This is a genomic window from Caulobacter sp. 17J65-9, assembly GCF_010975005.1.
In the GTDB taxonomy this organism is placed as follows: domain Bacteria; phylum Pseudomonadota; class Alphaproteobacteria; order Caulobacterales; family Caulobacteraceae; genus 17J80-11.
On sequence record NZ_JAAIVC010000005.1, the window covers coordinates 1 to 57,671 of the forward strand.

Here is a 57,671-nt window from a genome sequence, read left to right on the forward strand (position 1 = left end):
GCTCTCGCCGGCCCGGGCCGCGGCGGCGGAGGCGCGCACGTCGGCCTCGGTCACCTCGGCGCCGGCCTCGGCCCGCTGGGCCAGGGTGTCGATCGCCCGCTTCACGCCGGCGCGGGCGCGCGCGTCGCCCTTGATGGTGACGCCGCCGCCGGGGGTCTCGATCAGCACGTGGAAGGCGTCTTCCAGCAGGGCGGCGTGACGGCTGTTGGGCCCGGACACGGCGCGGACCGCGACGTCGGACAGCGGCACGAAATCTTCGGAGCGTGAACTCACGCGGCCTCGCGGGCGGCCAGGGCGCCGGTCAGGCTGTTCTTGCCGGCGACCTCGATGCGAACCGGAACGATCTGGCCGATCAGCTGTTCCGCGGCGTCCACGTGCACGCCTTGCAGGTAGGGAGAACGTCCCACGGCCTGGCCGGGGTGGCGGCCCGGGCGCTCGAACAGCACCGGCAGGGTGCGCCCGACCATGGACGCGTTGAAGGCTTCGCGCTGCTGGTCCAGCAGGGCGTTCAGGCGGGCCAGCCGCTCGACGGCGACCTCGTCGGGCACCTGGTTCGGCATGGCCGCGGCCGGGGTGCCAGGACGGCGCGAGTACTTGAACGAGAAGCACGCGGCGTAATCGACCGCGCGGACCAGCTCGAGGGTGTCCTCGAAGTCCTTCTCGGTCTCGCCGGGGAAGCCCACGATCATGTCGCCGGCGATGGCGATGTCGGGCCGCGCGGCGCGGATCTTCTCGATCACCGCCACATAGCTCTCGGCCGTGTGCTTGCGGTTCATGGCCCGCAGGATCTTGTTCGACCCGGCCTGCACCGGCAGGTGCAGATACGGCATCAGGGCGTCCAGCTCGCCGAAGGCGGCGATCAGGTCCTCGCCCATGTCGTTGGGGTGGCTGGTGGTGAAGCGGATGCGGTCCAGGCCGTCGATCCTGGCCAGGGCGCGCACCAGCTCGGCCAGCGAGCCCCGGTCGCCGGAGGCCTCCAGCCCGTCATAGGCGTTGACGTTCTGGCCCAGCAGGGTGACCTCGCGCACGCCCTTGGCGGCCAGGCCGCGGGCCTCGGCCAGCACGCTGTCGACCGGACGCGAGTACTCGGCGCCGCGGGTGTAGGGCACCACGCAGAAGGTGCAGAACTTGTCGCAGCCCTCCTGCACGGTCAGGAAGGCGGTCGGCCCGGAGACGTGGCGCTCGACCGGCAGGGCGTCGAACTTTTCGTCGGGGGCGAAGTCGGCGGCCAGGCGCTCGCCGCGGGCGCGGGTCACCTTGGCGATCAGCTCGGGCAGCTGGTGATAGGCCTGCGGCCCGACCACCAAGTCGACCACCGGGGCGCGCTTGATGATCTCGTCGCCCTCGGCCTGGGCCACGCAGCCGGCCACGACCACGCCCATGCGGCCACCGCCGGCGGCGTGCTTCTCCTCGCGCATCACACGGATGCGGCCGAGCTCCGTGTAGACCTTCTCGGCCGCGGCCTCGCGGATGTGGCAGGTGTTCAGAACCACCAGGTCCGCGCCCTCGGCCTGGTCGGAAACGGCATAGCCCAGCGGGCGCAGGACGTCGGCCATGCGCTCGCTGTCGTAGACGTTCATCTGACAGCCGTAGGTCTTGATGTAGAGACGCTTGGACGCGGGCTCGCTCATGGAACCGTTATGCGGGAAAGGGCGGGAGCGGCGCAAGTTCGCGGGCGCCGCAGCTTTCCCCTCACTTCTTCTCTTCCAGCGGCACGCCGTAGAGCTCGAGCTTGTGGCCGATCAGCCGATAGCCCAGCCGTTCGGCGATGGCTTCCTTCAGCTTCTCGATCTCTTCGTCGAAGAACTCGATGACCTTGCCCGTGCGGGTGTCGATCAGGTGGTCGTGGTGGTCCTCGGTCGCTTCCTCGTAGCGGGAGCGGCCGTCGCCGAAGTCGTGCTTCTCCACGACTCCGGCCTCTTCGAACAGGCGCACGGTCCGGTAGACCGTGGCGATCGAGATGTGCGGGTCCACCGCCGAGGCGCGGCGGTACAGCTCCTCGACGTCCGGGTGATCGTGGGACTGGGCCAGCACGCGCGCGACCACGCGGCGCTGGTCCGTCATGCGCATGCCTTTTTCGACGCAGAGCTGTTCGATGCGATCCATGGCGCGGAAGATAGGCGGGAGATCAGCCGAAGTTAAGCTCGCGTCGCAAGACCAGCGCGTCGACCGGCGCGCCTTCGCGGCGGCGATAGTAGCCGCGCCGCCGTCCGGCCTCGGCGAAACCGGTTTTCCTATACAACTCAACGGCCGCGGCGTTGTCGACCGCGACCTCCAGGAACATGGCCTCGGCCCCGGTGACCCGCGCCAGCTTCTGGGCGGCCTCGACCAGGGCCAGGCCTACCCCCTTCCGACGGGCGGAAGGTGTGGTCGCGACGGTGAGAATCTCCGCTTCGCCGGCGACGCTGCGGCACAGGATGAAGCCGGCGACCGCGCCGTCCAGCTCGACCAGCAGGCCGAAGGCGCCCGGCCCCAGCAGCAGCTTTTCCAGCTCCGGCGCCGGCCAGGCCGGATCGAAGCCGGCCTCGGCGTGCACCCGCGCCAGGGCGTCGAGGTCGAAGGGGGTGGCGGGGCGGAGGTTCACGCCGGCAGCTTGGCGTCGGGCGCGCGCAGATAGACCGGCCGCGGCGCCTCGAGCGGCTCGACCGCAGCGGCGACCAGGCCGGCCAGAGCGACGGGATCCGCGCCCGCGCGATCCTCGACCACGGCGTTCGGGAAGGCCTCGGCCAGCAGCTTCGCGCCGGAGCCGACCAGGCGGTCGGGCCCGCGGGCGTCAACGTCGATCAACATCTGCACCGCGTCGGCCACCGTCAGGGCGCTGGGCTCGGTCGCGGCCGCGCCGCCCTGGAAGCCCTGGACGTAGACCTGCTCGCGCCGGGCGTCGATCACACAGGCGGTGAAGCCTTCGGTGTGGTCGGCGGCCATGGCCGCCAGCGTACCGACCGCGACCACCGGCTTGTCGAGCGTCAGGCCCAGGCCCTTGGCGAAGGCCAGGCCGACGCGCAGGCCGGTGAAGGAGCCCGGACCGGCGGTGACGCCGATCCGGTCCAGGTCGGCGAAGGCCAGGCCGGCCTCGACCATCAGGCGTTCGACCAGCGGCGCCAGACGCTCCTGGTGGCCGCGGGCCATGGGCTCGGAGCGGGCCGCGCGCACGCGGCCGTCCTCGACCACCGCGGCCGAACAGGCCTCCAGCGAGGTGTCCAGCGCCAGGACGATCACGGGCGGGTCCAGACGAATTCGTTCAGCTGGGCCCTGGCGGCCAGCACGTCGGCCGGCGGCATGTCGCTGGAGGTCCAGCCCGGCACGCCGAACACGTATTCGATGGGGTCGGCGGGCGCGCGCTTGCAGACCACGGCGTTGACCTGGCGGCCCTCGCCCATGCGGCAGTCGGCCGGCGTGAACTTCGCGTCGGGCCACTTCTGCAGCAGGGTCTCGCCCTGCGGGCCGTGGAAGCCGCCGCCCTGGACCAGGATGCGCGAGACCTTGCCGTCAGGCCCGCCCTGCAGCTCCAGCGCGGTGGTGTCGTCCATGAAGGCGGTGATGATCGGGACCGGCGCGCCGCCGGCGTGCAGGAAGGCCGTCTCGACCTTGGCGTCCGGGAAGGCCGCCTGCACCGCTTCGACGGTGAAGGGGGTGTGGGCGCCCAGCGCGCCGACGCCGCGGGACCAGATCGCTTTGGGGTCGGCCTTGCCGGCCGGGGCCGCCGGCGCGGCTTGCGGCGTCGCCGCCGGTTCGGCCGGGGCGGCGGGCGTTTCGGTCGAGCGCTGGCAGGCGGCCAGCAGGGCGGCGGTCGCGAACAGGGGAAGAGCGGCGCGGATCATGCGGTCCTCGAAAAAGGTCTGGGTTCCGACGAAAACGCGGAGCTCGCCAGGGGGCTGCTTCGGGGGGCTGCCTCAGAGGGTCTGTTCGACCCGGGTGACCTCGGGGACGTAGTGGCGCAGCGTGTTCTCCACACCGGCCCGCAGGGTGGCCGACGAGGACGGGCAGCCGGAGCAGGCGCCGCGCATGCGCAGATAGACCACGCCGGTGTCGGGCTCGTAGCGGTCGAACAGGATGTCGCCGCCGTCCTGGGCCACGGCCGGGCGGATGCGGGTGTCCAGCAGGTCCTTGATCTCGGCCACGATCTGGGCGGCTTCGCCCTCGTAGGCGTCGGCCGCGTGGCTGACGCCGGCGGCGCCGTCGCGGAACAGCGGCTGGCCCGAGGTGAAGTGGTCCATCACCGCCGCCAGGATCGGCGCCTTCATCTGCGACCAGCTCAGGCCGCCGTCGGTCTTGGAGACGCTGACGAAGTCGGGGCCGAAATAGACCCGCTCGACGCCCTCGACCTGGAACAGGGCCTCGGCCAGCGGCGAGGCCTGCGCCTCCTCGATGGAGGCGAAGTCGTGCGCCCCGTCCTCGGCCAGGGCGCGGCCCGGCAGGAACTTCAGGGTGTTCGGGTTGGGGGTCGGTTCGGTCTGGATGAACATGCGGCTCAGATGGCCTCGAACGGCGGGACGGGCAAGCCCTGACCGCGGCGGCTCACGCCAGCTCGGCGATCTCGTCGTCGGTCAGGTCGCCGGGGACGACGGTGACGGGGATCTTGCGGCGGCCGCCGAAGCCGGCGCCCTCCTTGGCGATCGAGGAGACCAACGGGCCCGGACCGCGGCCGCCGACGGCGGCGGCCAGGACCAGGATCTTGATCTCCTCGTCGTCGAGCACGGCCTGGCGGATGGCGGCCTTGGTGTCGCCTTCCTTGATCAGGAATTCCGGGGCCACGCCGGAGCGTTCGGCGACCCCGACGGCGAGGCGCTGCAGCAGGGCCTCGGCCTCGGCCCGCTGCTCGCGCTCGATCTCCTCGCGCACGCCGGCCCAGTGCTCGAAGGCCGGCGGCGGCAGGACGCGCAGCATGGCCACGCGTCCGCCGGTGGTCCAGGCGCGGCGGCACGCGTAGTGCAACGCCGCCCCGAACTCGAGGCTGTCGTCGACCACCACGAGGAACTTGCGGGTCATCGCGGCGGCCGCGCGCGTCGACGGCCTCAGGCCGCCGACGCCAGCTCCCGGATGGCGGCGTTGGCGATGGTGAGCTTGGCGAAGCTCCACCCCGCGCCCGCCTGTTCGATCTCCTCGATCGTCCTGCGGGCGTGGTCCACCGTCGCTGCGCGGGCGCGCACCCACTCCTGGATGGCCTGGCGGGCCGCCTCGCCGCTTCCGACGGAGGCCGGGCTGGCCGCCTTGCCGATCGCCAGGGTCAGGGCCGCCTGCTCGGACAGCAGGTCCTCGATCAGCCGGCGCACGGCCAGCCGCTCGAAGTGGTCGGACGGGGCCAGCGAACCGGCCGCCGAGCGCAGGCGGTCGAAGGCGAAGGCCGCGCCGACCTGGTGGTAGAGCCGCGCGGTGGCGGCCACCGGCCAGTGCATGCGGCCGGCCAGCTCGGCCATGTCGCTGGTGGCGGTCAGCGGACGCAGGACCGCGATCGAAGCGGCCAGGTCGGCCGGGGCGCCGGCGGCGACCAGGCTGTCGACCCGGTGGCGCATGGCCGCCTGGTCGAAGTCCGACAGCAAGCTCGCGCCCTCGGCCCGCACGGCGTCGACCGCCGGACGGTAGACGTCGATCAACTGTTGCACGGTCGCGCCGCCGCGGGCGGCCCGGCGCGCCAGCCAGAAGGCCAGGCGACGCAGCGCGCCGGCGGCTTCACGGTAGAGCGCGGTCTGGGCCTCGGCCGGGATCTTCAGATCCAGGCTGGAGATCACCGACCAGGCCTCGTCCAGGCGCAGGGCCTGGCGGGCGGCCTCGAAGGCGACGACCAGCTCGCGGGCGTCGCAGCCGGCGGTGGCCCGCACCCGCGAGGGGAAGGTCGCGCCGGTCATGTTGACCATCTCGTTGGAGATCACCGTGGCGATGATCTCGCGCCGCAGACGGTGCTGGTCCATCTCGTCCTGATACCGGCGCAGCGGCGTCGGGAAGTAGTCCTTCAGCGTGGTCTCGAAGAAGGCGTCATCCGGCGCGGCCGAAGCGACGACCTCGTCGAACAGCTCGATCTTGGCGTAGGCGGTCAGCACGGCCAGCTCCGGCCGGGTCAGGCCGCGGCGGGTGTTCTGCAGCTCGACCATGGCCGCGGTCGAAGGCAGGCCCTCGACCTTGCGGTCCAGCTTCCCGGCCTGCTCCATGCGGCGCATGAAGCGCTCGTGCGCGCCGGCGTCGGCCGCGGCCGAGGCTTCCTGCAGGGTCAGGGCCAGGGTCTGGTCGTAGTTGTGCTGCAGCACGTGCTGGGCGACCTCGTCGGTCATGCTCGCCAGCAGCGCGTTGCGGGCCTCCCGCTCCAGCTCGCCCTTACGCTCCAGGCCGCCGGTCAGGATCTTGATGTTCACCTCGTGGTCGGAGGTGTCCACGCCGGCCGAGTTGTCGATGGCGTCGGTGTTGATGCGCCCGCCGCTCTGGGCGAAGGCGATGCGGCCGGCCTGGGTGACGCCCAGGTTGGCGCCTTCGCCGACCACGTCGACGCGCAGCTCGTTGCCGTCGACCCGAATGGCGTCGTTGGCCTTGTCGCCGACCTGCAGGTCGGACTCGGTCGGCGCCTTCACGTAGGTGCCGATGCCGCCGAAGTAGAGCAGCTCGGCCTCGGCCTTCAGGATGGCGCGCATCAGGTCGGTCGGCGACAGGCTGTCGTCGGACACGCCCAGCACCGCCTTCACCTCAGGCGTCAGCGGGATGGACTTCAGCGAGCGCGAGAACACGCCGCCGCCGGCCGAGATCAGGCTCTTGTCGTAGTCCTGCCAGGACGAGCGCGGCAGGTCGAACAGACGCTTGCGCTCGTTCCACGACACCGCCGGATCCGGGTTCGGATCGAAGAAGATGTCGCGGTGGTCGAAGGCGGCGACCAGCCTGATCGCCTTGGACAGCAGCATGCCGTTGCCGAACACGTCGCCGGACATGTCGCCCACGCCCACCACGGTGAAGGGCTGGGTCTGGATGTCCTTGCCCATCTCGCGGAAGTGGCGCTTCACCGCTTCCCAGGCGCCGCGGGCGGTGATGCCCATGGCCTTGTGGTCGTAGCCGACCGAGCCGCCCGAGGCGAAGGCGTCGCCCAGCCAGAAGCCGTAGTCGGCCGAAACGCCGTTGGCGATGTCGGAGAAGGTGGCCGTGCCCTTGTCGGCGGCGACCACCAGGTACGGGTCGTCGCCTTCCCAGGCGATGACGTTGGCCGGCCGGATGACCGCGTTCCTGGCGTCGATGTTGTCGGTGATGTCCAGCAGGCCCGACAGGAAGGTCTTGTAGGCCCGCACGCCCTCGGCGCGGATCGCGTCCGGCGCGCCGCCGCGGGGCAGCTGCTTGGGATAGAAGCCGCCCTTCGAGCCGACCGGCACGATGACGGCGTTCTTCACCTGCTGCGCCTTCACCAGGCCCAGCACTTCGGTGCGGAAGTCGTCGCGACGGTCGGACCAGCGCAGGCCGCCGCGGGCGACCGGTCCGAAGCGCAGGTGCACGCCCTCGACGTGCGGCGACCACACGAAGATTTCGCGATAGGGCTTGGGCAGCGGCAGGTCGGCCAGCTCGCGCGAGGCGATCTTGAAGGAGATGTACGGCTTCGGACCGCCGTCCGGACCCACCTGGTAGTAGTTGGTGCGCTTCACCGCGCCGACCAGCAAGGCGATGCGGCGCAGCGCGCGGTCGTGGTCGAGGCTGGCCACCGCCTGCAAGGCGGACAGGATCTCGCCCGTCAGGGCTTCGACCGCCTGGGCGCGCGCGGACGCGTCGCCGGCGTGGGCCGGGTCGAACTTGGCGGCGAACAGCTTCAGGATCAGCCGGCCGACGGCCGGGTTCTCGATCAGCGCGGCTTCCTGGGTCGCCTGGCTCGGGTCGAGGCCCGACTGCTGGCGATAGCGGGCCAGGGCGCGGATCAGCGCCGCTTCACGCCACGAGATGCTGAGCTCCAGCACCAGGCGGTTGAAGCCGTCGCTCTCGGTGCGGCCGGTCCAGACGGCCGCGAAGGCCTCCTCGAACGGCTTCTTGATGTCGCGGAACACCAGGTCGGCGCCGCGCGGGTCTTCCAGCAGGAACTCGTGGATCCACACCGGCTCGGCCGCGCCGGCCGGACGGACCGGGTTGCCGTATTCCTCGAGCGCCTTCAGGCCCATGTCCTCGAGGATCGGCAGCACGTCGGCCAGCGGCACGGCGTCGCCGCGGCGGTACAGCTTGAAGCGGAACTGCAGCGAGGAGTCGGTCGGGGCGCGGAAGGCGCGCACGGCGACCTCGCCGTCGCCCAACCGGTCCACCTCGGCCATGTCGACCAGGGCCTCGGCCACGTCGTAGCGGTCGCGGTAGGCGACCGGGAAGCCTTCGGACCAGCGGCTGGTCACCGCGCTGACCTCAGCGTCGGCGATGCCGGACTCGCGCACGGCCTGCTCGAAGCGGTCCGGCCAGGCGCGGCTGACCTCGACCACGCGGGCCTCGACCTCGGCCGGATCCGGCTCGGGATGCGCGCCCGGCTGCACGCCGATGATGTAGTGGATGCGCACCAGCGGTGCGTCGGACAACTGCGGGTACCAGGCCGACACCCGGCCGCCCCAAGCCTTGGCCATCACTTCGCCGGCGCGTTCGCGCACGCCCGGGTCGTAGCGTTCGCGCGGCACGTACATCAGCACCGAGACGAAGCGGTCCAGCGGATCGCGACGGGTGAACAGGCGGATGCGCGGGCGGTCGAACAGGTGCAGGACGCCCAGCGCGATGCGCTGCAGGTCGTCCTCGCTCATCTGGAAGAGTTCGTCGCGCGGATAGTTCTCGACGATGTTGCGCAGCCGCTTCTCGTTGTGGCTGCCCGGCGCCTTGGCGGCGCGCGCCATGACGTTGGCGACCTTGCGGCGGATCAGCGGCACCTGGCTGGCGGTCAGGTCGTAGGCCTCGGCCGTGAACAGGCCGACGAAGCGGACCTCGCCGGTCGGCCTGCCGTCCGGGCCGAAGCGCTTGATGCCGATGAAGTCCATGTAGCCGCGGCGGTGGACGCGCGAGCGCAGGTTGGCCTTGGCCACCGTCACCGGCTCGCCGAGATTCAGCTGCTGTTTCATCTGCCGGGTCAGCACGGCCGGCTCGTTGGCGCGGCGCAGGACCGGACGGCTCGGATCGCGCAGCAGGCCCAGGCCCTGCTGCGGTTGGCTCAGCGGCGCTTCCGCCTCGTAGCCGCCGTCGGCGGTGCGCGGATAGTCGTAGACGCGCGCGCCGAGGAAGACGAAGTGGTCGGCGTTCAGCCACTTCAGGAAGGCGGCCTGCTCGGCCACCAGGGCCGGGTCGACGCCCGCGACGCCCTTTTCCAGCCCGGCCACGGTGCGGCCCAGCAGTTCCTGCATCGGGGTGAAGTCGGCGACGGCGGCGCGCACGTCGGCCAGCGCCACCTGCAGGCCCTCGATCAGGCCGGCGCGGCGGTCTTCCGCGACCGGATCGATCACCACCAGGATGGTGGACTCGCGCTGGGTGTCGCCGTGGGCGCGGCGCAGGCCCTGGCCGAAGCGCTCCAGGGTCAGCACCGGGTGGAACATGGCGCGCACGGACACGCCGTGGTCGGCCAGTTCGCCCATCACGCTGTCGACCAGGAAGGGCGCGTCGTCCTGGACGATCTCCAGCACGTCGTAGGCCATCGGCCGGCCTTCGGCGCCGCTGGCGCGGCGCAGCCGGATCATCGGCCCGGCGCCGCCTTCGCGGACTTCGCCGAACTTCCAGAAGTCGGCCAGCACGGCCGCGAAGTCCTCGGGGCTCAGCTGCGGGGTCTCGTCGGCGACGTAGTCCTCGAGCGCCTGCTCCAGGAAGGAGTGCTCCAGGCGGTCGAGCTCGGTGGCGCCAGGGCGGCCCAAGGCCTTCGCAAACGCCTTCTTCAAAGCGTCGATGGTGAGGGTGGGCACGCCGGCGCCGTCCATGGGGGATCCTCGCAGCTTCGGCCGGAGCCTAACCCGCTCCCGTCGCCGATCAACTAACGAGCCCTGTGCTAGGCCATACGGCGCGAAAACGAAAGCCGGACCCAGAACGGGAGCCGAAAAAGAATGCCCCGAAAGAGAAAGGTCGCGGGACGTTTTCGCATTCGCCGCGATTTTGGCGGATGAAAGACGCTTTCCTGCCGCAACTTCCGCAGACCCGCGTTCGGCGGAGCGCCCTCGGCTCCGCCAGGACCCGCAAACGAAAAGCCGCCGGATGCTTTCGCATCCGACGGCTGCGTCCCTCCGAGGGGGGAGAACGAAGGGACGTTTTCGTTCGGCGACGCCGTTTCTAGGGGGACGGGGAGGGCGGCGCCGCCTGTCCGGGTATCGAGGGGAGGATGTCCGGACAGGACAGAGATAGGAATGCGCTGGGGGATTTGTAGTGGCGCCCGATCACGCCCCTGTGAATATTTTCCCAGGCAAAACCTATGGTTAAGCCGTCTCCACCTTTCGCGCGCGCTCTTCCTCCGTACGCGGATAGGGTTCGCCGTCGCCCGACAGCAGGACGGCGATCCAGCGGGTGCCGTCGAACTCGGCCAGGATGGCGATAGCCATCACCGTCAGCGGGGTGGACAGGAACATGCCGGTCACGCCCCACAGCGCGCCCCAGAAGGCCAGGGACAGCAGGATCACGACGGGATCGATGTTCTGGTTCTCGCCCTGCATGCGCGGGTAGATGAAGTTGCCGATCACGAACAGGATCACCTGCAGGCCGATCAGCAGCACCAGGGCAGGGGTGTAGGTCTCGAACTGCACCAGGGCGAACAGCGGCGGCGCCAGGCCGGCCACCGCGCCGCCGATCACCGGGATGTAGCAGACCAGGAAGACGACGAAGGCCCAGAAGCCGGGATTGTCGAGGCCGACCACCATCATCAGCACCCAGGCGGACACCGCGATCATCACCCCGGTGACGGTCTGCACCCACAGATAGCCCTCGACCCCGCCGCGGATGCGCTCGAACACGGCGGCCGCCTCGGCCCGGTCCTCGTCGCGGGGGAACAGGCTGTCGGTCTTCTTCTTGAAGCCGTTCCGCGAGGCGATCAGGAAGCCGAGATAGACCAGCACGAAGAAGGCGTCCGAGGCGAAGCCCTGCACGCCCTTGGCGGCGACGCCGACATAGCGCTCGAACTCGAAGCGCTGCACCAGCTCGTGGGCGGTGGGCGCGACGCTCAGGTGCAGCATGCCGGCGACGTCGGCGATCACCATGTCGAGCCGGGCGCTCAGGTTGTTGGCCTTGGTGAAGAAGCCGGCGGCGCCGTCGATGATCACCCACACCGAGCCGATGAAGGCCAGGGTGATCAAGAGGATGGCGGCCGGCAGGGCGACCTTCTCCGAAACCCGGGCGTGGCGGACCAGGCCGCGGGCCAGGCCGTCGGTCATCAGCAGCAGGAAGATGGCCAGGGCCAGCGGCGTGAGGATCTCGCTCAGCCAGTAGACCGCCGCGCCGCCGATCACGACGGCGATCATCACGAGCGCATTGCGCGAGGTGGAAGAGGTCATGGCCGGTCCCCGGGTTTCGACTCAGGACTGTCTTTCGGCGCAAGCGTCCGCGTCAATCCGACGCGACCTGTGCCTGCCGCTCGGCTATGGTCCTTCGTCGCAAAGGAGACCCCGCATGGACGCGCCCCAGGGTGAGGTGCTGCTCGGCCTGTCGGACCGGCCGGTGAGCCTGAGGCTGGACCGGGTCAACCGGCACGGCGTCGTCGCGGGGGCGACCGGCACGGGCAAGACCGTCACCCTGCAGGTGCTGGCCCAAGCCTTTTCCGACGCCGGCGTGCCGGTGTTCGCCGCCGACGTGAAGGGCGACCTGTCCGGCGTCGCGGAGCCGGGCGAGCCGGGCGAGAAGATGCAGGCGCGCGCCCGCGACATGGGCCTGACCCTGACGCCGGAGGGCGCGCCGGCGATCTTCTGGGACCTGTTCGGCGAGAAGGGTCATCCGATCCGGGCCACCATCTCGGAAATGGGGCCGGTGCTGCTGGCGCGGCTGTTCGAGCTGAACGACGTGCAGGAGGGCGTGCTGACCATCGCCTTCCGGGTGGCCGACGCCGAAGGCCTGCTGCTGCTCGACCTCGACGACCTGCGCGCCGTCCTGACCCATCTGGCCGAGAACGCCGCCGAGATCGGCCGCACCTACGGGGCGGTCGCGCCGGCCACGGTCGCCGCCCTCCAGCGCAAGCTGCTGACCCTGGAGAGCCAGGGCGGGGACAAGTTCTTCGGCGAGCCGGCGCTGAAGCTCTCCGACCTGATGCGCACCGATGCGCAGGGGCGCGGCTATGTCAGCGTGCTGGCCGCCGATCGCCTGATGCAGACGCCCCGGCTCTACGCGACCTTCCTGCTGTGGCTGATGTCCGAGCTGTTCGAGGAGCTGCCCGAGGTCGGCGATCCGGAAAAGCCGCGCCTGGTGTTCTTCTTCGACGAGGCGCACCTGCTGTTCGACGACGCGCCCAAGGCCCTGCTGCAAAAGGTCGAGCAGGTGGTCCGCCTGATCCGCTCCAAGGGGGTGGGGGTCTGGTTCGTCACCCAGAACCCGGCCGACGTGCCCGACGTGGTGCTGGGCCAGCTCGGCAACCGGGTGCAACACGCGCTGCGCGCCTACACCCCGGCCGACCAGAAGGGCCTGCGCGCCGCGGCCCAGTCGTTCCGGCCCAATCCGGCCTTCGACACCGCCGAGGCGATCCAGCAGCTGGGCGTCGGCGAAGCCCTGGTCTCGGTGCTGGACGAGCACGGCGCGCCCACGGTGGTGGAGCGCACCCGCATCCGCCCGCCGGCCTCGCGCCTGGGACCGGTCCAGCCGGCCGAGCGGAGCACGATCATGGCCGCCGACCCGGTGGCCGGGACCTACGACACCCCGCTGGACCGCACCTCCGCCCAGGAAGTGCTGGCCGCCCGGGCCGAAACCCCGCGCGCGGCCGAGCCGAAGCCCAGAGCCGCGCCCCGCGCGCCGGCCCGCACCCGCCAGACCCCGACCGAAGCCTTCGTCAACTCGACGCTGCGCAGCCTGGGCAGCCAGATCGGCCGCGAGCTCATCCGCGGCGTGCTGGGGTCGTTGCGGCGCTAGGCGTCAGCTCCGCCGCGCCCGCAGCCGCTTCAGCTCCTTCTCGATCTGGCGCTCGCGCATGTCGCCGGTCTCGACGAAGGTGGCGAAGCCGTGGGCGAACAGGCCGATGCCCCAGCCGAACATCGGCCAGACCACCCACCAGTCGCCGGGCGAGGTGGCGTAGTTCAGTGCGGCGAGGCCGGCGTTGACCAGCACATAGGTCAGAAGGTGCGTGCGGAAGGCGATCTTGGCGTCGGCGCGCCGCTCCGCCCGCCGGCGCAGCGAAAACTCGGCGTCGTCTTCGGTCATCGGATCCAGTCCCCCTGTTTCCGAGCGGCACCTTTCCACGGCGCCGCTTCAAAGAACAAGGGTGCGCGACGGTCGATCAGCCGACCGGCGTCAGCCGCCACATGCGCAGGGGGTGCTTCACCCGCCCGGCCTCGGCCCCGGCGGCGGCGCCGCGGCCCATGTAGAGGTCGGCGCGCGCGGGGCCCTTGATCGCCCCGCCGGTGTCCAGCGCCACCACCAGGCGGCGATAGTCGCGCGCCGCGCCCTGCAGGGTCGGGTTGTCGGCGTCGATCCAGAACAGCTCGCCATAGCTGTGCTTGCTGGGATCCACGGCGATCGACCGGCCGGCCGGCAGGGGCACGCCCGCCGCGCCCGGCGGATCGCCGTGGTCGTCGGGCAGCAGGTTGAAGAAGACGTAGCGCGGGTTGGCGTTCATCACGCCCTGGGCGCTGGGCCCGCGATTGGCGGCCAGCCAGTCGCGGATGGCGTCGCCGGAGGTCTGGTTGGGGGCCAGCAGGCCGCGCTGGACCATCACCCTGGCCACGCCCACGAACTGGCGGCCGTTGTCGGCGGCGTAGCCGGCCCGCTGGCGGCGGCCGTCCGGGAAGGTCAGGTAACCCGAGCCCTGGATCTGCAGGAAGAACAGGTCCTCCGGGCGCATCCAGGCCAGGGCGCCGTTCGGTGGGCTCGCCTCGATGGTGGAGCGCTCGGCGTAGGCCTGGCCCTTGACCAGATCGGCCGGGCGCGGGCGCACCGGGGCCGAGAACTCGGCGTCGGCCTGGGCCTTCGCCGGATATTCCGGCGCGAAATAGGCGGTCAGCAGGCCCGTGCCCTCGACCGGCGAGGCCACGAACCGGGTCTCGAAGAAATGGCGCGCGCTCTGCGGATCGGCGGCGCGCATGGCGCGGGCGGCGGCGCAGGTGCGCTTGCCGGGTTCGGTGCGGTCGGCGCCGCAGCCGGCCTGGTAGGCCTTCAGCGCGGCGAGATGGTCTTCCTGGGCCCAGCCGGCCAGCCCCATCGGGTGGGTGGCCTGGGCCGGCGGGAGGTTGGGAACGGGGCCGCCGGTCGGCGCGGTGGCGCACGCCGCCAGCAGCGAAAGCCCTGCGAACGCCCCCAGCCGCCCCGCGAAACTCACGCCTGGGCCGCCTCTACCCGGGCCAGGGTCCAGTTCGGATCGGACCCGCCGACCAGGCGCTCGAAGCTCCACAGCTCCGCCGTGCGCCGGTCGTCCACCGCCTCGCCTTCCGGCCCCTTCGAACGGGTCCGCAGTTCGGCCAGGAAGCGCACCCGCACGCGGGCGGTGTCGCCGTCCAGCTCGGCCTGGTCCAGGTCGGCGCGCGGGGCGTGCAGGAATTCGGTCTGCTCGGAGCGGCCCTCGGCCTCGCGGGCGGCGATGGCCGCGTCGAAGCTGGCGTAGACCGCCGGCGTCAGCAGCGGGCGCAGGGCCTCGCGGTCGCCGGCGGCGAAGGCGCGCACGATCCGCTCGTAGGCGATGCGCGCGCCGTCCAGGAACTTGCCGGTGTCGAAACCGCCGTCGCGGGCCTTCAGGGCCGGCAGGCCCGGCACCGTGGCGTCGGTGGGCGAGGCTTCGACCCGTTCCGGCGCGGGCTTGCGCGCCGACCGTCCGGGTTCGGCGACCGCCTCTTCCGGCTGACGGCCCACCCGGCGGCCCAGCACGTTGTAGAGCTGGAACAGCACCACCGCGGCGATCACGGCGAAGATCACGATCTGTACGATTTGTCCGGGCACTCGCCACTCCGTTTGGTCACGTCGGGCCAGCCACCCATATAGGCGGCCTGGACGCAGGCGGCAGGCCCGATCCCGGGCCATACGGCTCGCGTTGCGCCATATCGTCCCGCGTGTTAGCAGCGCGGCTTGCTTGTAGGAAGGCCGCACGAGGCCTTCGGGGGAGAGAACGTCCATGACCGACGTGACCGCGCCGAACGCCGGGAGCGAACTGCAGACCGGGCCGCAGATGCGGGTCCTGACCCAGTTCGTCCGCGACCTGTCGTTCGAAAACCCCCGCGCGCCGGAATCGCTCCGCATGGAGGGCAAGCCGGAAATCGACATGGGCGTCGAGATGAACGCCCGCGGCCGGGCCGACGGCCTGTTCGAAGTCGACCTGCGCCTGTCGGTGAAGGCCTCCTCCAACGACGGCGCCCTGTTCCAGGTCGAGCTGGTCTACGGCGGCGTGTTCCAGGTGGCCAACGTCACCGACGAGACCCTCGAGCCGCTGCTGCTGATCGAGTGCCCGCGCTACCTGTTCCCGTTCGCGCGCCAGATCATCGCGTCCTGCACCGCCGACGGCGGCTTCTACCCGCCGTTCCTGCTGGAGCCGCTGGACTTCGCCGCGGTCTACGCCGCGCGCAAGGCCCAGGAAGGCGGCCTCGGCGCCGCCGGCAACGCGTAAGCCGCGTCGCCACCCACGAATTCTCGACAGCCCCCGTCCTCGCGGCGGGGGCTGTTTTCGTTTCCGGCGCCCCTTACGCAGGCGGGCCGGCCAGGTACTGCGCGTCCGTGACCTTCTCCATCCAGGTCACCGGCGAGCCGTCGAGCGCCTCCTGCACGGCCACATGGGTCATGGCGGTGGTCGGCGTCGCGCCGTGCCAGTGCTTGCAGCCCGGCGGACACCAGATCACGTCGCCGGCGCGGATCTCCACGATCGGCTCGCCCTCGCACTGGGTCCAACCGACGCCGGACGTGACGATCAGGCTCTGACCCAGCGGATGGGTGTGCCACGCGGTGCGCGCGCCGGGCTCGAAGGTGACGATCGCCCCGCCGACGCGCGAGGGCTCGGGCCGCTGGAACATCGAGTCGATCCGGACGGCGCCGGTGAACCAGGCGTCCGGGCCCTTGACCGAGGGCTGGGCGCCGTTGCGGACGATCTCCATGGCGGGCCTTTCGCGGGTTGGAGCGAAAACGGGGAACGCGCCTGAAACGACCCAACGCGCGTTGAGCGAAATTCCGCGCCGCCTCTTGTCGGCGCGCCGGCAGTTCAATCGTCCTGGGTCTGGTCGCCGGCGCGAAGCCCGCGGCCGGCGACAACCGAAGGAGAGGGACAGATGGCGAAGTTCATGGCGGTTTTCACCGGCACGCCGGGCGCGGCCCGCCCGGATCTCGACGAGGCCACCATCGCCAGGGGCATGGAAGCCTGGGGCGCGTGGATGGCCAAGCACGCCGACCGGATCAGCGACGGCGGCGGCCCGCTGGGCAAGACCAAGAAGGTCTCCAAGGCCGGGATCGCTGACATCCACAACAACCTGACCGGCTTCGTCGTGTTCGAGGCCGACGACCATGACGCGGCCGCGCGCCTGTTCGAAGGCCATCCGCACTTCACCATCTTCCCGGGCGAGGGCGTCGAAGTGATGCCGGTGCTACCGATCCCGGGGCGGTGAGGGCGGAGGAGCGGCAGCGGTCGCGGCGCGACGGTCCCCGGATTTCCCGTTGCCGTGACGGTTGCCGCTGAGCCGCTGTTCAACGCCTGCGCGAGAAGCCAAACTGGCGGAGGCGGCGTCGGCCGGTCGGTTCGAAGTCGGGGGAAACATGATCGGAATTCTGGCCGCTCTGGCCATGCAGGGGGCCAACCCGCCCAAGACGGCGTTCGACGTCGAGCGGGACGCGCAGAACGTGGCCATATGCGCCTCCGTCTATGAACAGCTCCGCCTCTCCTCGGGAAGGCTCGCCGCGCGCGACGCCCGCACCGAGGGCGTAGTGCACGCCTTCCGCGGTGCGCGGCGCTTGGCCCCGTTCGCGAAAGCGGCGGGGGTCGGTCCCGACGCCGACATGCCAGAGGCGCTGGGCGTGATGCTGTTCACCCTGGTGGGCGACGCCCAGATCGAGCGCCCAAAGGAAGACCCCCACGTAGTGGAAGCGGCCGTCCTGTCCCGGTTCTCGTCACAGTGCGACAGGGCCCTGGACGGCTGGGGCGCGCCCGCGGTGACCGAGTCTCCGCCCGACGTGATCGCGCTCGGCTATGCGGAGCACCTGGTCGGCGGCAAGACCTCGGCCGACGCGTTCCCGGACCCGCACCTGGCCGCCCTGGCGCGCGGGACCTGCGAGGGCGACCCCGCCGAGATCGCCCGCGCACTGGCCGCCGGGGCCGACCCGAACGGCCGGGGGCTCGACGGCGTCACGCCGCTGGTCTGGGCGCTGACCTGCGAGAATCCGGTCGGGATGGAGGCGCTCCTGAAGGCCGGCGCCGATCCGAACCGGGCCGTGGGCGATCGGGGCTCGGTGGTGTTCTTCGCGGCGAGCTACCGGGACACCGGGCTCCTCGACTTGCTTCTGCGCTACGGCGGCGACCCGAATGCGCGCGACGAGCGCGACACGGCGCTGATGCAGGCGCTGGAGCTCGGCATGCACGACGCCGGCTGGGGAAATTGGGACGCCCTGCTGGCTGCAGGGGCCGACATCAACCTGGACGTCAGCGACGACGACGACTTCCCCCGGACAATCGCGATCTCGGCGGCCGAATTCAACCAATGGGGCAAGGTCCTCGAACTGCTCAAGCGCGGCTACAGCCGGGATCTGGACGAGCTCGGCCGCCACGCGGAGAGCCAGGATTTCGACTCATCCGAGGTCCGCGCTCAGAAGGCCCGGGTCCGCCAGGCGCTGGAGCGGCGCGGGGTGAAATTCCCCATCTCCGCCAAGAAACTCTGGTTCAAATACAAGGGGATGGACGGCGCGGCCCGAAAGGCTGACGCGGACGCCGCCGTCGACCTCGGTCGGCACTACTTCACCGGCCACAAGGACGACGGGTTCGAGGGCGAGCAGGTCGACCTGTGGTATGTCGCCGGCGACGACGTCTTCGTCGAGGAGGTCGACGACGAGAAGAGCGCCCGGAACGGCGCCATCCAGATCCCGGAGGAACGGCTCTGGACCCACTGGCGCCTTTCCGACGAGCAGATCCGCGCGATCCGCCAGGCGCCCGAGAGCTGGACGTGGACCGAATTCAAGTGACGACAGCTGCGTTCGCCTGACGCACGTCGACACGCGTCGTCCGGGCAGGGGTGGATCAGTTCCACTGGGCCAGCGCGCAACTCCCCATTCGGCAGGTGCGAATGGCCGCCCGTCTTAAGCCGGCTCGCTCTCGTCGGTCTTGGCGAACTGGGCCCAGATGGCCTTGTCCTTCAGCACGGCGCTGACGAAGGCGGCGTGGGCGGCGCGTTCGTCGTCGGTGACGCGCGAGGCCAGAGGGCGGGGGCGGGGGCCGTAGCCGCCGGACTTCACCGCTGTGATCGCCGTAGCCACGCCGACCGGGGTCAGGTCCAGGCCGCGTTCCTTGCCGCCGCGCAGCTCCAGATAGACCGCCGCCAGCAGCTGGGCGTCGATCAAGGCGCCGTGCTTCTCGCGCTCGGCCAGCGAGATCTTGAAGCGGCGGCACAGCGCGTCGAGCGAGTTGGGCATGCCCGGAAAACGCTTCTGGGCCAGCTGCAGGGTGTCGATCCAGTCGCCCGGCTGGGTCTGCTTCCGACCGATCCGCTCCAGCTCCATGTTCACGAAGCCGCGGTCGAAGCCGGCGTTGTGGGCGACGATCGGCGCGCCGTCGATGAAGGCGATCAGCTCGTCGACGATCTCGATGAACTTCGGCTTGTTCGCCACCATGGCGTTGGAGATGCCGTGCACCCGCTCGGCGTCGGCCTCGATCTCGCGCTCCGGGTTGACCAGGCGGTGCAGCGACTTGCCGGTCGGGAGCAGGTCGACGATCTCGACGCAGGCGATTTCGATCAGCCGGTGGCCGCTCTTCGGGTCGATGCCGGTGGTTTCGGTGTCGAGGACGATCTCGCGGGCCATGGCTTCTTACTGAAGCGCTTCGCCGCTGCCGTGAAGACGTTCTGGCGTCGCGGGGCGTCCGGCCGGGATGACGGCGAGTTTTAGAGCTCGTGAGGCAGCCCCTGCACCTCGGCCAGGATTTCGCGCACCCGTTCGCGCGCGGCATCCAGGCCTTCCGACGTGTCGATCACGAAGTCGGCGCGGGCCACCTTGTGGGCGTCGGGGGTCTGACGCTCGAGCAGGGCGGCGAACCTGGTCTCGTCCATGCCGGGCCGGGCCAGTACGCGCGCGCGCTGGACGTGGGCGGGGGCGGTGACCACCACCACGGCGTCGACCAGGTCGGCCGCGCCGGTCTCGAACAGCAGGGGAATGTCGACCACGGCCACGCCCGCGCCGCCGGCCTCGGCCCGCGCCAGAAACGCCTGGCGATCGGCCTGAACCAGCGGGTGGACGATCGCCTCCAGCCGGCGGAAGCCGTCCGGCTCGGCGTGCAGTTGGGCGGACAGGGACGGGCGGTCGATCCCGCCGTCCTTCGTCACGCCCGGGAAGGCCGCCTCGACCGGCGCGACCGCCGCGCCGCCGGGGGCGTAAAGCTTGTGGACGGTGGCGTCGGCGTCCCACACCGGCGCGCCGGCCTCCATGAACATCATGGCGGTCGTCGACTTGCCCATGCCGATCGAGCCGGTCAGGCCCAGCACGATCACTTCAGCACCTCCAGGGCCACGGCGCGCACGTCGATGCCCGGCGGAGCCTGGCCGAAGAAGGCCTCGAACGAGGGCTTGGCCTGGTTGATCAACATGGACAGCCCGTCGACCGTCGGCAGGCCGCGCGCCTCGGCCGCCTGGAGCAGGGCGGTCTTCAGCGGCCGGTAGGTCATGTCCATCACCGCCGCGCCTTCGGGCAGGTAGTCCAGCGCCAGCACCGGCCCAGCCGCCGCGGCGTTGACCAGCACGCCCGCGCCGTCCAGCGCGCGCTCGGCGTCGGCCAGGGCGAAGGCGCGGGTGCGCTCGCCGAAGGCGAAGACCAGCTCCTCGGCTCGGGCGATGGTGCGGTTGACCACCCGCACCTCCGGGCTGCCGGCGTCGAGCAGGGCCGCGACCGCCGCCTTGGCCGCGCCGCCGGCGCCCAGGACGACGGCGGACCTGGCGGTCAGGTCGACGTCCGGCGCCTGTTCGGCGAAGGCTGAGATCATGCCGAAGCCGTCGGTGCTGCGCGCCTCGACGTGGCCGTCCTCATGGAAGAGCAGCAGGTTGGCCGAACCGGCCCGGATGGCGACCGCGTCGGCCTCGTCCGACAGGGCCAGGGCCCGTTCCTTGAACGGGGCGGTGACGTTCAGGCCGGCGATCACGCCGCCGCGGAAGCCCCGGACCAGCCGCTCGAAGGCCGGCTCGTCCTGGGGAGAGAAGGGCGCGTAGAGCGCGTCGAGGCCGGCGGCTTCAATCCAAGCCGTATGAAGAACCGGGCTCAGGCTGTGAGCGATCGGCCGCCCGACCACGCCGGCGACGCGGGCCGCACCCGTCGGACGCACGCTCATGCCTGCACCAGCCCGCGTTCACGCAGAAAGGCCAGCAAGGGCACCATCGGCAGGCCCAGGATGGTGAAGTAGTCGCCCTCGATCCGGTCGAACAACTGCACCCCCTCCCCTTCCAGCTGGTAGCAGCCGACCGAGGACAGGATGGTCTCGCCCTGGCGGGCCAGGTAGCCGTCCAGCCAGGCGTCGGAAAAGTCGCGCACGGACAGGGTCGCGGTCCCCACCGTCGACCAGACCACCCTCCCCTCTTCCGCCACGGCGACGCCGGAGTGCAGGTGGTGGACCCGCCCGCGCATGTCCTTCAGGCGAGCACGGGCCTCCTCGACGCTTTCGGCCTTGTCGATGGTGACGCCGCCGAGATCGAGCGTCTGGTCGGCCCCGATCACCAGGCCGGGCCGGCGCTCGGACACCGCGAGCGCTTTCAGCGCCGACAGGCCGACGGCGACGTCCCGGGGCCCCTCCCCTCTCGCCAGGGCTTCCAGCTTGAAGGCGTCCTCATCGACGCCCGCGCCGGTGGTCTCGAAAGTCAGGCCCGCGCCGGCCAGCAGGGCGGAACGCGCGGCGCTCTTCGACGCCAGGATCAGGTCGGTCACGCCAGCAGCCCCACCTTGCCGGTGCGCTGCGCGGTCAGCAGGTTCAGCACGGCCGCGGCGGTCTCTTCCACCGAACGGCGGCTGACGTCGATCACGGGCCAGCCGTAGCGTTCGAACATGCGCCGGGCGCGCACGGTCTCCTCGCGCACCGCCTCCATGTCGACATAGGCGCTCTCGCGGCCCTCGTTCAGGCTGAGCAGGCGGTTCTTGCGGATCTGCACCAGCCGGTCGGGCGAAACGGTCAGGCCGACGATCAGCGGCCGCTTCAGCTGGAACAGCACCGCCGGCGGCTCGGCGCCCGGCACCAGCGGCACGTTGGCGGCGCGGATGCCGCGATGGGCCAGGTAGATGCTGGTCGGGGTCTTGGAGGTGCGGCTGACGCCGACCAGGACCACGTCGGCCTCTTCCAGCTCGGCGGCCGATTGTCCGTCGTCGTGGCTGATGGCGTAGTCCAGCGCCTTCATCCGGTTGAAGTACTCGTGGTCGAGCGCGTGCTGGGCGCCCACCCGGGTCGACAGCGAGGCGCCGAGATATCGCGACAGCGCCGCAACCAGCGGATCGAGCGCCGCGATGGTCGGCATCTCCATCTCGCGGCAGCCGTGCTCCAGCGCCATGCGCAGTTCCTTGTCGACGATGGTGTGCAGCACCACGCCGGGAGCGGCCTCGATCTCCTGCAGCACCCGGTCCAGCTGCTTTCGCGACCGCACCAGGGCGTAGATGTGCTCGATCGGGATCACCCCGTCGAACCGCGCGATCACCGCCTTCGCCATGGCGTTCAGCGTCTCGCCCGTGGAGTCCGAGACGAGGTGAACGTGGAAGTAGGTCGCGAATTTCTGCGCTGAAACTGTGGGCAAGTGCTGAGGACCTTTCGCCCCGGATCTGTGGAGCGCTGTGGAGAAAACCCGACCTCGAGGCGGGCGCCAAGGCGCCGTGGTGGATAGCGGGCGCCAGGGGACGGAATCCTCCACGCGTTCTTAGCGATCGTCGGTCATCCACGGCTTGGCTGTGGACATGGTTAAGTCTTCGTAAACGACCCCCAGGCCGAGCTTAGGGCCGGCAAGGGCCAGACCCCTTCCAATTCCTAACGAAACGTTAATTGTCCCCAGAGTCCACAGGGCGCCGCTGACCCAAACGGGGCCCCGTGAATGACTCCTGTTCGATGGTCGGATGGCGGCGGGACAGCGCGGGTTGTCCCCACGACCCCCTGCCCAACCTCTTCCTTCAATCTTCAAGATTCTTTCTTATGAAGGAGAAGAGAGGGAGGCTTGAGCCGTGAAGCCTTCGGGGGTTTAAGGGCCTCCGATGAGCCAAGCCCCCCTCCTCCTTCGGGTCCTCTCCGGCGAGACGACCGAACGTCCGCCCGTCTGGTTCATGCGCCAGGCCGGCCGTCACCTGCCCGAGTATCGGGCTCTGCGGGCGAAGGCCCCGGATTTCGTATCGTTCTGCCTGAACCCGGAGATGGCCGCGGAAGCCACGCTGCAGCCGATGCGGCGCTATCCGTTCGACGCCTCGATCGTGTTCGCGGACATCCTGCTGATCCCGAAAGCGCTCGGCCAGGACGTGCGCTTCGAGACCGGCGAGGGTCCGCGCCTGGGCGCCCTGCCCTCGATCGAGAGCATGCGGGAGCGCACGGCCGACGCCGGCGCGGCGCTCAGCGTAGTCGGGGAGACCCTGTCGCGGGTCCGCGAGGCCCTGGAGCCCGAACGGGCCCTGATCGGCTTCTGCGGGGCTCCCTGGACCGTGGCGACCTACATGCTGGACGGGGAAGGTCGGGAAGACCGCGCCTCGGCCCGGCGGTTCGCCTACGAGCGTCCGGAAGAGGTCGACGCCCTGCTCGACGTGCTCGTCGAGGCCAGCGCGCACTATCTGGCCATGCAGGCCCGCTCCGGCGCCCAGGCGCTGAAGATCTTCGAGAGCTGGGCGGAGGGTCTGCCGGATCAGCTATTCGAGCGGCTGGTCATCAAGCCGCACGCCAGGCTGGTCGCCCGCCTGCGCGAGCTGGGCGTGGAGACCCCGCTGATCGGCTTCCCGCGCGGCGCCGCCGCTTCGGCCGAAAAGTACGCCGCCGCCGTGCCGGTCCAGGCCGTGGCGCTCGACACCGCGTGCCCGCTCGAGGTCGGCAAGCGCGTGCAGGCCAGGGTCGCCATCCAGGGCGCGCTGGATCCGCTGCTGCTGCGCGCCGGCGGGCCTGAGCTGGACGCCCGGGTCGAAGAGCTGCTCGGCGCCTGGGGTCAGGGGCCGTACATCTTCAACCTCGGCCACGGCATCCTGCCCGACACGCCGATCCCGCACGTGGAACAGGTGCTGAAGCGGATCACCGGAGCGGGTTCGCGATGAGCGGCGGGCGACGCATCGCCGTCGTCCTGTTCAACCTCGGCGGCCCGGACGGGCCCGAGGCCGTCCGACCGTTCCTGTTCAATCTGTTCAACGACCCGGCGATCATCAGCCTGCCGGGCGTCGTCCGCACGCCGTTGGCGAAGCTGATCGCCGGCCGGCGGGAGCAGTCGGCCCAGGCCAACTACGCGATCATGGGCGGCCGCTCGCCCCTGCTCCCGGAGACCGAGGCGCAGGCCCGCGCGCTGGAAGCCTCGCTCGGCGCCGCCCTGCCCGGCGACGAGGTCCGCGCCTTCATCGCCATGCGCTACTGGAAGCCGTTCACCGAGGCGGCCGCCCGCGCGGTCGAAGCCTTCGGTCCGGACGAGGTGGTGCTGCTGCCGCTCTATCCGCAGTTTTCCACCACCACGACGGCCTCGTCGCTGAAGGCCTGGACCGCGGCCTATCGCGGGCCCGGACGTGTGCGGACGGTCTGCTGCTATCCGGACGCCGACGGCCTGGTCGAGGCCCACGCCGAGCTGATCCAGGCGACCTGGGACAAGGCCGGCCGGCCCGAGCCGGTGCGGCTGCTGTTCTCCGCCCACGGCCTCCCGGAAAAGGTCATCGCCGCCGGCGATCCCTACCAGGCCCAGGTCGAGCGAACGGCGGCCGCGGTGGCCGAGCGGCTGGGCGGGTCGTGGGACTGGCAGGTCTGCTACCAGAGCCGGGTCGGGCCGCTGAAGTGGATCGGTCCGTCCACGGTCGAAGCCATCGGCCAGGCCGCGCGCGACGGCGTCGGCGTGCTGATCAGCCCGATCTCCTTCGTCTCCGAACACGTCGAGACCCTGGTCGAGCTCGACCACGAGTACGGCGAGCTGGCCCGTACGGCCGGCGTCGAGGTCTATCTGCGCGCGCCGGCTCTGGGCGTGGCGCCCGCCTTTATCGACGCCCTGTCGCACGTGACGCTGTCCGCGCTCGGCCGGGGTGAGGACGCGCAGACCGCCGCCGGCGGACGCTGGTGCGGGTCGCAATTGTGCAAATGTCCGGCGGGGGAGAAGGCCGCATGAACTGGTACGATCTGCTCAGAGCCCTGCACATCCTGGCGGTGATCGCCTGGATGGCCGGCCTGCTCTACCTGCCGCGGCTGTTCGCCTATCACACCCGCGCCACGCCGGGCTCGGAGATGGACCTGACCTTCCAGACCATGGAAGCCAAGCTCCTCAAGATCATCATGAACCCGGCCATGGTCGCGGCCTGGATCTTCGGCCTGTCGCTGGCCTGGATCCGCATCAGCGGCGATCCGACGCTCTGGCACGCGCCCTGGCTGATCACCAAGTTCGCCGGCGTGCTGTTCCTGACCGGCTGGCACCACTACCTGGCCAAGGCCCGCAAGCGCTTCGCCGCCGGCGAGAACACCAAGTCCGAAAAGTACTGGCGCATGGTCAACGAGCTGCCGTTCCTGGCGGCGATCGTGATGGTGCTGGCCGTGACGCTGGAGTTCGGGCGTTAAGCCTCCTCTCCTCCCCCGTGAAACGCAGTGGAACGGGGGAGGGGGACCGCCGAAGGCGGTGGTGGGGGCGGGCCGGCGCGCTAAGCTCTGACTGATCTTCAGCTTGTTGTTCGCCCCCTCCACCACGCTTCGCGTGGTCCCCCTCCCCCGCTTCGCAGGGGAGGAGAGCCGCCCCATCTAAAGGCCCGCTTGACGCAGACCGCGCTGCGTGGTTTCGCTGATGCTGAGGCGTAGGCTCGTCCTGCGCTGCCCTCCTCTTCAGACCCGTGTCGCACGTTCGACCAGGTCGACCTCTCCCCTCCCGCGCCGCGAGGCGTTCGTTCTACCGGCTGGGTCTCAGCGCCCGGCTACCCAAGGCCCGAGTGATCCCATGACCGACGAATCCGTCCTCGAGACCGAGTCCGAGTCGGAGGCCGCCGCCTTCCAGACCCCGCAGCGCATGTCGCTGCAGGAGCTGAAGGAGAAGTCGCCCACCGACCTGCTCGCCTTCGCTGAAGCGCTCGACATCGAGAACGCCAGCTCCATGCGCAAGCAGGACATGATGTTCCAGATCCTGAAGACCCTCGCCGACGAAGGCGCGGAGATCTCGGGTTCGGGCGTTCTGGAAGTGCTGCAGGACGGCTTCGGCTTCCTGCGCAGCCCGGAAGCCAACTACCTGCCGGGCCCCGACGACATCTACGTCAGCCCCTCGCAGATCCGCCGCTTCGGCCTGCGCACCGGCGACACGGTCGACGGCGTGGTCCGCAGCCCGCGCGAGGGCGAGCGCTACTTCGCCCTGGTCAAGGTCGACGCGATCAACTTCGAGGACCCCGAGAATGTCCGCCACAAGGTCCACTTCGACAACCTGACCCCGCTCTATCCGGACGAGCGGCTGAACATGGAGATCCAGGACCCGACCCTGAAGGATCGGTCGGGCCGGGTGATCGACATCGTTTCGCCATTGGGCAAGGGCCAGCGCTGTCTGATCGTGGCGCCGCCGCGGGTCGGCAAGACGGTGATGCTGCAGAACATCGCCAAGTCGATCGAGTCCAACCACCCCGAGGCGTTCCTGATCGTCCTGCTGATCGACGAGCGCCCGGAAGAAGTCACCGACATGCAGCGCACGGTGAAGGGCGAGGTGATCTCCTCGACCTTCGACGAGCCGGCGACGCGCCACGTGCAAGTGGCCGAGATGGTCATCGAGAAGGCCAAGCGCCTGGTCGAGCACAAGCGCGACGTGATCATCCTGCTGGACTCGGTCACGCGTCTGGGCCGCGCCTACAACACGACGGTCCCCTCCTCCGGCAAGGTGCTGACCGGCGGTGTCGACGCCAACGCCCTGCAGCGCCCGAAGCGCTTCTTCGGCGCCGCGCGCAACGTGGAACAGGGCGGCTCGCTGACCATCATCGCCACCGCGCTGATCGACACCGGCTCGCGCATGGACGAAGTGATCTTCGAAGAGTTCAAGGGCACCGGTAACTCGGAAATCGTCCTGGACCGCAAGGTCGCCGACAAGCGCATCTTCCCGGCCATCGACGTGCTCAAGTCCGGCACCCGCAAGGAAGAGCTCATCACCCCGCGCGACCAGCTGCAGAAGACCTACGTCCTGCGCCGGATCCTCAACCCGATGGGACCGCAGGACGCCATCGAGTTCCTGCTCGACAAGCTGCGGCAGACGAAGAACAACGGCGAGTTCTTCCAGTCGATGAACACCTGACCCACGGGCCAGGCGGAAACAGAAAAGGCGGCTCCCTCGCGGGGGCCGCCTTTTTCGTTGGTGGGGGTGCTCTGCTCCCCCGCTCCGCAGGGGAGGAGAAGACCAGCCATACCGGCCCTACCCGCCCCAATCCCGCCGCAAAGCCCGAGTTTTCAACAGACTGGGGACAATTCGGTGGATGGATCGGAGCGTCGCTGTTTCACGTGAAACACTGACGGTCGGACCGGGCGCTACTCACTTCAGGTGCTTGGCGAAGAACTCCCCGGTCCGGCCGTTGGCCACGGCGGCGTCCTCGGCGTGGAAGTTCTGGCCGCCGGTGCGGGTGAAGGCGTGGTCGCGCCCCGGATAGCTGAAGATGGTCACGCAGCGGTGGTTCTTCAGCGCGCCGACGATGCGGGCCTGGGCGTCCTTGGGGACGAAGCCGTCCTCCTCGGCGATGTGCATCATCAGCGGGTGGGCCAGCTTCTCGGCCTCGCCCAGGTGGTTCTCGACGCCCACGCCGTAGTAGGCGACGGTGGCGTCGCTGTCGGTGCGGGCCGCGGTCAGGAAGGCCAGCAGGCCGCCCAGGCAGTAGCCGACCGCGCCGACCTTGCCGTCGCACTCCAACGAGGCGCGGACCTGGGCGATCGTGGCGGCGATGTCCTCGACGCCCTTGTCGACGTCGAAGGCGTTGTAGAGGGCGAAGGCCTTCTTCCACTCCGCTTCCGAGTGGTCGGTGATGTCGATCCCCGGCTCGATCCGCCAGAACAGGTCCGGGCAGACGGCCAGATAGCCCTGCGAAGCGAGGCGATCGCACACCCCGCGCATGACGGCGTTGACGCCGAAGATTTCCTGGATCACCACCACGGCGGGCCAGGGCCCCTGCCCGTCCGGGCGGGCCACGTAGGCGGAGAAGGCTCCGTCGGCGGTGGTCAGGGTCATGCGGTCGGCGGCCATGCGTCGTCCTTTCGGCGTATGCTGGGGAGGATCGGCGTCGGGCGGGAGAGCGCCCGAACACGGGTCGGTAATGGACGAGGCGGGACGGATGAAAGTCAAGATCGAGATCGACTGCTCGCCGGAGGAGGCCCGCGCCTTCCTCGGCCTGCCCAACGTGGCGCCGCTGAACGACCACCTGGTGGCCGAGATGCAGCGGCGCATGGACGAAAACATGCACCGGCTGCAGCCCGAGGAGCTGATGAAGACCTGGACCAGCTACGGCCTGCAGGCCCAGGAGCAGTTCCGCAAGATGATGACCGCGGCAGCGACGGGCCAGACCGACAAGCTTTGATCCCCCAGTGACCGACACCGTTTTCGCCCTCGCCACCGCCCCCGGCCGGGCGGCGGTCGCCGTCGTGCGTCTGTCCGGCCCGGCCACCGACCGTGCGCTGAAGATGCTGGCCGGCGCCCTGCCCTCGCCCCGCCGCGCATCGCTGCGCACGCTTCGGGGGCCCGATGGCGCACGCCTGGACGACGCCCTGGTGCTCTGGTTCCCGGGGCCCGGCAGCTACACCGGCGAGGATTCCGCCGAGCTGCACCTGCACGGCGGGCGCGCCGTGGTCGAGGCGGTGTCGCACGTGCTGGGGACCCTGGGCGTGCGCCCGGCCGAGGCCGGCGAGTTCACCCGGCGCGCCTTCCAGAACGGCAAGCTGGACCTGACCCAGGCCGAGGCCGTCGCTGACCTGGTCGACGCCGAGACCGAGGCGCAACGGCGTCAGGCCCTCGACCAGCTCGACGGCGCCCTGGGCCGCCGCTACGAGGCCTGGCGGTTGTCCATCGTGGAAACCCTGGCCCTGCTCGAGGCCGAGATCGACTTCCCCGACGAGGACCTGCCCGGCGGCCTGGCCTCGCGCACCGTGCCCCGCATCGACGCCCTGATTGGCGAGCTGGACGCCGCCCTGGCCGACGCCGCCCGCGGCGAGCGGGTCCGCGACGGCTACCGCATCGCCCTGATCGGCGCGCCCAACGCCGGCAAGTCCAGCCTGTTCAACCGGCTGGTCCGGCGGGAGGCGGCCATCGTCACCCCGATCGCCGGCACCACGCGTGACGTGCTGGAGGCGACCTTCGACCTGGCCGGCTTCAAGACCCTGCTGGCCGACACCGCCGGCGTCCGGGCCACCGAGGACGTCGTCGAGGTCGAAGGCGTGCGCCGGGCCCGGGCCTGGGCCGATACGGCGGCGCTTCGTCTCTGGGTGATCGACCCGGCCGCCCCGGGCGAGCTGTGGCGCGAGGGCGCCGAGCTGATCCGTGGCGGCGACCTGGCCCTGCTCAGCAAGGCAGACCTCGGCGGCGTGCCGGATCCGGGCGTGCTCGACGCCATCGCCGAGCGCGGGGCGGAGCTGTTGCACGTGAGCGCCGACAGCGGCGAAGGCCTGGACGCGCTTGAGGCCGCGCTGGCGGCGCGGGTGTCCGACGCCCTGTCCGGCGCCGACTTCCCGGCCGTCACCCGTGAACGGCACCGCGCGCGGCTGACTGAGGCCCGCACCCACCTGGACCGCGCGCGCCTGGCCCTGGACCTCGGGCCGGAGCTGGCCGCGGAGGACGTGCGCCTGGCGGCCCGCGCCCTGGCCCGTGTGGCCGGGCGGGTCGACGCCGAAGACGTGCTCGACGTGGTGTTCGCCAGCTTCTGCATCGGGAAGTGAAGCCCCTCTCCTCCCCTGCGCAGCGGGGGAGGGGGACCATGCGAAGCATGGTGGAGGGGGCGGACCGCGATATAGACGTTAGGGAAAGATTGGGGCGGGGGCTCGCCCCCTCCACCGCCTTCGGCGGTCCCCCTCCCCCGTTCAGCTGCGCCTCACAGGGGAGGAGAGAGCCGCTCACGGCCCTCTCCAACGGCCATGTTTCACGTGAAACAGCCCCGCTGCGTCCCTCTTAACCACCCCCGCGGGTGGTCGGGGCCGCGCCGCCTTGCTATATAGAGAGCCAAGAGAGCCCTGAGCCCGCCCCCGCCCGTCGGGGGCGTTTTTGTCCGGAGCATGCGTTGGCGTCGTCCTGGGATGTGATCGTGATCGGCGGCGGCCACGCCGGCTGCGAGGCGGCCGCGGCGGCGGCGCGCACGGGCGCGCGCACCCTGCTGCTGACCCACAAGATCGAGACCCTGGGCGAAATGTCGTGCAACCCGGCCATCGGCGGCCTGGGCAAGGGCCACCTGGTGCGCGAGATCGACGCCCTGGACGGCCTGATGGGCCGGCTGGCCGACGTCTCCGGCATCCAGTTCCGCCTGCTGAACCGCTCCAAGGGCCCGGCCGTGCGCGGCCCGCGCGCCCAGATCGACCGCCGCCTCTATCGCGAGGCCATGCAGGCCGAGATCCTCAACTACCCCGGCCTGGAAGTCCGCGCCGAGGCGGTCGAGGATCTGCTGGTCGAGGACGGCGTGGTCGCCGGCGCGGTCGGCGCCACGGGCGACGTTTATCGTGCGGGCCGGGTCGTGCTGACCACGGGCACCTTCCTGAAGGGCGTGATCCACCGCGGCGAGGAGCGCATCCCGGCCGGCCGCGTGGGCGACCAGCCGTCGATCGGCCTGTCGGACCGGCTCTATGCGCTGGGCCTGATGATGGGCCGGCTGAAGACCGGCACGCCGGCGCGCCTGATCGGCTCGACCATCGCGTGGGCCCAGCTGGAGATGCAGGACGCCGACGCCGAGCCGGTGCCCTTCTCCTTCCTGACCGACCAGATCCGCGTGCCGCAGATCGCCTGCGGCATCACCTATACGACCGAAGAGACGCATCGGATCATCGCCGAGCGGCTGGGCGAGAGCGCGGTCTATGGCGGCAAGCTGTCGGGCCGGGGCCCGCGCTACTGCCCCTCGATCGAAGACAAGGTGGTGCGCTTCGCCGACAAGACCTCGCACCAGATCTTCCTGGAGCCGGAGGGCCGGGACGACGACACCGTCTATCCGAACGGCATCTCCACCTCGGTGTCGGCCGAGACCCAGGACGCCTTCCTGCGCACCATTCCGGGCCTGGAGCAGGTCCAGGTGCGCCGCTACGGCTACGCCATCGAATACGACTACGTCGACCCGCGCGAACTGGACCCGACCCTGCAGGTGAAGCGCCTGCCGGGCCTGTACCTGGCCGGCCAGATCAACGGCACGACCGGCTACGAGGAGGCCGGCGCGCAGGGCCTGGTCGCCGGCATGAACGCGGCGCTGGCCGCCGCGGGGTCGGAGCCCGCCACCTTCGCCCGCGACGAGGCCTATCTCGGCGTCATGATCGACGACCTGGTCACACGTGGTGTGACCGAGCCATACCGCATGTTCACCAGCCGGGCCGAGTTCCGGCTGAGCCTGCGCGCCGACAACGCTGATCAACGGTTGACCGCCCGCGGCGTCGAGCTCGGCGTGGTCAAGTCAGAGCGCGCGCAAGCCTTTGCCCAGAAGGCGGAAGCGCTGGCGACCGCCCGCCAGCAGGCCAAGGCCTGGATGTTGACGCCCAAGGAAGCCAGCAACGTCGGCCTCAACGTCAACGCCGACGGCCAGCGCCGCTCACTTCTTCAGCTTCTCGCCTACCCCGGCGCCTCGCTCGAGCGCTTCGCCGCCGTCTGGCCGGAGATCTCGGGCTGGTCGCGCGAGGTGGCCGAGCAGGTGGAGATCGACGCCGCCTACGCCGGCTATCTCGACCGCCAGGCCGCCGACGCGGAGGCCTTCCGCAAGGAAGAAGAGCTGCGCCTGCCGGCCGATCTCGACTACCGCGCCATCGGCGGCCTCAGCCACGAGTGCCGCGAGAAGCTCCACGCCGTGCGTCCCCTCACCCTCGGCCAGGCCGCGCGCATCGAGGGCGTCACGCCCGGCGCCTTGACCGCCCTTCTCGCTCACGTCCGCAAACATGACCGCAAGTCCGGCGACGCCGCGGCCTGAGCCGGCGCCCTTCACCCAGGACGACTTCGCGCGCGCCGTCGGGCCACGTGCGACGTCCGCGCGCCTGGCCGATCTCGAGCGCTTCCGCCTGATGGTGGCCGAGAAGAACGAGGTCATGAACCTGGTCGGCCCGGCCACCGTCGCGCACTTCTGGTCGCGCCACGCGCTGGATAGCGCCCAGCTGCTCCATCTCGCGCCCGACGCGCGCGTGTGGGCCGATCTCGGCGCCGGCGCGGGCTTCCCCGGCGTGGTGCTGGCGATCCTGCTCAAGGGCGAGCCCGGCGCGCGCGTGCATCTTGTGGACAGTTTGGCCAAGCGCTGCCGCTTCCTCGACGAGGTGGTGGCCGCCCTCGACCTCCCGGCCACGGTGCATTGCGCGCGCGCCGAAGCCTTGAATCTCAAGGCCGACGTGGTCACCGCCCGGGCCATGGCCCCGATGGTCAAGCTGCTCGGCTTCGCCCTCCCCTACTTCCGAAACGGCGCCCAGGGCCTGTTTTTGAAGGGGGAAAACGTGGCCGCCGAATTGAACGAAGCCAGGAAATCGTGGAGCTTCGACGACGAGCTCCTTTCCTCCCTCAGCGATCCACGCGGCCGCGTGGTCCGCATCCGGAGACTGTCCCGTGCGAAATGAGACCCGCGCCGCCCCGCGCGTCCTGTCCGTCTCCAACCAGAAGGGCGGCGTGGGCAAGACCACGACCGCCATCAACCTCGGCACCGCGCTGGCCGCAGTCGGCGAGCGCGTGCTGATCGTCGACATGGACCCCCAGGGCAACGCCTCGACCGGTCTTGGCGTGCCCAAGACCGTGCGGCGCACCACCATCTACGACGTGGTGGTCGACGGCGCCTCGATCGCCGAGACCGCGGTCGAGACCTCGGTGCCGGGCCTGTCGATCATCCCCTCCGACGCCGACCTGTCGGGCATCGAGATCGAGCTCAGCCAGGCCGACCGCCGCAGCTTCCGTCTGCGCGACGCCCTGGAGCAGGTCCGGGAAGACCGGTCACACCCGGGTTTTACCTATGTGTTGATTGATTGCCCGCCGTCGCTCAACCTGTTGACTGTCAACGCCATGACCGCCGCCGACGCGGTCCTGGTGCCGCTGCAGTGCGAGTTTTTCGCCCTGGAAGGCCTGTCCCAGCTGATGCGCACGGTCGAACTGGTGCGCGGCAGCCTCAATCCGCGCCTGGAGATCCAGGGCGTGGTGCTGACCATGTATGACCGCCGCAACTCCCTGTCCGCCCAGGTCGCCGCCGACGTGCGGGCCCACTTCGGGGACAAGGTGTATGACTCGGTCATACCGCGGAACGTGCGGGTCTCGGAGGCGCCGTCCTTCGGCAAGCCAGCCCTGATCTACGACCTGAAGTGCGCCGGCTCGCAGGCCTATCTGAAGCTGGCCAAGGAGGTCGTCGTGCGCGAGCGCAAGCGCCGCGCCGCCGCCGCCGCCCAATCGGCCGCCTGATCTGGCCGCCGCGTGATTACGTTTGAGCGCTGACCGCGCTCTGAGACCAAGAAGACCACCGGAGTAAGCCATGTCGGAACGTCAACGAGGCCTGGGCCGCGGCCTGTCGGCCCTGCTGGGCGAGCAGGCCGCCGAGGCCGTCATGGCCGCCGACGAGGCCGCCCAGGTCGCCGCGCCGGCCCGTCCGGGCTCGACCAGCGAGTTCCCGATCGAGCTGCTGCACCCCAATCCGGACCAGCCGCGCAAGATCTTCACCGAGGCCGAGCTGGAAGAGCTGGGCGCCTCGATCCGCGAAAAGGGCGTGCTGCAGCCGATCCTGGTGCGCCCCTCCCCGCTGACGCCTGGCGAATACCAGATCGTCGCCGGCGAGCGGCGCTGGCGCGCCTCGTACAAGGCCGGGCTGAAGACCGTGCCGGTCATCGTGCGCGATCTCGACGACCTCGAGGTGCTGGAGATCGGCATCGTCGAGAACGTCCAGCGCGCCGACCTCAACCCGATGGAAGAGGCGCTGTCCTACAAGGCCCTGATGGAGCGGTTCGGCCGCACCCAGGACGCCGTCGCCCAGGTCGTCGGCAAGAGCCGCAGCCACGTCGCCAACACCATGCGCCTGCTGGCCCTGCCCGAGGCCGTGCGCGACCACGTGCTGGCCGGGCGCCTGTCCGCCGGCCACGCGCGGGCCATCGCCACCGCCCCGGACCCGGCCGCCCTGGCCGAGCGCGTCATCCAGGACGGCCTCAGCGTGCGCCAGGCCGAGGCCCTGTCGCGCGAGGCGGCCGAGCGCCCCCGCCGCGAACCCCGCCCGGGCTCCAACCCGGCCGCCAAGAGCGCCGACACCGCTGCGCTTGAGAGCGACCTGGCCGACGCGCTGGGCCTCGACGTCGTGCTGGACGACCGCAACGGCAAGGGCGAGCTCAAAATCCGCTACACGACGCTGGAGCAGCTGGACGACCTGTGCCGGCGGCTGATGCGCGGCGGGGTGTGAAGAACCTCCCCGCGCGGCGCCCGTTCTCCTGACGGCGAAAGCCGTCGGAGGCCTAAGTGGTGAAGCCCGAACGCGACGCCATCAAGCGCGCCGGCCCGGTCGAAAAGTCCGGCCAGCCCCGGCCGATCCCGCCGCCCATGATGATCTGGGTGATCGTGGCGCTGGGCCTGCTCATGCTGGCCGCCGTCGCCTGGATGGTGTTCGGCTGAAGCCGCGCCCGCGAACCTCCCCGCCCCTGCGCCGTTTCTTCTGACGCGCGTCCCGCGCCAGAGGAGCGGCCCATGGACATGGAAGACAAGGTTCGCGACGCGATCCTCTACGACCTCACCCGCCAGGCCGAACTGCCCGACGCCCGCCTGAAGGTCGAAAAACGCCCCGAAGGCCACCTCGTGGTCAGCGGCGACGTCGACCTGGAGGAGCTGGCCATGGCCGTCGTTGGCGCGGTGGCCGGGGGGCCGTGAAGAGGGGACTAGGGCCTTTCTCACTTCAGATACCGCCCCGTGACAAGCGCTGCAGTGAAAAGAAGATCGGCACCCGGCAAGTGTCGGCGCCGGAGCCCTTGCAACTCTAGGAGCAGAGTTTTTATTAAGCGCGGTTGAATTGAGGTGCTGGGGGCGCCGTGACCCGACGTTTAAACTCCGATGCCCTTGGGAAAAAGGGTGAGCAGCGGTTTGCAGAGCTTTGTGTTGACGCCGAGCTCGTTCCTAACAAGGCAGACTGGGACCGGACTGGCTGGGACTATGTGGTCGACTGGCCGGCGCACAAGGAAGCGGGACTAAGCCTAGACCGCCGACCGTCCCCAATTTCCTGCTACGCCCAAGTCAAAACCCACTGGTCGGGCGGTGATAGCATCCGAGTTCGGCTGTCGTCTGTAGAGCGTCTAGCCAAGGACCATCGGCCGTCATTCATATACGTGTTGACCGTTTCGGACACCCTCGATTTCGTGGGCGCGAGCGTTATACACGTTGAGGGCGAGTTCCTTGAGCTGATCTTGAGGAAGCTTCGAGAGTGCGAAAAAGAGGCAAAAAAACCAAACAAGGTCGAGTTTACCTTCTCCATCTCCAAGTGGGGCGAGCCTATTTCTGCTACAGGGCCGGCCTTCCGGACGTTTGTGGAAAAATGCGTCGGCCCATCTCTGTTTGATTACGCCGGGCGAAAACAAAAACAGCTTGAGACCTTAGGATTTGGCTCAGACCGATTGCATTTTAGCGCAACCATAACGGCCACAACTCGCGACGATATTATTGACGCCTTCTTGGGCTTGAAGCCCGTCAATGCAGATATTCATGGAGGATTTGAGAAGCGCTTCGGAATCTCTCTCCCGATTCCGGATCTTCCTTTAGGTGCCACGGTCCTAGAATTTCAACCACGGGCTTTCGACGAATGCCGGATTAAGCTTCGTCGGGAATTGCTTGATGAGCCTATCATCTTCAAAGGTAAAATGTTTGGAGTCCCGAAGGAAGTTGCGGGGCCAGAACGTGTAAAATTTTTGCTTGAGACCGATCTTTTTAAACTGATTCTTTGCGCGACTGGTATATCAGAAAAGCAAATTGACCTATCGATCAATCTTAGAATGCATCGTGAAGTAATCGAGTCGCGTGTGCTCAGAGCGGAGGACTGGCGTGATTTCTATTCGTTTGTCGCGCTCTTGACGGAGGGCCCGCTACGCATCGAGGTCGTGCCTAAAAAGACGAAGACTGCGCTCGCCGGCACCATTTCGGCGACATTCGATGAAGAATCCAGCGCGGGTTGGCGCGAACTTTCCAAACTCGCGTCGACGCTTACCCGCTATTTCAAGATTGCCGGTGCCCCAAATACAAAGCTGCGCATATCTGACGTAGTCGAAGCTTGGGACGCTATCGACATATTGCGATTAATTGAAGACGCTCCACGGACGTTGAATCCGCCCAGCTTTCAAACGCCACTGATATCAGACGTGCGCGAGGACTCCCGAGAGCACCTGTTATACATCCAGGTAGTCCCGTTAGGGGCGTTCAGCCTTGCCTATTGCGTCAAAGTTCAGTTGGTGCCGACGTTGCGTGATGACGGCATCTCGTGGGTTGGTGACGAGATGTCGCTTGTTGCGATTGAGCGCTTCAGAAGCGAGGGATTGGATCTCAATAATTTCGTTGAGAGAATGAAAGTCGCTACCAAAGTAGTGAGCTATGTCGTTTCTGGGGGTCCAAAAGGCGCACTTTCTCCTCCTGAGGCCGCCTGATGACTCTGCCCCCCAATTGACACCCCCGCCTAACGGCGTTCTCCTCTAGCCGCCGGCGTAGGGGGCTCGCCGGTGCGGTCCTGTCGGACCGGCTGGTGTTCGTCGCCGGTAGTGGCCCGGCGGTCGGCTCCCGCGTTCGCGTCTGCGTCCGGGGGGGAGCATGGCCGACGAACACGACGCCCGAGAACCGACTTCGGTCTCCGAGGCCCTGCGCATCCTGCGGCTGAACCGCCGGCGCGTGCTGACCATCCTGGCTGCCGGCGCGGCCACTTCGGCCGCCGCGCAGAGCCGCACGCCCTCGCGCACGCCGCCGGGCGGCGGCGGCGGGCGGCGGCCCGTTCCGGGCATTCCCGGCGGGCGCGGGCCGCAGGTCACCATCGATCTGAGCAATCTGGGCCGCCGGCGCGACGACAGGCCCAAGCTGCCCGACAGGATGTTCGTGGTCCGCCCCGACGACATGGTCGTGCTGGAGGTGGAGCCGGTCGGCCTGAAGCGCTCGGCCGGGCGGCTGGTGCGCTCGGGCGGCGACGCGCTTCTGATCGTCGACCACCCGGCCCAGGCCATAGCCGAGCAGGCCTACTGGAAGACCTCGGGCCAGGCCTCGAACACGGCGGTCGACAAGACCGGCGCGCCCTACGCCGCGCCCGGCGACGAAAACCCGCTGCCGACCACGCCCGCGCCCTCGCGCCTGGCCGGGCGTTCGCGCGTGGTCGTGCGCATGCCGGCCGGCCAGGCCGACCTGCCCTGCACGCTGGAAGGAATCCTCGAGGCCTGCCGGACCTGGCCGCTGGTGCTGGATCCGGCCGCTCGTCCGGCGCCGCCCGAGGCGGTGCGCGCCGGCCGCTTCACCGTACCGCTGGATGCGGCGACCGCCGTGCTGGCGGGTTCGCTGCCGGTGGGGGCGCGCGACAAGCTCAAGCCCGCCCTGGAGACGGCCAGCAGCAAGGTGGCCGCGGGGATATTGGCGGGCGCGCGCGGCGGCAAGCCGCTGGACGACGCGGCGATCGACGCCCTGATCGCGCGCGAGGTCGACGCCGCAACGATGAGCTCCGGCGGGGCGGGCGTGCGCGCCAGGCTGACTCCGGAGCAGACCGCCTCGGTGCGCGGCCTGGTCGAGGCCTCGGCCATGACCACGGTCGGCGACCAGTCCTTCGTGCTGTTCGACCAGAAGCCGCACGAGCCGGCCGACAAGACCACCCAGATCGAGCTGCCCTGGCGGCTGATCCAGTCGCCCCTGCCGGGCGCCGGCTTCGACCACCAGACCCTGCCGGTCAATCACGGCGGGCGCATCGAGCTGTGGCACTCGCGGCTGGGCGCGCGGCGCGAAAGTCCCCTGCCCGGCCAGCGCACGGTCGACGACCGGGCGGCCCAGCCGGTGCGCGCCCTGTGGTCGCCCGACTACGAGACGCCGCTGACCGACACCAACGCGGTCTGGGCCCTGACCGGCCAGGACCGCAAGATGCTGGTCCTCAACATGGCCGACTACGCGGCCAAGACGCTGGACGGGAAGAAGTTCATCCCCCGCCCGTCGCGGGCCAAGCGGCTGATGCTGTCGGCGCTGGGCGGCTGGCTGGACGCCGAGGGCGCCTGGCAGGTGCGGCCCAAGGGCAGCGACATCGAGGCCTGGAAGCACAAGACCGCCCAGGCGCGCGACTACTACGTGCGGGTGGTCTACGCCGGCTTCCTGTTCCCGACCGGGCACGCCGCCTCGCTGGTCAAGGAGACCGAGCGGGTCTTCGAGACCCAGAGCGACGGCGGGCGGGTGGCGATGCTGCGCCAGCGCAGCTTCATCATCGTGCGCGAGAAGACCCGCACCTATCCGGGGGCCAACCAGGCGTTCGGCGGCTACGACCTGCCGTTCAAGCAGATCGACGTGCTGACCGAGGTCACGCCCGACCTGAACCAGCCGGGCAAGCCGACCGGCGGGGCGCCCAACGCGCTGGACGTCGGCTTCTATGGCAGCCCCGACCTGGTGCGGCAGGCCTTCTGGCCGACCACGGCCGACGGCGACATGGCCTTCAAGATCTCAGGCGTGGACGCGGCCGGGCGGCGGATCGGCTTCGACCTGCCGATGATGTTCGTCTCCGACCAGCTGAACGCCGAGGCGGCCAAGGTCGCGGCCATCGCCGGCTTCTACAACGCGGGAAACCAGCTGAACCGCCGCAAGCGGACCCTGGGCGGCCAGACCGTGCAGATGGCTCCGGGCGAGGCCGGGGCCGAGGACGTGCACATGCCGGCCTCCAGCGTGACCTTCCGCGGGGCCGGCGCGACCTCGACCGAGGGCATGTCGGCGACCGCGCCGCTGTTCTATCCGGGCCTGGACGGGGCCGAGGTGAAGCTGCGGGCGGTCGAGGCCATGACCGGCGCGGTCGGGGCGCGCGCGGTCAGCTTCAACCCGACCTATCTGCGCGAGCAGTTCGGCGGGTCGAACGCCGGCCAGGTGTTCCTGGACCTGGTGGCCAAGGCGGGCGCGGGCTCTAGCGAGCAGCTGGGCGGTCTGATTTCGCCCAACTTCGCGCCCAGCGCCCTGTCGCGGAAATACGGCGCGGTCGGCGGCAAGAGCGATCCGGGCGGCGGCGGCGCCGACGCGGTCGGCTCGGCCGCCCAGTTCCTGAAGGGCGAGTTCAACCCCGCCGACTTCATTCCCGACGACGTCATGCTGCTGGGCGCCTTCCCGCTCAGCAAGGTGCTGAAGCTGGTGGCGCTGGCGGCCGAGGCGACCGGCACGGAGATCCCGCGCCTGTCGCAGGTGCAGTTCCCCGACCGCATCGAGGCGAAGTTCGAGTTCGAGCAGAAGGACCTCGACCCGCCCGCGCCGATCGACGAGATCTTCAAGCCGATCAAGGGCAAGAACGTCTTCAGCCTGAGCTCCAGCTCGACCATCTGGCTGAACGGCAAGGCGGCGGAGACGCGGGTCGACGGGTCGCTGACCCACTTCCGCATCAACCTGTTCGGCTGCCTGATCATCCACTTCGTCAACCTGGCCTTCTCGGCCGAGCCGGGGCGCAAGCCCAAGGTCGACGTCGACCTGGACCCACAGCACGGGGTCGAGTTCGGCGGGCCGCTCAGCTTCGTCAACAAGCTGCGCGAGCTGATCCCGTCGGACGGCTTCGCCGATCCGGTCGGCCTGTCGGTGACGCCGGCCGGCATCAACGCCGGCTACAGCCTGACCCTGCCGCCGATCGCCATCGGCGTTCTGACCCTGCAGAACGTGATGATCGGGGCGGCCTTCAACCTGCCGTTCATGGGCGGCAAGCCCAACGCCCGCTTCAACTTCGCCGAGCGGGAGAGCCCGTTCAACCTGACCGTCTCGCTGTTCGGCGGCGGCGGCTTCGTGGCGCTGGCGGTCGACACCGGCGGGGTGCGCGAGGTCGAGGCGGCGCTGGAGTTCGGGGCGCAGATCTCGATCGACCTGGGGGTCGCCTCGGGCGGCGTCTACGTCAAGGGCGGCTTCTACTTCCACTGGGTGGACGAGAGCGGCAAGGAGCGGGTCGAGCTCGAGGCCTATGTCGAGATGGGCGGGCACCTGTCGGTGTTGGGCCTGATCACCGTGTCGCTGACCTTCCACCTGGGCCTGACCTACGAGAAGGCCGGCGACGAGGCGCGGCTGTACGGCCAGGCCACCCTGACGGTCGAGATCGAGATCCTGTTCTTCTCCATCTCCGTCGACGTGACGGTGGAGAAGCAGTTCGCCGGCTCCAAGGACCCGTTGATCACCGACCTGACCACCGCGGACGACTACGCCCGCTATTGCGCCGCCTTCGCGTAAGGAACCTGGACGATGGTCACCTACTCCTCCGAAGCGGTCTGGACGGTCCTGCCGAACGGCTTCTCCGACGCGAAGCAGCTGAAGGCCTCGATCCTGGTGTCGCCGCGGCTGTGGTCGGACGCCGGCGATCCGGTGCTGGGCGGGCACGACGGCTGGAAGGTCTGGCGCAACTGGGCCGCGGCCATGGGCGAGGCCGGCGTCTTCCTGACGGCCCCGGGCCTGTCCGCGCCGGTTAAGGCCACGGTCGTGTCCAAGACCGACAAGGCGGTGTTCGAGGCCCTGTTCGGCGACGCGACGCCGGTGAAGCCCTTCGTGTTCTCCGACTGGTCGAAGAAGAAGGTGCTGAGCTATCCGCTGGCCGATCTGGCCGTGGCGCTGGACGAGACCTACGGCGGCTGGGCCCTGGCCGCAGGCGAGGAGCTGCCCAAGCGCGGCGAGTTCGGCGACAGGTTCAGCCGGGACTTCCAGCCCAAGCGCCGGACCCGGCCCGAGGACGTGCTGCGCATGGTGGCCGAGGGCCAGGCTTTCGGCCGCACGCTCGGCCAGAACGGCCAGGGCGCCTCGACCGCCCAGCTGGCCCAGGCGCTGGACCTGCTGTCGACCTATCACCGGCCGCTGAACAAGCAGGAGCTGGCGGTGTGGACGCCGGAGGCGGGCGACGAGGTCCACGAGCCGGCCCGCTACCGCAAGGGCTCGCGCACGGCCCTGCCGAGCAAGGCGGAGCTGGCCCGCAAGGTCGACTTCCACCAGATCGCCGCCGCCCTGATCCAGTATCCGGACCTGGCGCGCGCCTGCGGTTTCGTCGTCGACGTGGAGATCGCCCCCGCCGCCGTGGCCGCCGCCGGCGCGAACCTGAAGCTGAGCGTGGCCGAGGTGGTGTTCGACGGCTTCGATCCGCCGGCGCCGATCAGCCCGGTGTCGATGATCCGCAACACCGACACCGGCTTCTTCCTGCAGGGCGCGCCCCTGCCGGCGGGCCAGGTCTCGCCCTTCGTGGAGCGGTGGCTGCGGCTGGACGCCAGCGGCCCCTACCGGCTGGTGCAGATGGACGTCGACGGGGCGGGGCTGAAGTTCAGCCAGTTCGCCGAATCCATGCTGCGCGAGGTGCCGGCCGACTTCGACGACGACATCCTGCCCGCCGACCCGCAGGCCGAGCCCCAGGCCGGCGCGCCCTCGATCCGCACCGGCGGCCTGACCCTGGCGCACCGCCGGCGGGATCTGTCGCTGCAGGCCGCCTTCGTGCAGGCCAAGAGCCTGAACGTCGCCGCTCTGGCCCACGCCGCCGCGCCCACCGACCCGACCAAGCCCGCGGCGACCGTCTTCGCCGGCGACGCCGTGCGCGGCTACCGGATCGACGTGCTGGACGAGACCAAGGGCCAGTGGCGCAGCCTGTGCGCCCGCCACGGCGCCTACACCTTCACCAAGGGCGGCCACGCGCCGCTGCCGTTCGGCTCGCCGGACGCGCCGGCCCCGGGCAAGCCGCTCGACGAGGGCATGGTGCGCGCCGCCGCCGGCTCCTCCAGCGACGGCTCCAACCCCAACCTGGTCAAGGTCCACGAGGGCCTGTTCAGCTGGCGCGGCTGGAGCCTGTGCGCGCCCGAGCCCGGCAAGTGGGTGAAGTCAGACAACAGCTTCTCCGGCGCCGCCGACCCGCTGCCGTCGGGCCTGCCGCTGGACGTCGCCTTCGCCGCCCAGCCGGGCACCCTGCCCTCGCTGCGGTTCGGGCGCAGCTACCGGGTGCGCGTGCGCCTGGTGGACCTGGCCGGCAACTCGCTGGCCGCCGACGCGGCCGCCCCGGCCGGGGCGGTGTCGGACCCGCAGACCTACCTGCGCTACGAGCCGGTCGAGCCGCCGAGCCTTGCGCTTCTCGGCGACCGGCCCGGTACCGTGGAGCTCCCGGGCGATGGCGAGTCCATGGGCCGCCTGGCCATCCGTACATTGGACGCAGGCCTGGCCGAACCCAAGCGCGCGCGGCGCCACATCGTGCCGCCGCGCGTGGGCGCCCGCTTCGCCGAGCAGCACGGCGTGCTGGACGGCCCGGACGGGCGCATCGACGCGGGCAAGTGGTCGACATTGATCAACCAGGACTCGCCGCTGATCGACCTGGAGGTCGACGGTCAGCGCTGGCCCTGCGCGCGCGAGCGCTTCGTCCTGCCCTTCCTACCCGATCCCATGGCGGTGGCGGTGGCTGTCCGGGTGCTGGGCGTCGACGGGATCAACCCCAAGGTCGTCCACCACGTGCCGCTGTACGGCGACACCGTGCCGGTCACCGCGGCCGCGGCCAAGGACTGGCCCAAGGCCAGGCCGTTCGAGATCGAGCTGGTCGACGGCGGGCCGGGCGCCGGCTTCACCATCGAGGGGACCGGCCGGCGGGTGTTCCGCCTGCGCCTGACCAAGGCCCAGCGCGCCCGCCTGCGCGTCTCGTGCGTGCTGCCGGCCAGCGCCAAGTCGATGATGAAGTGGCGCGCGCGGGTGGCCTCGGCCGGCCTGCCCGCCGCCCAGCAGCACGCCCTGGACGACCTGGTGGAGGGCGGCGGCCACTGGATGCTGACGCCCTGGCGGACGGTCGAGCTGGTGCACGCGGTGCAGCGGCCGCTGGCCAAGCCGGGGATCCTCAACATCGACACCGCCCAGCGGGCCTTCGGCGAGCTGGACGCGCAGCTGTTCTTCGAGACGCCGCTGGACGCCAAGAGCACCGGGCGGCTGGACCTGTACGGCGAGTGGAACGAGGTCGAGGACGCGGCCGGAACGCCGCGGCCTGAGGGCCGGCGCGCGACCGCCGACGCCTGGGGCCGGACCATCACGCGCAAGGAAACGCAAGCGAGCTTCCACGCCGAGGCGCGCAGGGCGCCGCCGGAGCACAAGTTCGCCGACACCCGCTATCGCCGGGTGAGCTATCGGCTGGACGCCACCACCCGCCACCGTGAGTTCATGCCCGCCGGCCTGCGCGACAAGCCGGACGAGCTTAAGGTCAGCTCCGACCTAAAGCAGGTCTGGATCCCCAACGCCGCCCCGCCGGCCCCGCCCTCGGTGCTGTACGTGGTGCCGACCTTCGGCTGGAGCCGCACCCAGTCGGGCGGCGAAAAGCGCTCCATGCGTTTCGGCGGCGGCCTGCGGGTCTATCTGGACCGGCCCTGGTTCAGCTCCGGCTACGGCGAAATGCTGGGCGTCGTGCTGGCGACCGAGGGCACGCCCTCCGCCGAGCTGAACGGGCGGCTGAAGTCGCTGGTCACCCAGTGGGGCCGCGATCCCGTGTGGCCGCAGGCGCCGCTGACCCAGTTCGCGCCGGCCAGGTCGGCCTTCCCGCTGGCCCGCTACCAGGCCCCGATCGCCTTCGACGGCCTGCCCGACCTGCCGGCCGAGGAGGGTTCGGCCCTGCCGCCGGGGCCGTTCCGGCAGGGGCTGTCGCACCGGGCGCTGGCGGGCTCGTCGCTGAAGCTGGACGTGGCCCCGCACGCGGTCGGCTGGGACGACGAGCGCAAGCTCTGGTACGCCGACATCGTCGTGAACCTGCCGTCCACGGCCTATCTGCCGTTCATCCGGCTGGCGCTGGGCCGCTACCACCCGGTGTCGGTCGACGGCGCGCACCTGTCCGACGTCGTGCTGGCCGAATTCCAGCAGCTCACCCCCGACCGGCTGGCGGTGGTCACCGAAGCGCTGGGCGCGCCCAAGACCGTGCCGCCGACCCAGGCCTTCAAGGTCCAGGTCTACGGCGTGCTGCCCAAGCCCAAGGAGCACTCGGCCTGGCAGGAGGCCGGCAAGATCGACGTGCGCGTGCAGGTGCTGCCGCCGGACGGCTGCCCGGACCTCGACTGGGTCGACTGGCACATCCCGGAAGGCTCCAAGTCGCTGGCGCCGGGGGTCGGCGGGCTGCCGGTCTCGGTCGGCACGGGCGGAAGCGGCGTGAAGCTGGACGGCGGAGCCGTGCTGGGCGCGCTGGTCTCCGGCGTCGCCAACCAGTCCGCCCGCGCCCAGGCCGACAAGCTGGCGGCCCAGGGCCGGTTCGACGACATCGTCCGCGACCCGATGCTGATCGCCTCGGTGATCCCGCCGCTGATCGAAGAGGTGAGCGTGGTCGCCCCCCTGCCCCAGCCGGGCGTGCGGCGGCGTCTGCTGATCACCGAGTCCGAGGTCTATCGGACCACGCCGGGGACCGGCGCGCCGAAGTCGTCGGAGATCGCCGAACGGATCGTGTTCGTGGAGACGGTGGAGATCTAGGCGCGGGTCAGCCGGGTCATCAGCACCTCGCGGCGCAGGGTGAAGCCCAGGGTCTCGTAGAGCGCGATCGCGCCGGTGTTGCTGGCGTAGGCGTGCAGGAACGGGGTCTCGCCGCGCGCGAGGATCTTGCCCGCGACCAGCCGCATCAGCGCCCCGGCGTAGCCGCGGCCGCGGTGGTCGGGGTGGGTGCAGACCCCGCTGACCTCGGTGAAGCCGTCGGGCTTCATCCGCTCGCCGGCCATGGCCACCAGCCGGCCGTCCAGCCGCACGCCGAAGAAGTCGCCCAGCTGGTGGGTCCGCTCGAAGAACGGGCCGGGCTGGGTCAGGGTCGCCAGCGCCAGCATCTCGGCCGCGTCGGCGTCGCCCAGCGGGATCATCTCGAAGTCCGCGGCCGGCCCCTCGGTCAGCCGCTCGGCCGTCATCTGCACGCCGAGATCCTGGGAGGCGACGGCCACGCCGGGCGCCTGCGGCGGCGCGTCGGGCTGCAGCAGCGCCACGTCGCCCTGCGCCGCCACCAGCGCCGCGAGGCCGTTCAGGCTGGCGTCGGAGGCGTCGCCCAGGGCCGCGAACACGCCGTAGGCCGGGTGGTAGCGCCGCGCGCCGCCCTCGACGACGGCGAGGTGGGCGTGGCGTCCGGTCAGGGCGGACCAGGCGCAGCGATCGAGCGGGTGGGCGGCGGTCATGAGCCGGAGATAGGCGCTCGCGGCCCGCCCGTCACGCTTGCCGTTCGCTTCAACAGGCTGTCGACCGCGGCGCGCTGATCGAGCGGGTCGTCCGCGATCGGCAGGTCGGGCTCGACGTAGGCGGGCCTGGCCGCGCCCGAGGGCCGGTCGAGCACGAAGCGGGGATAGAACAGCACCAGGCCGGTCTTGGGCAGGCGCAGGCTCTGGACCGCGCCGGACTGGCGGGTGCGGACCGCGCCGCCGACCCCGGCCACCCGGCCGAAGCCGTAGTCCTGCACCACGTTGCTGAACAGCACGGCGGACGAATAGGTCTGCGGCCCGACCAGCACGTAGACCTGCCCCTTGAAGCGCAGCGGCTCGGCCGCTTCCGGCGGCGTTTGGGCCTCGATCTCGCCGGAAATCAGTTGACCCGCGACCTCGCCCGCGCGGGGCTGCAGCACCCGCTTGATGTAGCGCGAGCCGTGCCGGTAGGGCTGATCGGCGATGTAGCGGAGCAGGCCCTCGCGCCAGTAGTCGTCGTCCCCGCCCCCGTTGCGGCGGAGGTCGACGACCAGCCGGTCCGCGCCCGCGGCGGCGATCCGCGCGAAGCAGTCCTGGGTGAAGGCCAGGTACTGCGCCTTGTCGGGCCAGGCGAACGAACCGGCGGTCAGGACGGCGCCCCGCGGGCCCACCTCGCAACGATAGGTGCGTTCGAAGCTGGCCTCGTCCTGCAGCAGGGCGGGGCTATCGCGGCTGGCGGCGACGCGCACGCGGCCGCCGCCGACCAGGTCCAACTCGAACGCGGCCGGCGCGCCGTAGAGCTTGGCGTAGTAGAGCCACCAGCGCTGGGCCAGCAGGGCGGACCGGAAGGCCGGGGTGTCGCCGTGCACGCGCGCCGACAAGGTCCGCACCACCTGGCCGGCGTCGCGTCCGTCGATGCGCCGGATGCGCCGGCCCGCGTACGGCGTCGGGCCGCCGCCCAGGGCCGAGACGATCCGCACGGCGCCGTGGGCGTCGATGCTGACCTCGAACGGGAAGAAGGCGCCCCCTTCGGCGAGGGTGCGAGCGCTTTCCTGGCGCCAGTCGGGCAGGGCGATGAAGAGATGCCCGTCCGCCAGCAAGGGGTTGAGCTGCGCCAGGGCGGACCAGGCTTCCGTTCGGGTCATCGGCCGGTCCAGCTGGCGCTCGATCCGCCGCGCGGCGCGCTCCAGCTCGGCCTTGCCGACGGAATGGGCCAGGTCCGGATGGTTCTGCTCGATGGTCTCGACCGCCAGCCGCAGGTCGGCCCGCAGGTCGGCGGGCGAGATCGGCGCCGCCTCGGCCGCCGCATCGCCGCTGGCGAGGGCCGCGGCCACGAGCGCCAAACCCAGTTGTTTGAAGAGAGCCGCCCGCATGATCGCCCCAAGGCTCCGCGCGCGACGAGATTGCCAGCGCGACGGCTTGTTGAAATAATAGGCGCCAATTTCAACAGGAGTCCACATGGCCGAGCCGTTCGTCAGGCGCGCCCTCCGCGAACCGGCGCAGATCCGGCTGCTGAGCTCGGCGGTGCGGCAGGAGATCGTGGACACCCTGGCCGCCCTGGGCGGCGAGGCGAGCGTCGCGGCCATGGCCGAGCATCTCGGCCGCCCGGCGGACGGGCTCTACTACCACCTGCGCGCCCTGCTCGACGGCGGGCTGGTGGAGGAGGTCCCCGCCAGCGAGGACGAGCGCCGCTACCGTCTGGCCGGCGAAGGCGACGGGCCGATCCGGCTGGCCTACGACCTCGGGGCGGAGGGCAATAGGCGCGAACTGGGCGCCTTCGCCCGCGCGCTCCTGCAGATCGCTGCCGAGGACTTCGAGGCGGCGCTGGCGGCGCCGGGGGCCGTGACCGAGGGACCGGCGCGCGAGCTCTGGGTCTCGCGCAACAAGGGCTGGCTGAGCACGGACGACCTGGAGGAAGCCTCGCGCCTGCTGGAGCGGCTCAGCGAGCTGAGCAGCCAGCCGAAGGGACCCGGCCGCGAACGGCTGATGAGCTTCGCCTTCGCGCTGGCGCCGCTCAGCCCGCGTCCCCGGCGCCGGGGCAAGGCTGGCCGTCCGGATTGATCGCCGTCCCGGCGGGATTGATCGCGCCCGGATTGAACCGCCGCACGGCGGCGCTTGAGCTCGACGGGCCTACCTGACCCCGTGGTCGGCGTTTCCGGCCTGGGTCGACGGCCCGGCCCGGGGCACGGCGCGCACCTGAAGGATCGAAGCGATGCCCGTCGTGCTCCTGTTCCTCGCCCTGATGGTCGGTTCGACCGCCCTGATGCATTGGGCGATCGTCAGCTTCGGCTTCACCAGCATGACGGCGGTCCTGCTCATGTGGACGGTCGGCCTCAGCGCGATGCTCGCGCTCAAACTCATGCGTCAGGACCTCTCGGGTCTCGGCTGGAGATGGGGCCGCTCGCGCTTCCACCTGATCGCCTTCGCCCTGCCGATCGCCTACGGCGCCGTGACCTGTTCCACCGCGGACCTGGCGGGCCTCGCCAGCTTCCCGAAGTTCGAAATGCTGGGCGAGATCGCCAAGCAGCAGGGCTTCGGCCCGCTCGGGCCGACCTTGTCCGTCGTCGCCGTGATCCTGCTGGCGGTGACCGCCGGCATGGTCAACAACATGGCCGCCGCGCTCGGCGAAGAGATCGGCTGGCGCGGTTTCCTGACGCCGCGGCTCACGACGATGATCGGGTTCTTCGGCGCGGCCCTGATCACCGGCCTGCTCTGGGCGTCCTGGCACCTGCCGATCCTGATCTTCAGCGACTACAACGGCGGCGGCGAGAAGGCCTACGAGGTCGTCTCGTTCATGGTGATGATCACGGCGATGAGCGGGGCGGCCGCCTGGCTGCGCCTGGAATCCGGCAGCCTGTGGCCGGCGGTCACCTTCCACGCCTCGCACAACCTGTTCCTGCAGATGATCTTCGGCCCGATGACCACGCGCGGCGACAGCCCCGTCACCATGGTCGGCGAGTTCGGCGTGGTCACGGCGATCGTCTGCGTGATCGTCTGCGCGCCGTTCTGGGTGGCCGGCGTGCGGAACCCCTGGCCGCCTTCCCTACCGCGCTGACGACGGCCGGTACTGCTCGATGTCGATGCCGTGCCGGGTGAGCTTGTCGTAGAAGGTCTTGCGCGGGATCGACAGCCTCTGCAGGGCGGTGCGCACGTCGCCGGCGCAGGCGTCCAGGGCCTCGCGGATCAGGTCGGCCTCGTAGCGGCCCACCCGGGCGGGCAGGCTGTCGGCCTGCGGCGCGCCGGCCTCGGCCAGCGGCGCCTCCAGCCCCAGCACCACGCGCTCGGCGAAGTGGCTTAGCTCGCGGCCGTTGCCCGGCCAGTCGTGGTCCAGCAGCCGCCGGCGCACCGCGTCGGTCAGGGCCGGCGCCTCGCGCCCGAACTTCTGGGCCGCCTGGGCCAGGAACCGGCCGAACAGCAGGGGCACGTCGGCGCGCCGCTCGCGCAGGGGCGGAATGCGGATCCGCACCACGTTGAGCCGGTGGTACAGGTCGGCGCGGAAGGCTCCGCGCACGGCCGGGTCGCCGAGGTCGACCTTGGTCGCGGCGACCACCCGCAGGTCCACCGGGCGCGCCTCGTTGGCCCCCAGCGGGGTGACCTCGCGCTCCTCGAGCACGCGCAGCAGCTTGCCCTGGGCGGCGGCGGGCAGGTTCTCGATTTCGTCGAGGAACAGGGTGCCGCGGTCGGCCGCCTCGATGCGCCCGACCCGCTTGCGGATGGCGCCGCTGAAGGCCCCCATCTCGTGGCCGAACAGCTCGCTTTCGATCATGGCCTCGGGCAGGGCCCCGCAGTCGATCACCGAGAACGGGCGGGGGCGGCGGCGGCTCAGCCGGTGCAGGGCGCGGGCGACCAGCTCCTTGCCGACCCCGGTCTCGCCCTCGACCAGCACGTCGACGTCGGCTTCGGCGACATGGCGGATGGTGCGGCGCAGGTGCTCCATCACCGGGGTCGAGCCAACCAGCGGCAGGTCGCCCTCGACCCGGTCGGCCTCGCGGCGCAGGCGGCGGTTGTCGAGCACCAGGGCGCGCTTCTCAAGCGCGCGGCGCACGCTGGAGAGCAGGCGCTCGGCCGCGTAGGGCTTGGGCACGAAGTCGTAGGCGCCCTCGTGCAGGGCCTCGACCGCCTCGGCCACGTCGGCGTGGCCGGTGATCAGGATGACCGGCAGGTCGGCGTCCAGGTCGCGCAGCCGGCGGAACAGCTGGCGCCCGTCGATCTGCGGCATGCGGATGTCGCTGACCACCACGCCGGGGAAGCCGGGGCCGACCGCCTCCAGCGCCTCGGCCGCCGAGCCGAACGACAGCACCTCGAAGCCGGCCAGCTGAAGGGTCTGGACGTTGGCCTCGCGCAGGACGTCGTCGTCGTCGACGAAGGCTATGAGGTTGCGGTCTTCGAACATCAGACGGCCCTCTTCAGGACGATCAGGAAGGCGGCGCCGCCGTCGGCGGACGGAGCGGCCGAGAGGTCGCCGCCGAACTCGGTGACGATGTCGCGCGAGATCACCAGGCCCAGGCCCAGGCCCTGCGCCTTGGTGGTGTTGAACGGGGTGAACAGGGCGGCGGCCGCATCGGGCGCCAGGCCCGGGCCGTTATCGGCCACGGTGATGCGGACCTGCGCGTCATCGGCTTCGACCGACAGGCGCACGCGCGGGTCGGCGACCCCCTCCAGCGCCTCCAGGGCGTTCTGCAGCAGGTTGACCAGCACCTGCTCCAGCCGCACGCGCTCGGCCACGACCTGAACGCCGGCGGCCGGCGGGCCCGTCCGTTCCAGCCGCACGCCCTGCTGGCGCAGGCGCGCGCCGACCAGCAGCAGGGCGCCGGAGAGGGCGTCCTCGACCGCCACCGGGTGGGCGTGGCGGCTGGTCTTGCGCGAGAAGGCGCGCAGCTCGTCGGTGATCAGGCCGATGCGCTGGGTCAGGTCGGCGATGACGGTCAGGTTCTTGCGCGCCGGGCCCGGCTGGGCGCGGTCGAGGAAGACTGCGGCGTTGTCGGCGTAGGCGCGGATGGCGGCGACCGGCTGGTTGATCTCGTGCGCCACGCCGGCGGCGATCTGGCCGAGGGTGGCCAGCTTGTTGGCCTGGACCAGTTCGTCCTGCAGGGTCTGCAGCCCCGCCTCGGCCCGGCGGCGCTCCTCCATCTCCAGCACCAGGCGGTCGTTGGCGTCGCGCAGTTCGCGGGTGCGGGCCTCGACCCGCGCCTCCAGCTCGACGCGGTCCGCTTCGCGCCGCAGCGCACGCGCATGGGCGCGCTCGCGCCAGTACAGCAGGGCGCCGGCCGTCAGCAGCAGCGAGGCGGTCGCGAGCAGGGCGACGGAGCGGGCCGCCGCGACGGCGTTGTCCAGCGCCCGGTCGGCCGGGGTCAGCAGGTGCAGGGTCCAGCCCGGGGTCGAGGTGGCCACGCCCGCCGCGACGAAGCGCTTTTCCGGCGTCCCCGGCGCGGCCCGGATGGAGAGCTCGTCGCCCTTGCGCACGAACGGCAGCGGCTCCAGCGGCGCGCGCCCGAACTGCAGGCCCTGGCGCAGGCGCGTCCGGTCGGCCTGCGGTAGCGGCTGCAGCGTCCGGAACCGCCAGGCCGGCACGCTGGTGACCAGAACCACGCCATGCGGATCGGTGACGAAGGCCGGCTCGCCCGACGCCCGCCACTCCGCCTCCAGCGCGTCGAACTCGAGCTTCACCACCACCACGCCCAGGTCGGTGTCGCCCTGGCGGACGCGGCGGGAGAGGAACAGGCCGGGGCGCTGGCTGACCGTGCCGAGCGCGAACTGCTCGGCCGTGCCGCCCCGCATGGCGTTCCGGAAATAGGGGCGGAAGCTGTAGTCCGAACCCACGAAGCTGGTCGGCAGCCGCCAGTTGCTGGCCGCCAGGGTGCGGCCGCGAGCGTCGAGCACGTAGATCACCGCCGCGCGGGTCTGGCCGCTGAGGCTTTCCAGCTTCTGGTTGAGGGCCGAGACCTGGGCCGGGTCGCCGCTCCGCAGCAGCGCCTTCACGTCCGGGTCCTCGGCCAGCACGAAGGGCAGCGAGCGGTGCTTCTCCAGCTGGCTGCGCATCACCGCCTCGTGCAGGGCGGCGGCGGCGGCCGACTGGCGCTGAAGCTCGGCGGTGGAGCGCTCGGCCGCGAAACGGCCGGCGACCGACACCGAGCCCGTCAGCAGGACCAGGCCGACCAGGGCGAACACGGTCCAGCGCGCGACCGGCCGGTCGAGGCTGCGGAGCGACAGCGGCGGCGTCAACGACGGACCTCCCCTCCTCCGACGACGCCTGCACAGTAGCGGCTGTGCGGATTTCCGCACAAGTGGCGAAATTGGTATGCGGGGTTTCGCACAGCGTCGCCGCCGCCAGCAGGCGATTTCCTTGCAAAACAAGGACTGTCGGCCGTCGAGCGGAACGGTTTTGCCGTGTGGGCGAGCCCTGACACGCTGTAGCTAACGCGCCGCTTCAAGACGGCGCGAACCGGAAACGCCGGAGCGCGCCGATGCGCGGGCTCCCCATCGAGAAGGGCTGGCGCGTGATTGGCCAGGACCACGCCGCGGAGGTCGCTCCCCGGCGCAAGGGGCTTCATCGGCACCTGTACGTGCAGGTGCTCGTGGCGATCGCGCTGGGCGCGTTGGTCGGCCACTACTATCCGGCGTTCGGCGAGGCGCTGAAGCCGCTGGGCGACGCCTTCATCAAGCTGGTGAAGATGGTCATCGCCCCGGTGATCTTCCTGACCGTGGTCACCGGCATCGCCGGCATGCGCGACCTGGACAAGGTCGGCCGCGTGGCCCTGAAGGCCTTCACCTACTTCCTGACCTTCTCGACCCTGGCCCTGATCGTCGGCCTGATCGTGGCCAACGTGGTGCGGCCCGGCGCGGGCATGAACATCGACCCGGCCAGCCTGGACGCGGCCGCGGTGGCCGGCTACGCGGCCAAGGCTCACGACCAGACGGTGGTCGGCTTCCTGCTGCACGTCATCCCGGACACGGTGGTCGGCGCCTTCGCGGACGGCGAAATCCTGCAGGTGCTGTTCTTCTCGGTGCTGTTCGGCCTGGCCCTGGCCATGGTCGGCGACCGCGGCCAGCCGGTGATGGACGTGCTGAACGCCGCCGGGACCGCCTTCTTCCGGCTGGTGGCGGTGCTGATGCGGGCCGCGCCGATCGGCGCCTTCGGGGCCTTCGCCTTCACCATCGGCAAGTACGGCATCCAGTCGATCGCCAACCTGGCCGCCCTGGTCGGCACCTTCTACCTGACCTCGGCCCTGTTCGTGCTGGTGGTGCTGGGCGCGGTGGCGGCCTTCAACGGCTTCTCGATCCTGAAGCTGATCCGCTACCTGAAGGAAGAGCTGCTGCTGGTGCTGGGCACCAGCTCGTCCGAGGCGGCCCTGCCCAGCCTGATGGACAAGATGGAGCGGGCCGGCTGTCCCAAGCCGGTGGTCGGCCTGGTCGTGCCGACCGGCTACTCGTTCAACCTCGACGGCACCAACATCTACATGACCCTGGCGGCGCTGTTCATCGCCCAGGCGACCGGCATCGACCTGTCGCTGGGCGAGCAGATCCTGCTGCTGCTGGTCGCCATGCTGAGCTCCAAGGGCGCGGCGGGGGTGACCGGCTCGGGCTTCATCACCCTGGCCGCCACCCTGTCGGTGGTGCCTTCGGTGCCGGTGGCCGGCATGGCGCTCATCCTCGGCGTCGACCGCTTCATGTCCGAGTGCAGGGCGCTGACCAACTTCATCGGCAACGCGGTGGCGACCATCGTGGTGTCGCGCTGGGAAGGCGGCCTCGACGCCGACCGCTTCGCCGCGGCGCTGGACGCCCGGCCGGTCGCGGCCCGGCCGGCCAGCCGCCTGAAGCCGGTGCTGATCGGGCTGATCCTGCTCGCCACGCCGCTGGCCGGCGCCGCCGCCACCGTCGCGATCTTCGGGACCGAGCGGGTCGAGGCTGAAGGCCGCGCCCTGGTCGAGACCGTCCGCCAATCCGTGTCCTCGGCCGTGTCCGGCGAAGCCGCCGCGGCCAAGGCCGAACCTGCGAAGGCGCCCCAGGCGCCCGCCAAAGACGAGCCGAACGGCTCAGCCAAAAACTAGGGGGGAGTGAACATGCGTATGGAGAACCTGCGGCGCTGGCTTGCATGCGGCGCCTCGTGCGGAGCGATGCTGGCCCTGGCGCCGGCCGCCCTGGCCCAGACCGAGCCCCAGCCGTCGGCTGACGCCGCCGACGTCGAGGAAATCGTCGTGGTCGGCAGCCAGATCAAGGGCGCGCCCACCACCGCCGCCCTGCCCGTGGTGGTGGTCGGCGAGGACCAGATCGCCGCCACCGGCGCCACGTCGGGCGACGATCTGATGCGCTCGATCCCGCAGATGGGCGACGTGCTGTTCGAAGCCGCCAACAACCCGCAGACCAGCAACTCGGCCCGCGGCGACGTGAACTCGGTCAACCTGCGCTCGCTGGGCGTCGGCAACACCCTGGTGCTGCTGAACGGCCGGCGCATGGTGCAGCACCCGACCAGCCAGGGCACCTCCGACACCGGCACGGTGCCGGTGCTCAGCTACAACTCCAACGCCATTCCGACCTCCGGCCTGCAACGGGTCGAGGTGCTGCTGGACGGAGCCGCGGCCATCTACGGCGCCGACGCGGTGGCCGGCGTGGTCAACACCGTGCTGAAGGACAACTTCGACGGCCTGACCGTGCAGACCCAGTACGGCGGGGCTGAAGGCACCAGCCTGCGCGAGTTCGAGGCCAACCTGTTCGCCGGCAAGAACTTCGACCGCGGCAACATCTCGGCCTTCGTCAACTACACCGACCGTACCGCCCTGATGGCGGCGGACCAGGACTTCACCGCCAGCGACGACATGCGGCCGTTCTTCAGCTCGACCCCGGGCTACGAGACCTCGACCGTGCCGGACGGGCGCTCGTCGCACTCGCCGTGGGCCCAGCTGAGCGTGCCGGCCACGACCACGGCCCTGCGGCCGCGCGCGGACGGGGTGGTGGTCACCACCGCCGCCGGCGCCTTCCACATCCAGCCGTCCAGCTTCGGCTGCGTCGGCGCGGACCTGCACAACGGCCTGTGCCTGGTCAGCGGCACCATCGCCTACACCGGCGCCAACCGCGAGATGCGCTACGACACCCGCCACGACACCACCGTGCGCCCGTCGGCCGAGCGCCTGAACGTGTTCGTGACCGGCCACTACGACATCACCGACAACCTGACGGCCTTCGGCGAGCTCGGCGTCTACGCGGCCGAGACCCGCGCCATCCAGCCGCCGGTGGTGAACCTGAACGGCCTGTGGATCCCGGCCAGCAACTACTGGAACCCGTTCGGCCCGGTGACCTTCGCCGACGGCTCGGCCAACCCGAACCGGCTGGCCAACCTGACCAACGTCCCGACCTCGGGCCTGGCGGTGAAGCTCGGCAACTACCGCTTCGTCGACACCGGCTACCAGGAGGTGACGGTCAAGAACTACCAGTCGCGGATCCTTGGCGGCCTGCGCGGCGAATGGCGGGGCTTCGACTGGGAGACGGCGCTGCTCTACTCCGAGGCCGAGGCCGAGGACATCTCGCCGAACATCAACATGACGGCCCTGCAGCACCAGCTGAGCCTGTCGACGCCGGACGCCTACAACCCGTTCAGCGGCGGCTGCATCGCCACCACCAGCTACGGCGACTGTTCGCCGTCGTCGGCCGCGGCCATCGACGCCATCGTGTTCGACATGCGCCGCGTCTCGCGCACGACCCTGACGCTGGCCGACTTCAAGATGTCCCGCAACGACCTGTTCCAGCTGCCGGCCGGCCCGCTGGGCGTGGCCGCGGGCGTCGAGGTGCGCCGCGAGACCCAGAGCGACGATCGCGACGCCAACCTGGACGGCACCTACACCTTCACCGACATGGTCAGCGGCGACACCAACCTGTCGAACGTCTCGGCGGTGAGCCCCAACCCCGACACCAAGGGCAGCCGCACCGTCGCCGGCGCCTTCCTCGAGTTCGCCGTGCCGGTGGTGTCGCCGGACATGAACATCCCGCTGGTGCACAGCGTGGACATGCAGATCGCCGGCCGGTTCGAGAACTATTCGGACTTCGGCTCGGTGGCGAAGCCGAAGGTGGCGGTGGCTTGGGACATCGTCGAGGGCCTGCGGGTCCGCGGCTCGTACTCGCAGGGCTTCCGCGCGCCGAACCTGGAGCAGACCAACGCCACCCAGTACGCGCGCCTGGCCAGCAACCTTGACTACTACCGCTGCGAGGCCGACCTGCGCGCCGGCCGCATCGCCAACATGAACGCCTGCTCGCGCAACGTCAGCGCCTCGCTGCTGGTGGCCGGCAACCCGGACCTGAAGCCGGAGGAGAGCACCAACCAGTCGGTCGGCATCGTCTTCCAGCCGAAGTTCCTGCCGGAAAGCTGGGGCGACTTCACCTTCACGGTGGACCGCTGGAAGATCCAGCAGGAGGAGATCGTCGGCCTGCTGGGCGCCCAGAGCGCGCTGGCGCTGGACTACCTGAACCGGATCGAGGGCGGCTCCAACCCGAACGTGGTGCGCGCCGCGCCGAACGCCGACGACGTCGCCTTCTTCGACGGCACCGGCCTGACCCCGGTCGGGGCGGTGACCTCGATCAGCGACCGGTTCATCAACCTGCTGCCGCAGACGGCCGAGGGCCTGGACCTGGGCTTCGCCTGGTCCAAGCGCCACACCCCGTGGGGCCGGTTCGACGTGCAGGTGAACGCCTCGCAGCTGCTGCAATTCACCCGCGAGCCCGGCGACATCGTCGACGGCCTGTACGCCGCCCGCGACGCCGGGACGATCAACGCGCTGACCCCGCTGCCGGACTCCAGCCAGCTGATCGCCCGCGGCGGCCGTCCGGAGTGGAAGGTGACCACCTCCGTCACCTGGAAAAACGGCCCCTGGCGGGCGGGCGTCTCGACCCAGTACGTCAGCTCGATCGACCAGTACACGCTGCTGAGCGCGGCGGGCGATCCGTGGGTGGTGGACGATCAGCTGATCACCAACGCCTACGGCCAGTACGAGTTCGAGGAGGCCGGCTGGGCCTCGGACACCAAGGTGCGGCTGGGCGTGCGCGACCTGTTCGACAAGGGTCCGCCGCTGGCCGACGGCGGCTACCTCGGCGCGGTGCACCGCCCGTACGGCCGCTACTGGTACGCCAGCGTCTCCAAGTCGTTCTGATCTGCTCACTGCGCCGGTCCGTCCCTCGACGGGCCGGCGCTTCTTTTCTTAAATGCCCGGCTCATGAGTATTCGTATGGCGCGCAGCATCGTTTCGGCCCTGGCGGTCGCGATCGGCCTGGCGGCCGCGGGCCTGGCCCCGGCGGCCCAGGCGGCTGAGACCAAGACGTCCGAACCCAGGGCCTGTCCCGACGGCCTGCCGAAGGACGCCCGCTGCTTCGCCGGCCAGGACGCCAGCGGCGCCTTCTACTGGATCGCCGTGCCGGCGAACTGGAACGGGACCCTGGTGGTGCACGCCCACGGCGGTCCGCGCACCGGCAAGCCGGCGCTCGACGACGAGATCGAGGACCTACAGCGCTTCGCCGTCATGGTGCAGGAGGGCTACGCCTGGGCCGGCTCGACCTACCGGCGCGGCGGCTACGGCGTGCGCATGGCCGCCGAGGACACCGACAATCTGCGCAAGCTGTTCTGGGCCGAGTTCGGCAAGCCGAAGCGCACCATTCTCCACGGCCAGTCGTGGGGCGGCAACGTCGCGGCCAAGGCCTCCGAGCTCTACGCCTACGACGCCGACGGCGGCAAAAACTACGACGGCGTGCTGCTGACCAGCGGCGTGCTGGCCGGCGGGACCCGCGCCTACGCTTTCCGCGCCGACCTGCGCGCGGTCTACCAGTACTACTGCGCCAATCACCCGCGCCCCGACGAGCCGGCCTATCCGCTGTGGCGGGGGCTGCCGGCCGACTCGAAGATGACCCGGGCCGAGCTGAAGTCCCGCGTGCAGGCATGCACCGGCGTCGACTCGCCGGCCGCCCAGCGCACGCCCGAACAGCAACGGCGCCTCTCGAACATCCTGGCCGCGACCGGCGTGGCCGAGCGCCAGCTTCAGTCGCACCTGGCCTGGGCCACCTTCCTGTTCCAGGACCTGGTCCAACACCGGCTGGACGGGCGCAACCCGTTCGACAACGCCGAGGTGCGCTATCGCGGGACCACGGACGACAAGGCGCTGAACGCCGGCGTCCAGCGCTTCTCGGCCGATCCCGCGGCGGTGACCCGGCTGGCCTACGACGCCGACCTGACCGGCCAGATCGCGCTGCCGACCCTGACCGTGCACGGGATCGACGATCCGGTCGCCTCGGTTCGCCACGAGGCGGCCTATCGCGACGTGGTGGCTGCGGCCGGCCGTTCGCAGCTGCTGGTGCAGACCTTCGTCGACGAGGCCGAGCACAGCCAGCTGGCGACGCCGCAATACGCCGCCCTGCTGCGCGCCCTGTCGGCCTGGATCGAGACCGGCGAAAAGCCGACCCCGGCCGGCGTCGACCGGCTGTGCCGCGAGCACGACGTCACCGGCGAGGGCTGCCGGTTCAAGCCGGATTACACGCCCAAGCCGCTGGAGCGCTGAGCGGGAGACGCAGCTAGGACCAAATGCCCCTGGCCTGAGGCTGGCGTTCTCCTCGTCGCCGGGGTAGCTGACCGCCCGATGATCCGCCTCGACAATATTTCCAAGCAAAACGGCCACCAGATCCTGTTCATCGAAGCCTCGATGGGCGTCCAGAAGGGTGAAAAGGTCGGGCTCGTCGGCCCGAACGGGGCCGGCAAGACCACGCTGTTCCGCATGATCACCCGTCGCGAGCAGCCCGACGACGGGCTGGTCACGATCGATCCCGGCATGACCATCGGCTATTTCAGCCAGGACGTCGGCGA

Annotated in this window: 47 protein-coding genes and 2 pseudogenes (1 of these 49 running past the window's edge); 25 read left to right on the top strand and 24 right to left on the bottom strand. The window is 70.6% G+C overall.

The genetic code is table 11. The annotated features are described in order from the left end of the window. The 10 genes and pseudogenes from G3573_RS01790 to G3573_RS01835 all read right to left on the bottom strand — a co-directional run. Positions 1-273: pseudogene (locus G3573_RS01790) on the bottom strand (PhoH family protein); the annotation flags it as partial. Further along, positions 270-1,631, bottom strand: a complete 1,362-nt coding sequence (gene miaB / locus G3573_RS01795; RefSeq protein ID WP_163259136.1) for a tRNA (N6-isopentenyl adenosine(37)-C2)-methylthiotransferase MiaB — start codon at positions 1,629-1,631, stop codon at positions 270-272. The pseudogene G3573_RS01790 and the gene miaB, both read right to left, overlap by 4 nt. A gap of 61 nt (positions 1,632-1,692) precedes the next feature. Beyond that, positions 1,693-2,106: a Fur family transcriptional regulator gene (locus G3573_RS01800; protein ID WP_163259137.1), complete on the bottom strand. Its 414-nt coding sequence runs from the start codon at positions 2,104-2,106 to the stop codon at positions 1,693-1,695. 22 nt (positions 2,107-2,128) lie between these two features. Beyond that, positions 2,129-2,584 (bottom strand): N-acetyltransferase, encoded by a 456-nt coding sequence (locus tag G3573_RS01805; protein WP_163259138.1) that lies wholly within the window; start codon positions 2,582-2,584, stop codon positions 2,129-2,131. Further along, positions 2,581-3,219, bottom strand: a complete 639-nt coding sequence (gene tsaB, locus G3573_RS01810) for a tRNA (adenosine(37)-N6)-threonylcarbamoyltransferase complex dimerization subunit type 1 TsaB (RefSeq protein ID WP_346427324.1) — start codon at positions 3,217-3,219, stop codon at positions 2,581-2,583. Before tsaB ends, G3573_RS01805 begins: the two co-directional genes overlap by 4 nt. Beyond that, a complete protein-coding gene (locus G3573_RS01815) occupies positions 3,216-3,821 on the bottom strand; it encodes a DUF1131 family protein (RefSeq protein ID WP_163259139.1) in 606 nt (201 codons plus the stop codon). Before G3573_RS01815 ends, tsaB begins: the two co-directional genes overlap by 4 nt. 72 nt (positions 3,822-3,893) lie before the next feature. Further along, the gene (locus tag G3573_RS01820) at positions 3,894-4,466 is read right to left on the bottom strand and encodes a NifU family protein (RefSeq protein ID WP_163259140.1); all 573 of its coding nucleotides are present in this window, start codon (positions 4,464-4,466) and stop codon (positions 3,894-3,896) included. A 52-nt stretch (positions 4,467-4,518) separates the two neighbouring features. Further along, complete coding sequence (locus G3573_RS01825) at positions 4,519-4,989, bottom strand: universal stress protein (RefSeq protein WP_163259141.1); 471 nt, start codon at positions 4,987-4,989, stop codon at positions 4,519-4,521. A gap of 26 nt (positions 4,990-5,015) precedes the next feature. After that, a complete protein-coding gene (locus G3573_RS01830; protein ID WP_163259142.1) occupies positions 5,016-9,884 on the bottom strand; it encodes an NAD-glutamate dehydrogenase in 4,869 nt (1,622 codons plus the stop codon). Between the two features lie 489 nt (positions 9,885-10,373). Beyond that, a complete protein-coding gene (locus G3573_RS01835) occupies positions 10,374-11,441 on the bottom strand; it encodes an AI-2E family transporter (protein ID WP_163259143.1) in 1,068 nt (355 codons plus the stop codon). 115 nt (positions 11,442-11,556) lie between these two features. Between G3573_RS01835 and G3573_RS01840 the strand changes: the two genes are divergently transcribed. After that, positions 11,557-12,999: a helicase HerA-like domain-containing protein gene (locus G3573_RS01840; protein WP_163259144.1), complete on the top strand. Its 1,443-nt coding sequence runs from the start codon at positions 11,557-11,559 to the stop codon at positions 12,997-12,999. Positions 13,000-13,002: 3 nt separating this feature from the next. Here G3573_RS01840 and G3573_RS01845 read toward each other — a convergent pair whose 3' ends face one another. The 3 genes from G3573_RS01845 to timA all read right to left on the bottom strand — a co-directional run bounded on the left by G3573_RS01845 (position 13,003) and on the right by timA (position 15,015). Further along, on the bottom strand, positions 13,003-13,287 hold the full coding sequence (locus G3573_RS01845; protein WP_163259145.1) for a 2TM domain-containing protein: 285 nt from the start codon (positions 13,285-13,287) through the stop codon (positions 13,003-13,005). A gap of 76 nt (positions 13,288-13,363) precedes the next feature. Continuing rightward, positions 13,364-14,401, bottom strand: a complete 1,038-nt coding sequence (locus G3573_RS01850; RefSeq protein ID WP_163259146.1) for an MltA domain-containing protein — start codon at positions 14,399-14,401, stop codon at positions 13,364-13,366. Continuing rightward, positions 14,398-15,015: a TIM44-related membrane protein TimA gene (timA, locus tag G3573_RS01855; protein ID WP_346427325.1), complete on the bottom strand. Its 618-nt coding sequence runs from the start codon at positions 15,013-15,015 to the stop codon at positions 14,398-14,400. The genes G3573_RS01850 and timA overlap by 4 nt, the downstream gene beginning before the upstream one ends. Before the next feature lie 172 nt (positions 15,016-15,187). Here timA and secB point away from each other — a divergent pair, with 172 nt between their 5' ends. Further along, positions 15,188-15,676, top strand: a complete 489-nt coding sequence (secB, locus tag G3573_RS01860; RefSeq protein WP_163259147.1) for a protein-export chaperone SecB — start codon at positions 15,188-15,190, stop codon at positions 15,674-15,676. A 73-nt stretch (positions 15,677-15,749) separates the two neighbouring features. Here the strand turns inward: secB and G3573_RS01865 are convergent, their stop codons facing one another. Continuing rightward, positions 15,750-16,157, bottom strand: coding sequence for a cupin domain-containing protein (locus G3573_RS01865; protein WP_163259148.1), 408 nt, complete (start codon positions 16,155-16,157; stop codon positions 15,750-15,752). A gap of 171 nt (positions 16,158-16,328) precedes the next feature. Between G3573_RS01865 and G3573_RS01870 the strand changes: the two genes are divergently transcribed. Both G3573_RS01870 and G3573_RS01875 read left to right on the top strand, forming a co-directional pair. Then, complete coding sequence (locus G3573_RS01870) at positions 16,329-16,661, top strand: hypothetical protein (protein WP_163259149.1); 333 nt, start codon at positions 16,329-16,331, stop codon at positions 16,659-16,661. Positions 16,662-16,809: 148 nt separating this feature from the next. Next, positions 16,810-18,225 carry an ankyrin repeat domain-containing protein gene (locus tag G3573_RS01875; RefSeq protein WP_163259150.1) on the top strand — a complete coding sequence of 472 codons (1,416 nt, stop codon included), beginning with the start codon at positions 16,810-16,812 and terminating at the stop codon, positions 18,223-18,225. Positions 18,226-18,339: 114 nt separating this feature from the next. On the opposite strand, the gene dnaQ is transcribed toward G3573_RS01875, so the two are convergent. The 5 genes from dnaQ to G3573_RS01900 form a co-directional block, all read right to left on the bottom strand. Beyond that, positions 18,340-19,059: a DNA polymerase III subunit epsilon gene (dnaQ, locus tag G3573_RS01880; RefSeq protein ID WP_163259151.1), complete on the bottom strand. Its 720-nt coding sequence runs from the start codon at positions 19,057-19,059 to the stop codon at positions 18,340-18,342. 80 nt (positions 19,060-19,139) lie between these two features. Further along, the gene (gene coaE / locus G3573_RS01885) at positions 19,140-19,742 is read right to left on the bottom strand and encodes a dephospho-CoA kinase (protein ID WP_163259152.1); all 603 of its coding nucleotides are present in this window, start codon (positions 19,740-19,742) and stop codon (positions 19,140-19,142) included. Beyond that, the gene (locus G3573_RS01890; protein WP_163259153.1) at positions 19,739-20,572 is read right to left on the bottom strand and encodes a shikimate dehydrogenase; all 834 of its coding nucleotides are present in this window, start codon (positions 20,570-20,572) and stop codon (positions 19,739-19,741) included. Before G3573_RS01890 ends, coaE begins: the two co-directional genes overlap by 4 nt. Then, positions 20,569-21,162, bottom strand: a complete 594-nt coding sequence (locus G3573_RS01895; RefSeq protein ID WP_163259154.1) for a Maf family protein — start codon at positions 21,160-21,162, stop codon at positions 20,569-20,571. Before G3573_RS01895 ends, G3573_RS01890 begins: the two co-directional genes overlap by 4 nt. Next, positions 21,159-22,016, bottom strand: coding sequence for a pyruvate, water dikinase regulatory protein (locus G3573_RS01900; protein ID WP_163259155.1), 858 nt, complete (start codon positions 22,014-22,016; stop codon positions 21,159-21,161). Before G3573_RS01900 ends, G3573_RS01895 begins: the two co-directional genes overlap by 4 nt. Before the next feature lie 448 nt (positions 22,017-22,464). On the opposite strand from G3573_RS01900, the gene hemE reads away from it, so the two are divergent. From hemE to rho, 4 genes and pseudogenes are all read left to right on the top strand, one after another. Next, positions 22,465-23,499 (top strand): uroporphyrinogen decarboxylase, encoded by a 1,035-nt coding sequence (hemE, locus tag G3573_RS01905; protein WP_163259156.1) that lies wholly within the window; start codon positions 22,465-22,467, stop codon positions 23,497-23,499. Further along, positions 23,496-24,542 carry a ferrochelatase gene (gene hemH, locus G3573_RS01910; protein ID WP_163259157.1) on the top strand — a complete coding sequence of 349 codons (1,047 nt, stop codon included), beginning with the start codon at positions 23,496-23,498 and terminating at the stop codon, positions 24,540-24,542. Before hemE ends, hemH begins: the two co-directional genes overlap by 4 nt. Further along, positions 24,539-24,985 carry a CopD family protein gene (locus G3573_RS01915; protein ID WP_163259158.1) on the top strand — a complete coding sequence of 149 codons (447 nt, stop codon included), beginning with the start codon at positions 24,539-24,541 and terminating at the stop codon, positions 24,983-24,985. The genes hemH and G3573_RS01915 overlap by 4 nt, the downstream gene beginning before the upstream one ends. Positions 24,986-25,424: 439 nt before the next feature. After that, positions 25,425-26,681 (top strand): annotated as a pseudogene (rho, locus tag G3573_RS01920) (transcription termination factor Rho); the annotation flags it as partial. A 234-nt stretch (positions 26,682-26,915) separates the two neighbouring features. Here the strand turns inward: rho and G3573_RS01925 are convergent. Then, a complete protein-coding gene (locus G3573_RS01925) occupies positions 26,916-27,617 on the bottom strand; it encodes a dienelactone hydrolase family protein (RefSeq protein ID WP_163259159.1) in 702 nt (233 codons plus the stop codon). An 88-nt stretch (positions 27,618-27,705) separates the two neighbouring features. On the opposite strand from G3573_RS01925, the gene G3573_RS01930 reads away from it, so the two are divergent. The 11 genes from G3573_RS01930 to G3573_RS01980 all read left to right on the top strand — a co-directional run bounded on the left by G3573_RS01930 (position 27,706) and on the right by G3573_RS01980 (position 44,156). Next, positions 27,706-27,948, top strand: coding sequence for a DUF6489 family protein (locus G3573_RS01930; protein ID WP_163259160.1), 243 nt, complete (start codon positions 27,706-27,708; stop codon positions 27,946-27,948). A gap of 7 nt (positions 27,949-27,955) precedes the next feature. Then, positions 27,956-29,299 (top strand): tRNA uridine-5-carboxymethylaminomethyl(34) synthesis GTPase MnmE, encoded by a 1,344-nt coding sequence (gene mnmE / locus G3573_RS01935; protein WP_163259161.1) that lies wholly within the window; start codon positions 27,956-27,958, stop codon positions 29,297-29,299. Between the two features lie 338 nt (positions 29,300-29,637). Continuing rightward, the gene (gene mnmG / locus G3573_RS01940) at positions 29,638-31,512 is read left to right on the top strand and encodes a tRNA uridine-5-carboxymethylaminomethyl(34) synthesis enzyme MnmG (protein WP_163259162.1); all 1,875 of its coding nucleotides are present in this window, start codon (positions 29,638-29,640) and stop codon (positions 31,510-31,512) included. Next, the gene (gene rsmG, locus G3573_RS01945) at positions 31,481-32,143 is read left to right on the top strand and encodes a 16S rRNA (guanine(527)-N(7))-methyltransferase RsmG (protein ID WP_163259163.1); all 663 of its coding nucleotides are present in this window, start codon (positions 31,481-31,483) and stop codon (positions 32,141-32,143) included. The genes mnmG and rsmG overlap by 32 nt, the downstream gene beginning before the upstream one ends. Then, complete coding sequence (locus tag G3573_RS01950; RefSeq protein WP_163259164.1) at positions 32,133-32,969, top strand: AAA family ATPase; 837 nt, start codon at positions 32,133-32,135, stop codon at positions 32,967-32,969. The genes rsmG and G3573_RS01950 overlap by 11 nt, the downstream gene beginning before the upstream one ends. A gap of 70 nt (positions 32,970-33,039) precedes the next feature. Continuing rightward, complete coding sequence (locus G3573_RS01955; RefSeq protein ID WP_163259165.1) at positions 33,040-33,951, top strand: ParB/RepB/Spo0J family partition protein; 912 nt, start codon at positions 33,040-33,042, stop codon at positions 33,949-33,951. A gap of 56 nt (positions 33,952-34,007) precedes the next feature. Then, positions 34,008-34,160, top strand: a complete 153-nt coding sequence (locus tag G3573_RS01960; RefSeq protein WP_163259166.1) for a hypothetical protein — start codon at positions 34,008-34,010, stop codon at positions 34,158-34,160. 72 nt (positions 34,161-34,232) lie between these two features. Continuing rightward, a complete protein-coding gene (locus G3573_RS01965; RefSeq protein WP_163259167.1) occupies positions 34,233-34,412 on the top strand; it encodes a hypothetical protein in 180 nt (59 codons plus the stop codon). Positions 34,413-34,570: 158 nt separating this feature from the next. Next, positions 34,571-36,169 carry a hypothetical protein gene (locus G3573_RS01970; protein ID WP_163259168.1) on the top strand — a complete coding sequence of 533 codons (1,599 nt, stop codon included), beginning with the start codon at positions 34,571-34,573 and terminating at the stop codon, positions 36,167-36,169. A gap of 160 nt (positions 36,170-36,329) precedes the next feature. Beyond that, positions 36,330-39,938 carry a hypothetical protein gene (locus G3573_RS01975; RefSeq protein WP_163259169.1) on the top strand — a complete coding sequence of 1,203 codons (3,609 nt, stop codon included), beginning with the start codon at positions 36,330-36,332 and terminating at the stop codon, positions 39,936-39,938. A gap of 12 nt (positions 39,939-39,950) precedes the next feature. Then, positions 39,951-44,156: a hypothetical protein gene (locus tag G3573_RS01980; RefSeq protein ID WP_163259170.1), complete on the top strand. Its 4,206-nt coding sequence runs from the start codon at positions 39,951-39,953 to the stop codon at positions 44,154-44,156. On the opposite strand, the gene G3573_RS01985 is transcribed toward G3573_RS01980, so the two are convergent. Beyond that, positions 44,153-44,839: a GNAT family N-acetyltransferase gene (locus G3573_RS01985; RefSeq protein ID WP_163259171.1), complete on the bottom strand. Its 687-nt coding sequence runs from the start codon at positions 44,837-44,839 to the stop codon at positions 44,153-44,155. The two genes, G3573_RS01980 and G3573_RS01985, sit on opposite strands and share 4 nt — an antisense overlap. Then, positions 44,836-46,173 carry a S41 family peptidase gene (locus tag G3573_RS01990; protein WP_205598013.1) on the bottom strand — a complete coding sequence of 446 codons (1,338 nt, stop codon included), beginning with the start codon at positions 46,171-46,173 and terminating at the stop codon, positions 44,836-44,838. Before G3573_RS01990 ends, G3573_RS01985 begins: the two co-directional genes overlap by 4 nt. Before the next feature lie 124 nt (positions 46,174-46,297). Here G3573_RS01990 and G3573_RS01995 point away from each other — a divergent pair, with 124 nt between their 5' ends. Then, positions 46,298-46,900 carry a helix-turn-helix domain-containing protein gene (locus tag G3573_RS01995; RefSeq protein WP_163259173.1) on the top strand — a complete coding sequence of 201 codons (603 nt, stop codon included), beginning with the start codon at positions 46,298-46,300 and terminating at the stop codon, positions 46,898-46,900. 151 nt (positions 46,901-47,051) lie between these two features. Next, a complete protein-coding gene (locus G3573_RS02000; RefSeq protein WP_163259174.1) occupies positions 47,052-47,894 on the top strand; it encodes a type II CAAX endopeptidase family protein in 843 nt (280 codons plus the stop codon). Here the strand turns inward: G3573_RS02000 and G3573_RS02005 are convergent. Both G3573_RS02005 and G3573_RS02010 read right to left on the bottom strand, forming a co-directional pair. Continuing rightward, positions 47,883-49,232 carry a sigma-54 dependent transcriptional regulator gene (locus tag G3573_RS02005; RefSeq protein WP_163259175.1) on the bottom strand — a complete coding sequence of 450 codons (1,350 nt, stop codon included), beginning with the start codon at positions 49,230-49,232 and terminating at the stop codon, positions 47,883-47,885. The two genes, G3573_RS02000 and G3573_RS02005, sit on opposite strands and share 12 nt — an antisense overlap. Beyond that, on the bottom strand, positions 49,232-51,061 hold the full coding sequence (locus G3573_RS02010; RefSeq protein ID WP_163259176.1) for an ATP-binding protein: 1,830 nt from the start codon (positions 51,059-51,061) through the stop codon (positions 49,232-49,234). The genes G3573_RS02005 and G3573_RS02010 overlap by 1 nt, the downstream gene beginning before the upstream one ends. Before the next feature lie 242 nt (positions 51,062-51,303). On the opposite strand from G3573_RS02010, the gene G3573_RS02015 reads away from it, so the two are divergent. The 4 genes from G3573_RS02015 to G3573_RS02030 all read left to right on the top strand — a co-directional run. Next, positions 51,304-52,887, top strand: a complete 1,584-nt coding sequence (locus G3573_RS02015; protein ID WP_205598014.1) for a dicarboxylate/amino acid:cation symporter — start codon at positions 51,304-51,306, stop codon at positions 52,885-52,887. Between the two features lie 12 nt (positions 52,888-52,899). Continuing rightward, positions 52,900-55,974, top strand: coding sequence for a TonB-dependent receptor (locus G3573_RS02020; protein WP_163259177.1), 3,075 nt, complete (start codon positions 52,900-52,902; stop codon positions 55,972-55,974). Positions 55,975-56,049: 75 nt separating this feature from the next. Further along, positions 56,050-57,369, top strand: a complete 1,320-nt coding sequence (locus tag G3573_RS02025) for a hypothetical protein (RefSeq protein WP_163259178.1) — start codon at positions 56,050-56,052, stop codon at positions 57,367-57,369. A 78-nt stretch (positions 57,370-57,447) separates the two neighbouring features. Then, positions 57,448-57,671, top strand: partial view of an ABC-F family ATP-binding cassette domain-containing protein gene (locus tag G3573_RS02030; protein ID WP_163259179.1) — the 5' end (the start) only. It continues 1,405 nt past the right edge of the window; 224 of the gene's 1,629 nt are visible here — the first part of the coding sequence; its start codon is at positions 57,448-57,450; its stop codon lies beyond the right edge, outside the window.

Excerpts from the sequence above, each read along its gene's own strand:
- miaB (WP_163259136.1), bottom strand. The coding sequence starts at position 1,631 with ATGAGCGAGCCCGCGTCCAAGCGTCTCTACATCAAGACCTACGGCTGT.
- G3573_RS01800 (WP_163259137.1), bottom strand. The coding sequence starts at position 2,106 with ATGGATCGCATCGAACAGCTCTGCGTCGAAAAAGGCATGCGCATGACG.
- G3573_RS01815 (WP_163259139.1), bottom strand. The coding sequence starts at position 3,821 with ATGATCCGCGCCGCTCTTCCCCTGTTCGCGACCGCCGCCCTGCTGGCC.
- G3573_RS01820 (WP_163259140.1), bottom strand. The coding sequence starts at position 4,466 with ATGTTCATCCAGACCGAACCGACCCCCAACCCGAACACCCTGAAGTTC.
- G3573_RS01825 (WP_163259141.1), bottom strand. The coding sequence starts at position 4,989 with ATGACCCGCAAGTTCCTCGTGGTGGTCGACGACAGCCTCGAGTTCGGG.
- G3573_RS01830 (WP_163259142.1), bottom strand. The coding sequence starts at position 9,884 with ATGGACGGCGCCGGCGTGCCCACCCTCACCATCGACGCTTTGAAGAAG.
- G3573_RS01835 (WP_163259143.1), bottom strand. The coding sequence starts at position 11,441 with ATGACCTCTTCCACCTCGCGCAATGCGCTCGTGATGATCGCCGTCGTG.
- G3573_RS01840 (WP_163259144.1), top strand. The coding sequence starts at position 11,557 with ATGGACGCGCCCCAGGGTGAGGTGCTGCTCGGCCTGTCGGACCGGCCG.
- G3573_RS01845 (WP_163259145.1), bottom strand. The coding sequence starts at position 13,287 with ATGACCGAAGACGACGCCGAGTTTTCGCTGCGCCGGCGGGCGGAGCGG.
- secB (WP_163259147.1), top strand. The coding sequence starts at position 15,188 with ATGACCGACGTGACCGCGCCGAACGCCGGGAGCGAACTGCAGACCGGG.
- G3573_RS01865 (WP_163259148.1), bottom strand. The coding sequence starts at position 16,157 with ATGGAGATCGTCCGCAACGGCGCCCAGCCCTCGGTCAAGGGCCCGGAC.
- G3573_RS01870 (WP_163259149.1), top strand. The coding sequence starts at position 16,329 with ATGGCGAAGTTCATGGCGGTTTTCACCGGCACGCCGGGCGCGGCCCGC.
- G3573_RS01875 (WP_163259150.1), top strand. The coding sequence starts at position 16,810 with ATGATCGGAATTCTGGCCGCTCTGGCCATGCAGGGGGCCAACCCGCCC.
- dnaQ (WP_163259151.1), bottom strand. The coding sequence starts at position 19,059 with ATGGCCCGCGAGATCGTCCTCGACACCGAAACCACCGGCATCGACCCG.
- G3573_RS01890 (WP_163259153.1), bottom strand. The coding sequence starts at position 20,572 with ATGAGCGTGCGTCCGACGGGTGCGGCCCGCGTCGCCGGCGTGGTCGGG.
- hemE (WP_163259156.1), top strand. The coding sequence starts at position 22,465 with ATGAGCCAAGCCCCCCTCCTCCTTCGGGTCCTCTCCGGCGAGACGACC.
- hemH (WP_163259157.1), top strand. The coding sequence starts at position 23,496 with ATGAGCGGCGGGCGACGCATCGCCGTCGTCCTGTTCAACCTCGGCGGC.
- G3573_RS01915 (WP_163259158.1), top strand. The coding sequence starts at position 24,539 with ATGAACTGGTACGATCTGCTCAGAGCCCTGCACATCCTGGCGGTGATC.
- G3573_RS01925 (WP_163259159.1), bottom strand. The coding sequence starts at position 27,617 with ATGGCCGCCGACCGCATGACCCTGACCACCGCCGACGGAGCCTTCTCC.
- G3573_RS01930 (WP_163259160.1), top strand. The coding sequence starts at position 27,706 with ATGAAAGTCAAGATCGAGATCGACTGCTCGCCGGAGGAGGCCCGCGCC.
- rsmG (WP_163259163.1), top strand. The coding sequence starts at position 31,481 with ATGACCGCAAGTCCGGCGACGCCGCGGCCTGAGCCGGCGCCCTTCACC.
- G3573_RS01955 (WP_163259165.1), top strand. The coding sequence starts at position 33,040 with ATGTCGGAACGTCAACGAGGCCTGGGCCGCGGCCTGTCGGCCCTGCTG.
- G3573_RS01965 (WP_163259167.1), top strand. The coding sequence starts at position 34,233 with ATGGACATGGAAGACAAGGTTCGCGACGCGATCCTCTACGACCTCACC.
- G3573_RS01975 (WP_163259169.1), top strand. The coding sequence starts at position 36,330 with ATGGCCGACGAACACGACGCCCGAGAACCGACTTCGGTCTCCGAGGCC.
- G3573_RS01980 (WP_163259170.1), top strand. The coding sequence starts at position 39,951 with ATGGTCACCTACTCCTCCGAAGCGGTCTGGACGGTCCTGCCGAACGGC.
- G3573_RS01985 (WP_163259171.1), bottom strand. The coding sequence starts at position 44,839 with ATGACCGCCGCCCACCCGCTCGATCGCTGCGCCTGGTCCGCCCTGACC.
- G3573_RS01995 (WP_163259173.1), top strand. The coding sequence starts at position 46,298 with ATGGCCGAGCCGTTCGTCAGGCGCGCCCTCCGCGAACCGGCGCAGATC.
- G3573_RS02000 (WP_163259174.1), top strand. The coding sequence starts at position 47,052 with ATGCCCGTCGTGCTCCTGTTCCTCGCCCTGATGGTCGGTTCGACCGCC.
- G3573_RS02005 (WP_163259175.1), bottom strand. The coding sequence starts at position 49,232 with ATGTTCGAAGACCGCAACCTCATAGCCTTCGTCGACGACGACGACGTC.
- G3573_RS02015 (WP_205598014.1), top strand. The coding sequence starts at position 51,304 with ATGCGCGGGCTCCCCATCGAGAAGGGCTGGCGCGTGATTGGCCAGGAC.
- G3573_RS02020 (WP_163259177.1), top strand. The coding sequence starts at position 52,900 with ATGCGTATGGAGAACCTGCGGCGCTGGCTTGCATGCGGCGCCTCGTGC.
- G3573_RS02025 (WP_163259178.1), top strand. The coding sequence starts at position 56,050 with ATGGCGCGCAGCATCGTTTCGGCCCTGGCGGTCGCGATCGGCCTGGCG.